This is a genomic window from Mesorhizobium sp. M0037 (genome assembly GCF_040323635.1).
Lineage (GTDB): Bacteria > Pseudomonadota > Alphaproteobacteria > Rhizobiales > Rhizobiaceae > Mesorhizobium.
On the sequence record NZ_JAMYVB010000012.1, the window covers coordinates 109,869 to 166,722 of the forward strand.

A 56,854-nucleotide genomic window follows, 5' to 3' on the forward strand; every position below is an offset into this window, starting at 1 on the left:
ATATCGGCCGAGATGACGAAGGCGTCCCAATGCAGCCAGCGCAGGAAATACTGGCCGGTGTTGCCGCCAAGCCGGCTGCCATGCTTGCCGAGATACGCCATCAGCCCGACCTGGTCGTCGTCAGGCCACTCCGCGAGGAATTTGCCGAAACCGCCATGTTCCTTCGACACACGCTCAACGAAGGCGGCGTTGTCGCGGACGGATTTGATCTTCTGCGGGTTGCGCACGATGCGTTGATCAGCCGTCAGGTCGTGCCAGAAGTCATCAGGTTGAAACAACAGCCGTTTCGGCTCGAAATGGAGAAACGCGTCCTCGAACCCGGGCCATTTCTGTTCGATAACGCGCCAGACGAAGCCGGCGGCAAATACCCGCTCGGCCATCGTCGACAGGATGCGATCGTCCGTAATGTCGGCAACGGCAGCATTGTCAGGCGCCGGCCCGAGCAGCGAGGTCAGCACCGCGTCGCCGCCTTTGCGTTTTGCAGCACGGGCGCGAATCTTCGCGAAATCGGGCATCCTGCATCCTCGCGCCGCGCTTTTGACGAAACGCCATCTTCCTATATGCAAACAAGGCTGCCAAGCCGACGCTTTTCCTATGGAGACATCCATGCACAAGACCGTGCCAGAACTTGCCAACCGCTGGTTGAGGCGAACGCCTGAAACCCTCAGCGAGCTCGAGCGGCGGGTGTTGCAGAGCACTGTCGACCGCAAGCCCATCTCGCAGGATATCAACGACAGCCTCACCGGCCTTCAGGGCGCCGGCGACCGGATCGCCGATGCCATTGCCCGCATCGGCGGCTCGTGGACGTTCATCCTGTCCTTCATTGCTTTCCTGGTGCTGTGGATCGGCGCCAATTGGTGGCTGCTGGGACGAGACTCATTCGATCCCTACCCCTTCATCTTCCTCAATCTCGTGCTGTCGATGATCGCCGCCCTGCAGGCGCCGGTGATCATGATGTCGCAGAACCGCCAGGCCGCGCGCGACCGCATCGACGCCGCGCATGACTATGAGGTCAACCTCAAGGCCGAGATCGAGATCATGGCTCTGCATGAAAAGCTGGACGAACTGCGCCACAGCCAGATCATCGGCGTGCGCGAGGACATTGCGCGCCTGGCCGAACAGGTGAACCGCATAGACGAAAAACTGTCGGGCCGGCAAACCTCTCAATGACCGGGATCGTCCATCACCTCATCGAGCAATACGGGTTGATCGCGGTTTTCCTGGGCTGTGTCGCCGAAGGCGAAAGTGCGGCCATCCTCGGCGGCTTCTTCGCCCATCAGCATGTCTTCATCCTCTGGAAAGCTTTCCTCGCGGCCGCCATTGGCGCCTTCGTCGGCGACACGTTTTTCTTCGTCCTCGGCCGCAGCTTTGCCGACCATCCCAGGGTGCTGAAACTGAAGGCGAGGCCCGGCTTCAACCACGCCTACCGTCTCGTCTCGTCCCATCCCAACATATTCGTCCTGTCCAACCGCTACATCTATGGCCTGCGCCTGGTCGGCGGCATCGCGGCCGGTTTCGCCAGCATTTCGGTAGCGCGCTTCGTTATCCTCAACGCGGTGTCGTCGCTGGTCTGGGCGGCTTTGTTCTGCGGCATCGGCTACGTCTTCGGTCTCGGCGCCGAGCAGATGATAGGCAAGGCACTGCTCCATCACGAACGGCTGCTGATCGCGCTTGCCATAGGTCTGGGTGTCGCCATCCTTGCCTGGCTCATCGCCCGCACCGTCGCCGGCAGGGAGCGCGCCAAGGACGCCCGCGACAGCGAAACCACATCGTAAGGTTCAGTCGTCGTCCTCGACCAGAGCCCGGTCGCCGCGATCGAGGATCAGCGGGATGATGAGATCTTCCTCGTCGGCCAGATGCCGCTTCAGCATGGCGATCAGCCGGCTGTTCTCGTCCGCATAGGCGTCGGCGGCGAAGCGCTGCCTGTCCTCGCTCTCCTCGAGCGTGCGGATGAAGGCGTTCGCCGTCTCGGCGTTGCGCTCCAGCCCCTCATGAATGGTGTGATGGTCGGCATCGAGGATTTCGAAGCCGCGCTTCAGGCGCGGCTCCGCCTTGGCGAAAGCCGGGAAATATTGGTAGTCCTCGACATTGTGGTGACCGTCGAGATTGCCGAGGAAATGGTTGAGGCGTGGCGCGAACCAGCGCGCGAAATCCGGCGCCGCCAGCCTGCCTTCGCGATAGTCGCCAATGCCGTTGGTGAGCATGCCGCCCAGCTCTCGGAACATGTCGTGCCGCTGCAGCCACATGTTTGCCATGCCGTGGATGTTGGCGTGGCCCTGCCACGTCTCGCGCGGATATTTTTCCGCCAGCCAGCGCAGGTCTTCCGGCAGGCCGGCTCTTTCAAGCAGCAGAAAATTGGCTTCCACGACGTCAGTCTCCTTTGGTGACTAACATATGGGAGCGTTCAGATCAGATCGGTAGTCCCGTGATGCGCTCGATGAGGGCGATTCCCCAGACGCCGGCGACGATAACAACCGAAATCAGCACCGCCAGCGAGCCGCAGTCCTTGGCGAGCTGGATGTCGACGTTGAACTCGCGACTGAAGGCATCGCAGGCTGCCTCGATGCCGGTGTTCAGCACTTCGACCATGATGAGCAGCAGCACCGCGCCGATCAACAGCGCGTAGCCGCGCCACGAGACCGAGACGAACCAGCCGAGCGGCAGCGCCAGCACCAGCAGCATCAGTTCCTGCTGAAATGCCCTTTCGCTGGCGGCGAGCTTGCGAAAGGCTCGCACAGAATTGAAGTAAGCACCGATCAGCCGCTGCATGCCGCATCCCCTTCGAATCACCGGCAGGGGATATCGCAATGGCTGGATGAAGGGAATAAGGCAGGCGCCGCAAAATCACTCCTCCGCAACCTTGGTCGTCGGCGTCGACTTCTCGAACTGCGGCAGTCCATCGTCGATCGTATAGTAGTCGCCCTTGTCGCCGACAAAGATGTGGCATTGGCCTTGGAGCCCGGTCGGGTTGTCGAACGATCCGGCCAGAACTGAGACATAGGCATCCTGACCCGGCTTCCAGAACAGCACCGAGCCGCAGATCTTGCAAAAGCCGCGCTTGGCAAAGGAAGACGATTCGTACCAGCTGATGTTGTCGGCGCCGGTTATCGTGATGTCGCCGTCGGCGACGTTGGTCGCGGCGTAAAAATGCCCGCTCTGCTTGCGGCACTGCGAACAGTGGCAATAAATGACGCCGCGCAACGGCCCTCGCGTCTGGAAACGCACTGCTCCACACAGGCAAGATCCGCTGTGGTTGTTGCTCATCCCTGCCTCCACCGTCCATCGTTCACGGCTTCGCCGCTGGCCGAGAGGATTTCAGTTGTGCCGCAGCCGGGCACCGGCAAATGCGACATGGGGTGGGCGTGTTCGGACCTGACCTCAGGATCTTTGCAAACCATTTCTGCAGCCTGCGGTAGAACGGACGCGTTACCTGGCGGCACATTAAGGAAACTTTAGCGCCGGCGCATCTATGGTCGTTGCCAAGCGAATGTCGCGATTGGGGACGTGTCTTTCGCAGGATGATCCGAAATACGGCTGGCACTCTCCGGTCGGCGGCATCTCGCACGGTCTGCGATGGTTCCCAGAGGCAGAGTGAACAGAACATGCAGCCGGCAGCCGTCCAGACCGACCGAAACAGCGACATTGCAACAGCCGTTGTGGCGACCATGCGTCAGCTCGGCGTGCTTGGCCTGCCGCGCAATTACGAAATCTTCTACGAAGCACTGAAAGGCACCAATCGCGAACTCGGCCTGGCCGTCGTCGCGCTGGGCAACCAGCCGACGCAGGACGATCTCGACCGCATCGGCCGCGCTTTCTTTGCCCAGCATCACGGTCCCGGCATTGTCGAGCAGGCGCGCGACGTGCTGGCCAGGGAACTCGAGGACATCGCCTTGCTGCTGCGCAGCGAACGTAGCCATATCGAGAAATACGGCAAGATCCTCGATGAGACATCGAGTGGCCTCGCCAACCGCAGCCTGCTTTCGCAGGATCTGCTGCAGAAGGTCGCCAGCGCCATGGCGGCGGCCACCAACTCGACCCTCGACCACGGCAAGCAGGTTGCAACCACGCTGAGCGACAAGACGGCGGAATTGGAGAGCGTTAAGTCGAAGCTTGAGGAGTACAAGCGGCTCGCCGACACCGACCCCTTGACCCATATCTGGAACCGCCGCGCCTTCGACAAGCAAATCACGGCGATTTACACCTCCAACAAGGGGATCCTGTTCAACGCCCTGATCCTTGCCGACATCGACCATTTCAAGGGTGTCAACGATCGCTACGGCCACCCGGTCGGCGACAAGATCATCCAGATCGTCGCTGAAATCTTCCAGACCAGCATCCGTGAAGACATGTTCGTAGCCCGCACCGGCGGCGAGGAATTCGCGCTGATCGTCGAGGGCGCCAGCGAGGATACCACTTACGAGATCGCCGAACGCATCCGCGTGCTGATCGAACAGACGCCGTTCACCAGCAGCCAGACCGGCGCCAATTACGGCACGGTGACCGTTTCCATGGGCATCTGCATGGCTTCCGAAGCGGAAAGCCCGGAGGATCTCTACACCAAGGCGGACCGGGCGCTCTACCGCTCCAAGGTTGGCGGGCGCAACCGCGTCACCCGGCACTCGACAATGGCCGGCCGCACCGGCAAGAACTGGCTGCTATACAAGAAAGACTGACGCTTCGGCGTGCAGCCAATTCCCGGGCACGGGCAAATTTATCGGATCCCGCCTCTTTCCATATGAATTTTCGTGGACTATATTTTCCATGGAAAGAGAGAGGCCATGTCTGTTACACAACCCAATGCTGCCGCCCCTGATCTGACCGCGAAGGCGGCCGAAAATGCGGTTCTGACCAAGGCCACGCTGCGCGCCGCCGAACTCCTGGATATAACCGCCAGGGTGCTTGCGTCGATCATCGGCGTCTCGGAAGCCACGGTTTCACGCATGCGCAGGCAGGAATTCCTGCTGGAGCGCGGCACCAAGCCGTTCGAACTCGCGGTGCTGTTCGTGCGGCTGTTCCGTTCGCTCGACGCCATTGTCGGCGGTGACGAGACGATAGCCCGGGCATGGCTGAAGAACGCCAATACCGCGTTCGATGGCAGCCCGCTTGAAAAGATCCTCACCATTACCGGGCTTGTCGATGTCATTGCCTATCTGGACTCCCGACGCGCTCTCGTCTGAAGCCGTCCGGCTCGACGGCAAATACTGGCGCATGGTCGAGGCGCAGCACCGCGTCTCGACCCTGAAGATCGTTGACACGCTGGACGAACAGGCGCTGCTCGAGGATCTGATCGAGGAGACCAAGCCGCAGATCCCCATGGAATGCAGGCATCTCCACTATCTGCTGGCGACGCCCTTCCGCTACGGCTCGATCTATCCCTACGGCTCGCGCTTCCGCCGCGCCGGCCGCACTCTGGGGGTCTACTACGCGGCGAAGACGATCATGACGGCGGTCGCCGAAATGGCCTTCTACCGCCTGCTGTTCTTCGCCGATTCGCCCGACACGCCATGGCCGCACGACGCCGCCGAATACACCGCCTTCGCCGCCGCGATCCGTACCGACAAGGCCATCGACCTGACGCGGCCGCCGCTCGACCGCGACCGGGCCCATTGGAGGCATCCGACCGACTATGCCGCCAGCCAGGCGATTGCCGATGTCGCTCGCGAGGTCGGGCTGGCGGCGATCCGCTACCGCTCGGCGCGCGATCCGAAGGGCACCAATGTAGCGCTGCTGACATGCCGCGGTTTTGCCAAGGCCAAGCCGCTGGAGCCGCATACCTGGCGCATCCGGCTCGGCTCGTTCGGCGTCCAGGCCATCTCAGAATTTCCGGAGAAGCGGATCGAGTTTTCCAGAACTGCCTTTGCCAACGATCCCCGGCTCAACGGATTGCGCTGGGAACGCGGGCGTTGATCAAAACGAAAAAGCGCCGGATCTCTCCGGCGCTTTCCACTTCAATCTGAAAACGGGTTCAGCCGTTGGCCGCCTGCTTGTGCTGCACGGGATGGCTCTTCTTCAACAGGTCGGAGACGAGGAAAGCCAATTCGATCGCCTGGTCGGCGTTGAGGCGCGGGTCGCAATGGGTGTGGTAGCGGTCCTGCAATTCCTCGGCGGTGATGGCGCGGGCGCCGCCGGTGCATTCGGTAACATTCTTGCCGGTCATTTCGACATGGATGCCGCCGGGATGCGTGCCTTCGGCGCGATGCACCTCGAAGAAGGTCTGCACTTCCTTGAGGATGCGGTCGAACGGGCGCGTCTTGTAGCCGGCAGCCTCGATCGTATTGCCGTGCATCGGGTCGGACGACCACACGACGCTGCGACCTTCCTTCTGCACCGCGCGCACCAGCTTCGGCAGATGGTCGGCGACCTTGTCGGAGCCGAAGCGGGCGATCAGCGTCAGCCGGCCCGGCTCGTTCTCCGGATTGAGCAGGTCGATGAGCTCCAGCAAGCCGTCCGCTGTCAGCGACGGACCGCATTTGAGGCCGAGCGGGTTCTTGATGCCGCGGCAATATTCGACATGCGCATGGTCGGGCTGGCGGGTACGGTCGCCGATCCAGATAATGTGGCCCGACGTTGCGTACCAGTCGCCCGAGGTCGAATCGACGCGGGTCAGTGCTTCTTCATAGCCAAGCAGCAGCGCTTCGTGGCTGGTGTAGAAGTCGGTCTCGCGCAGCGCGTAATTGGTCTCGGAGGTGATGCCGACGGCCTTCATGAAGTCCATCGTCTCGGTGATGCGGTTGGCGAGCATGCCATACTTCTCGCCTTGCGGGCTGTCGGAGACGAAGCCCAGCATCCAGCGATGCACATTCTCCAGGCTGGCGTAGCCGCCTTGGGCGAAGGCACGCAGCAGGTTAAGCGTCGCCGCCGACTGGCGGTAGGCCATTTCCTGGCGGGCCGGGTCGGGAATGCGCGACTTCGGGTCGAACTCGATGCCGTTGATGATGTCGCCACGGTAGCTTGGCAGCGTCACCTCGCCCTTGGTCTCATTGTCAGACGAGCGCGGCTTGGCGAACTGGCCTGCGACACGGCCGACCTTCACCACCGGCTGCGCGCCGGCAAAGGTCAGCACCACCGACATCTGCAGGAAGACGCGGAAGAAGTCGCGGATGTTGTCGGCGCCATGTTCGGCGAAACTCTCGGCGCAATCACCGCCCTGCAGAAGGAATGCGTCGCCGGCAGCGACAGCCGCAAGCTGCTTCTTCAGCTTGCGCGCCTCACCGGCAAAAACCAGCGGCGGAAAGGTGGCGAGCTGGGCTTCCGTGTTCTTCAGCGCGGCGAGGTCCGGATAGGCAGGAACCTGCTTGATCGGCTTTGCTCTCCAAGAATTCGGCGACCATTTCGTCATCGCTGCACCCAAACGCTCTTTCCAGCAGGCTTTTGCCCGCCATTCCCGCCCCATATGGGGATGGCGGCTCCATACACGAAGCCGATTTCCTATTCTAGACCGGAATTCAAGCGCTGGCGAATGGTAGCCGGCGGGCTATGCGGCCTTCTCCACCAGCCGCGCCAACTGCGTCATGACGACAGCCGAGCCCGCCAGGCGCTTTTCCGCCGTCGGCCAGTCGCGGATGAAGACCACGCTGTGGTCGGCCCTGATCTTGGCCAGCGAGCCCTGTTCGCCGATGTACTTGACCAGCCCGACCGGGTTCGAAAACTCGCGCTTGCGGAAGTGGATGACGACGCCCTTGGGGCCGGCATCGAGCTTTTCGACATTGGCCCTCCGGCAGAGTGCCTTGATGAAGACGATCTTGAGCAGATGCTTCACTTCCTCCGGCAGCGGGCCGAAGCGGTCGATCAGCTCGGCGCCGAAAGCATCGATCTCCTCGGTGCTTTCGAGATCGCCAAGGCGGCGGTAGAGCGCCAGCCTGAGCTGCAGGTCCGGCACATAGCTTTCCGGGATCATGACCGCCGTGCCCACCGCGATCTGCGGCGACCAGCCGCCATCCTGCACCTCACCGGAATCCTTCACCTCGGCCACCGCCTCCTCCAGCATCTGCTGGTAGAGCTCAAAGCCGACCTCCTTGATGTGTCCGGATTGTTCTTCGCCGAGTAGATTGCCGGCGCCCCTGATGTCGAGGTCGTGGCTGGCGAGCTGGAAGCCGGCGCCAAGCGTGTCCAGCGATTGCAGCACCTTCAGCCGGCGCTCGGCGGTGTCGGTGAGCTTGCGATTGGCCGGCAGCGTGAACAACGCATATGCCCGCACCTTGGAACGGCCGACGCGGCCGCGCAGCTGGTAGAGCTGCGACAGGCCGAACATATCGGCGCGATGGATGATCAGCGTGTTGGCGGTCGGAATGTCGAGCCCGGATTCGACGATGGTGGTCGACAACAGCACGTCGTACTGGCCGTCATAGAAGGCGTTCATGATGTCGTCGAGTTCGCCCGGCGGCATCTGGCCATGGGCCACCGCCACCTTCAGCTCGGGGACGGATTCGCGCAGGAAATCATGGATTTCGGCGAGATCGCTGATGCGCGGAACGACATAGAAGGAATGGCCGCCGCGGTAGCGTTCGCGCAGCAGCGTCTCGCGGATGACCAGCGGGTCGAAAGGCGAGATGAAGGTGCGCACCGCCATGCGGTCGACCGGCGGCGTGGCGATCAGCGACAGTTCGCGCACGCCGGTCAAGGCAAGCTGCAGCGTGCGCGGGATCGGCGTCGCCGACAGCGTCAGCACGTGGACGTCGGTCTTGAGGTCCTTCAGCCGTTCCTTGTGCTTGACGCCAAAATGCTGCTCCTCGTCGATGATCAGCAGGCCGAGATTCTTGAACGAGATCGCCGACCCGAGCAGTGCATGGGTGCCGATGACGATGTCGACCTGCCCCTCGGCGATGGCTTTCTTGGTTTCCGCCAGTTCCTTGGCGCCGACCAGCCGCGAGGCCTGGCCGACGCGGATCGGCAGGCCGGAGAAGCGCTGCGAAAAAGTCTTGAAATGCTGGCGCGACAACAGCGTCGTCGGCACCACGACCGCGACCTGGAACCCTTCCATCGCCGCGATGAAGGCGGCGCGCAACGCCACTTCGGTCTTGCCGAAGCCGACATCGCCGCAGATCAGCCGGTCCATCGGCTTGCCGGCGCCGAGATCGTCCACGACGGCATCGATCGCGCCCTGCTGGTCGTCGGTCTCCTCATAGGGAAAGCGCGCCGAGAATTCGCCGTAAAGCCCTTCCGCCGGCACCATGGGCGGCGCGGTACGCATCTGGCGCTCGGCGGCAATGCGGATCAACTGTCCGGCCATGTCGAGCAGGCGCTTCTTCAGCCGCGCCTTGCGCGACTGCCAGGCGCCGCCGCCGAGCTTGTCCAGCGTCGCCTCGGCTGTGTCAGAGCCGTAGCGCGACAGAAGCTCGATGTTTTCCACCGGCAGGAACAGCCGGTCGTCGCCGGCATAGTGGATTTCCAGGCAGTCATGCGGCGCGCCGACCGCCTCGATGGTGCGCAGGCCGATGAAGCGGCCAATGCCGTGATCGGCGTGGACGACGATGTCGCCGGCCGACAGCGACGAGGCCTCGGCGATGAAATCCGACGCGCGCTTCTTGCGCTTCGAGCGGCGGATCAGCCGGTCGCCCAGAATGTCCTGCTCGGCGACGACGACCAGCTGTTCGGTCTCGAAGCCGGATTCCAGCGGCAGCACGGCGAGTACCGCCTGCCCCGGCTCGAGCTTTTCCGCCTCGGCCAGCGTCGCCACCGGCACGAGATTGCCGAGATGGTGCTCGGCCAGGATCTGGCCCAACCGGTCGAGCGAGCCTTCGGTCCAGCCGGCGACGATGACCCGGCGGCGCGCCGCGCGCTCGTCAGCGATGTGTTTTACGACGACATCGAAGACGTTGATGTTTGGGTCAGCCCGTTCCTCGGCAAAGCTGCGGCCATGGCGCGAGCCGCCATGGAAGACCTTCTTGGCCCCGACATCGGGCGCGTCGAAGGCGGTGAAGTCGATGGCTTCGCGCGGTCCGAGCGACGCCACGAGGTTTTCCGGTGAGAGATAGAGCAGGTCCGGCGCCACCGGCTTGTAGGGCACGGCGTCCTTCAACGCGGCGTCGGCCTGTTTGCGGCGCGCTTCGTAGTGGTCGAGGATTAGCGTGTGACGCTCAGCCAGCGCTTCGTGCGCCAGATGGTCGAAGATGACAGGCGCATCCGGCAGATAATCAAACACTGTCTCCAGCCGCTCGTAGAACAGCGGCAGCCAGTGCTCCATGCCGGCAAAGCGCCGCCCTTCGCTCACCGCCGCATAAAGGCCGTCGTCGCGCTGCGGCGCGCCAAAGGCTTCGATATAGGAGCGGCGGAAGCGGCTGATGGTTTCGGGGGTCAGCGCCACTTCACTCATCGCCTGCAGCGCCATCGACTTGCGCTGGCCGGTGGTGCGCTGCGTGGCGGCGTCGAAGACGCGGATCGATTCCAGCGTGTCGCCGAAGAAATCGAGCCGCAGTGCTTCCGTCCAGCCGGGTGCGTAGAGGTCGAGGATGCCGCCGCGCACGGCGAATTCGCCGATACCGCGCACCGTCGGCACTCGCTCGAAGCCGGAAATCTCCAGCCGGGACACCAGCGCGTTCATGTCGATTTGGTTGCCGGGCTTTGCGTGGAAAGTCTGCGCTTCGACCAGATCGGTCGGCGGAATGCGCTGCAGCAGCGCATTGGCAGTGGTCAGGATGACCGCGCGATGCGGCTTTTTTGCCAGCGCGATCATTGCCGTCAGGGCGTCGAGCCGCTTGGCGGCGGCATCGGAGCCTGGCGAAACGCGGTCATAGGGCAGGCAATCCCAGGCCGGCAACTCCAGCACCGGCAGGCCGGGGGCGGCAAAGGTCAGCGCCTCGATGATCGACGGCAGGCGCTGGCCGTCGCGCGCCACGAACAGCACCGGTTTGTCAGGCGCAATCTCATGGATCGCCTGCACCAGCGCAAAGGCTTCGTAGCCATCGGCAACGCCGTCGACGATGAACTGGCCGGCACGGCCTTTCGGCAGACCGATTTTGGGAATGAGGCTCATGGTTGCACGTTTAAAATGTCATGGTCCGGCGCGATGCCAGGATCTTTTGCAGGACGGCACAGTCGATATTCCTGGGAACCGGGCGTTCGCCGGTGACCATGGGCAGGAATTCGGTGTCGGGGATGTCGAGGAGCCTTTCATATTGGTCGATTTCATCGCCGGTCAAGGCGCCGATCTCGTTGTCGGCAAACGTACCGAGGATAAGGTCCATCTCGCGCATCCCGCGATGCCAGGAGCGGAACAACAGCTTGCGGCGCCTGATATCCAGCCCCTCGCTTGATCGTTTCGTCCCGGTCATCGTGCCGCATCCTTGCTTGGTGCGGCGCATATAGCGTGGATAGAGGGCGGTGTCAGCCTTGCAACGCACGGGTGGGCGGCTAAACATCCCTGGTGTGAAGAACACTCCTGACAACGCTGGTGCCGGACACCGCCCGCACTTCACCCTCCCCCTTGTGGGGAGGGTCGGCGAGCACGCTTCGCAAAGCGAAGCGAGTGAGACGGGGTGGGGGTGCGGCGCTGACCTACCGACTTCCTCGAAAGTTAGCCGCGCACCTACCCCCATCCCGCTCCGCTTCGAGGATCGACCCTCCCCACAGGGGGGAGAGTGAAGCCATGCGCCCCTCCCTCCTCGACCCTCTCTTCGTCCCGATCACTTCGCTTGCCGGCGTCGGCCCCAAGGTTGGCGCTCTGATCGAGAAGGTGGTGGCGGCCGATCTCGGCGAACGGCCGGCGCGCGCCGGCGACCTGTTGTTCGTTCTGCCGCACACCGTCATAGACCGCCGCAATCGTCCCGGCATCGCGCTTGCGCCGGCCGGCGCCATCGTCACGCTCGACGTGCGCATCGACCGCCACCAGCCGCCGCCGCGCGGCAACCGGTCGGTGCCTTACCGCGTCTATGCCCATGACGACACCGGCGAGATCGGCCTGATCTTCTTCCACGCCCATGCCGCCTATCTCGAAAAGGCGATGCCGGTGGGCGAGCATGTCGTCGTCTCCGGCCGCATGGAGTGGTTCAACGGCCGCCCGACCATGGTCCATCCCGACCATATCGCCCTGGTGAGCGAGGCGGAAACACTGCCGCTGGTCGAACCGGTCTATCCGCTGACCGCCGGCCTGTCGGGCAAGGTGCTGCGCCGCGCCATCGGCCAGGCGCTCGGCCGGCTGCCGGAATTGTCGGAATGGCAGGACGGCGCCTTCATGCGCAAGCAGACTTTCCCCGCCTTCGCCGACGCGCTCGCCCGCATCCACTATCCCGCGGACCCGATCGATGTCGCCATCGAGGGGGTGGCATGGCGCCGCCTTGCCTATGACGAGCTTCTCGCCGGCCAGGTCTCGCTGGCATTGGTGCGGGCAAAAGTGCGCCGCCTGTCGGGCCGGCCGCTCATCGGCGACGGTCGCATCGTTGAGAAACTGCGCGCAGCCCTGCCCTATTCATTGACCGGCAGCCAGGAATTCGCGCTTGCCGAAATCAATGCCGATCTGGCCGACCCCGAGCGCATGCTGCGCCTGCTGCAAGGCGATGTCGGCTCCGGCAAGACGGTGGTGGCGCTGCTGGCCATGGGGCGCGCAGTCGAGGCCGGTGGCCAGGCGGCATTGATGGCGCCGACCGAGATCCTGGCGCGCCAGCATCTGGCGACGATCACGCCTTTGGCCGAACAGGCCGGCCTGCGCGTCGCTATCCTGACCGGCCGCGAAAAGGGCCGCGAACGCACTGAAACGCTATCAGGTCTCGCCAGCGGCGAGATCGACATCGTCGTCGGCACCCATGCGCTGTTCCAGGAAACGGTGACCTATCACGACCTCGTCTTTGCCGTGGTCGACGAGCAACACCGCTTCGGCGTCCACCAGCGGCTTGCCATCACCGCCAAGGGCGACGCCCCCGACATGCTGGTGATGACGGCGACGCCGATCCCGCGCACTCTGGTGCTGACCGCCTTCGGCGACATGGACGTCTCCAAGCTGACGGAAAAACCGATCGGCCGCCAGCCGATCCGCACCGTCACGCTGCCACTGGAACGGCTGGACGAGTTGGTCGGTCGCATGCTGGACGCGGTTGCCGACGGCCAGAAGATCTACTGGATCTGCCCGCTGGTCGAGGAATCCGAAGAGATCAAGCTGATGTCGGCCGAGGACCGTTTTGCCTCGCTGCAGCCCTTGTTCGGCGATCGCATCGGCCTCGTCCACGGCCGCATGAAGGGTGCCGAAAAGGACGAGGCGATGCGCGCCTTCAAGGCCGGCGAAACCCGCATCCTGATCGCCACCACCGTTATCGAGGTCGGCGTCGACGTGCCGGACGCCACGATCATGGTCATCGAGCATGCCGAGCGTTTTGGCCTGGCGCAACTGCACCAGCTGCGCGGCCGCGTCGGGCGCGGCGACAAGCCTTCTTCCTGCGTGCTGCTTTACAAGGACCCGCTCGGCGAGACGGCAAAGCGCCGGCTGTCGGTGATGCGCGAGACCGAGGACGGTTTCCTGATCGCCGAAGAGGATCTGAAGCTGCGCGGCGAAGGCGAATTGCTCGGCACCCGCCAGTCCGGCACGCCGGGCTTCCAGGTGGCGCGCATCGAGGTGCACGCCGACTTGCTCGAAGCAGCCCGCGACGATGCAAGGCTGATCCTGTCGCGCGACCCGGAACTACAGTCTGAGCGCGGCGAGGCGCTGCGCCTGCTGCTCTATTTGTTCGGCCGCGACGAGGCCGTACGGCTCTTGCGCGCCGGCTGAGCGCCCTCGGCGATCAGCCCGCCAAGCGGCGGGTTGGCGAGATCTCCGTCGATCGGCTGGCCGTTCATCGTCACCATTTTCGGCTTGACTTCGGGCGCCACCAGCCCGGCCGAGACGATCAGCCTGGCGCCGTCCTCGATCGTCATGTCGAGCAGCACGATGTCGGATTTCGGCACGTACATCAGGAAACCGGTGGTAGGGTTCGGCGTGCACGGCATGAACACGGCGATCATCGGGTCGCCTGCATGGTCGAGCTTCTGGTTGATCTCGGTTTCCTTCTCGCTGGCGACGAAGACCAGCGACCAGACGCCTTTTCGCGGATATTCGACCAGCCCGACCTGGCGGAACATATCGCCCTTGTTCGACAGCACCGTCTGGAAAATCTGCTTCAGCGAACCGTAGATGCCGCGCACCAGCGGCATACGGCCAAGCAGCCGTTCGCCGAAATTGACGATGGCGCGACCGACGATGTTGGCGGTCATGAAGCCGATCAGCGTGATCAGCACGAGCGCCACGATCAGGCCGAAGCCGGGCACCGGAAACGGCAAATAGGTGTCGGGGCTGTAGCGCGCCGGAATGTACGGCTTCACCCAGGAATCGACCCAGCCGACGAACGACCAGGCGATATAGGCGGTGATCGCCAGCGGCGCGCAGACGATAAAGCCTGTGAGGAAATAGTTCCTCAGCCGGGTCATGCCGGAAGTTCTGGGAGCATCGGACATGGTTCACCGGGGATGCGGGTTGCAGCGCCACACTAGTGAAGCGGACGGCGCTTTGGAACTGCGAAGTTTTTTAGACCCCCGATGAGCGCCGACTACTCCACGGTCACCGATTTCGCCAGATTGCGCGGCTGGTCGACGTCCGTCCCCATGAACACGGCGGCGTAGTAGGCCAGCATCTGGATCGGCAGCGCATAGATGATCGGCGAGATGATTTCCGGCACGTCAGGCAGGATGATCGTCTCCATCGTCTTCAAGCTCACCTGAGCCGCGCCCTTGGCGTCGGTGATCAGGATGATCTTGCCGCCGCGCGCCGCCACCTCCTGCATGTTCGACACAGTCTTTTCGAAGATGCGGTCATGCGGCGCGATGACGATGACCGGCATGTTTTCGTCGATCAGTGCGATCGGGCCATGCTTCAGTTCGCCCGCGGCATAACCCTCGGCATGGATGTAGGAGATTTCCTTGAGTTTCAGCGCGCCTTCCATGGCGAGCGGGAAATTGGTGTCGCGGCCGAGATAGAGCACGTCCTTGTAGCGCGAGATTTCGCGCGCGATGCGCTCGATCTGCTCCTCGAGCTTGAGCACCTGGTTGGCGTAGCGAGGCGCCTCCGAAAGAGCGCGCACCAGCGTCTTTTCCTCGTCCTTCGAGATCGTGCCGCGGGCCACACCCGCACGCACCGCCAGCGAGGCCAGCACCGAAAGCTGGCAGGTGAAAGCCTTGGTCGAGGCGACGCCGATCTCCGGCCCGGCCAACGTCGGCAGCACGACGTCGGATTCGCGCGCCATGGTCGATTCGCGCACATTGACGATGGCGCCGATCTTCATGCCCGCCTTGCGGCAATAGCGCAGCGAGGCCAGCGTGTCGGCGGTTTCGCCGGACTGCGAGATGAAGAAGGCAGCATCATCAGCCGATAACGGCATTTCGCGATAGCGGAATTCCGAGGCGACATCGATGTCGACCGGCAGCCGCGCATAGCGCTCGAACCAGTATTTGCTGATCAACCCCGCGAGATAGGCGGTGCCGCAGGCCGAGATCGCCAGCCGGCCGATCTTAGCGAAGTCGAACGGCAGTTCCAGCGGCTTCGACACGCCAGAGACGAAATCGACATAGTGCGCCAGCGTATGCGAGATCACTTCGGGCTGTTCATGGATTTCCTTTTCCATGAAATGGCGGCGGTTGCCCTTGTCGACCATGAAGCTGGTCGACAGTGATTGCTGGCGCTTGCGGGCAACCTCTTTGCCGTCGATGTCGAAGATGGTGACGCCATCGCGGCGCACCACCGCCCAGTCGCCGTCTTCGAGATAGGTGATGGAATTGGTGAACGGCGCCAGCGCGATGGCGTCGGAGCCCAGAAACATCTCGCCATCGCCATGGCCGACGGCCAGCGGCGGGCCATTGCGGGCGCCGACGATGAGATCCTCGTCGCCGGTGAACATGATGGCCAGAGCAAAGGCGCCTTCCAGCCGCTTCAGCGCCTGGTGCGCCGCCTCGATCGGCTTCAGCCCTTTGGCAAGCTGCCGCGCCACCAGATGCGCTACGACCTCGGTATCGGTCTGCGACGAGAAGGAATAGCCGTCGCGGATCAGCTCATCGCGCAACTCGGCGAAATTCTCGATGATGCCGTTGTGAACGATGGCGACGCCGTCGGAGAAATGCGGATGGGCGTTGGTCTCGTTGGGCACGCCATGTGTGGCCCAGCGCGTGTGGCCGATGCCGATCGTGCCATCGAGCGGCTCGTCCTTCAGCCGGCGTTCGAGGTTGATCAGCTTGCCTTCGGCGCGGCGGCGGCCAAGCCGGCCATGCTCGATCGTGGCGACACCGGCCGAGTCATAGCCGCGATATTCCAGCCGCTTCAAAGCATCGACGATGAGCGGCGCGACTTGGCTCTGGCCGACAATTCCGACGATACCGCACATGCGCCTGCCCCCGATTCACCTGGAAAACCAGTCCGATGGAAAACCAGCGCTATCTAGGGATTGCCGGCCCGCCGCGAAAGTCACTTTGCGTTTCGTCTGCTGTAACGGAACGCTTCTCAACCCGATGCACCATGACACACCGCTCTTGCAATCCGGTTACCGCAATTCCTCGGTTGTTCAATTGCTTCGGCGGTTAATGGCCGGTGCCGGCCTTTTTCTTCGCCGCTGCGGCAGACGCGAAGCGCTCGCGCAATTCCTTGCCCTTGCCGGGAATGGTCTTCTGGCGGGCGCGGCCGAAGGCCAGCGCATCGTCCGGCACGCTTTCGGTTATGACGCTACCCGAGGCGATGTAGCCGCCCTTGCCGATCGTAACCGGCGCCACCAGCGACGAGTTCGAACCGATGAAGGCGCCCTCGCCGATGTCGGTGAAAAACTTCGAGTAGCCGTCATAGTTGCAGGTAATGGTGCCGGCGCCGATATTGGCCCCCGCGCCCACACGGGCATCGCCGATATAAGTCAGATGATTGACCTTGGCGCCCTCCTCGATGACCGCCTGCTTGACCTCGCAGAAATTGCCGACCTTGGCTTTCTCGCGGAGATCGGCGCCTGGCCTGAGCCGTGCGAACGGACCGACGTCGCAATTGGCAGCGACGGTCGCGCCTTCGATGTGGCTGAAGGCGTGGATCTTGGCGCCGCCGGCGATTTTCACGCCCGGGCCGAACCAGACATTGGGCTCGACGATGGTGTCGGCGCCGATTTCGGTATCGTGCGAGAAATACACGGTGTCCGGCGCAATCAGCGTTACGCCCGACAGCATCGCCTCGTCCCGACGACGCTGTTGCCAGATGCCTTCCGCCTGCGCCAGCTCGGCCCTGTTGTTGATGCCGAGCGCGCTCTCGAAGCTCGTTTCGGTGGCGACGACATCGAGCCCTTTCGCACTGGCGATCTCGACGATGTCGGTGAGATAGTACTCGCCCTTGGCGTTCTTGTTGCCGACCTTGTCGAGCAGTTCGAGCGCATGAGCGCCGGCCAGCGCCATCATGCCGGCATTGCAGAAGCCGATCTTCTTTTCCTCGGCGGAGCAGTCCTTCTCCTCGCGGATGGCGGTGAGCTTGCCACCTTTTTCGATCAGCCGGCCATAGCCGGCCGGGCTGGGCGGACGGAAACCGATCACCACGACGGCCGCGCCATCGGCAAGCTTTTGCCGCGCGGTCACCAGGGCTTCAGCATCGATCAGCGGCGTGTCGCCGAACATCACGAGAATATCGTCATAACCCTTTGATATCGCATCGCGCGCAGCCCGCACGGCATGCGCAGTGCCGAGCCGCTTCTCCTGCACGAAGGTCTCGGCCTTGGGCGCGAATTTCGCCGCCGCCTTGCGCATATCATCGGCGCCATGGCCGATCACCAGCGCCTGGCTGCGGGCGCCGGCGGCCTCGGCCGCTTTCACCACATGGGCGACCATCGGCAGTCCGGCGATCTGGTGCAGCACCTTCGGCGTCGCGCTCTTCATGCGCGTGCCTTCACCGGCGGCGAGGATAACGGACAGGCAGGATCTGGTTTGCATGTTGGGAGTTTCCGAGGACCGAGATTCGTTGCAGTCTTAGCACCGGAGGCATCGCGGTCCAATGCGGCTGAATTTCGGTAGAAACCTAACAAAGACCCTTGGCGGTCGTCAGGTAAGTATGGTCATCCGCAGGAGACAGAAAGTGCTTTGGGGATGAATACCCAGATTTCGTTCCCGCGAGCTGTCAGTTGGGCCTTTCGGTCCGATTTCGACAAACGGCGGCGATTTGAGTTGGAGAATTCGCCTGCTTTTGACGAGATTGTAGAGCGAATATGCAAGGAAGCCGCTTCAAGAAAGATAGATGCGTCTGTAAGGCCCGGGAACCGAGCCGAATTATTCGGGTGTCATCGCGCTGGGTTTTGTTTGCGGGTTAAGCCAACGACCTTTGACATTTTCTTTAATAGCCCCACGGGTTTGCGAGCTCAGTATCTAGTTCATCCTGATCTTGGACAGGCGGCAAACTGCGTGTTGATCGCGGCTCTCAGATTGCTGTTGCTTGATGCCTATAAGAAGGAATCGCTACCGATTGCGCATAAAAATTGGTCAATCGACAACTCCATCGACGCAACATCGGCAAGGATATGGCGATACGAGTTGGTCTCTACCGCACCCAAACACGATCTTAACATCCCAGGGTGGGACGGACATGGATAGTCCGCCCCAATGGGAGAATGCTTAGTTGTAAATGGTGCGTGGATCGACTCGGATGGCCAGGAGGTAGTCATTCCGGAGAAGATCGGACGGCGATTTGAAGTGCACAGAAGCGGATATTCCTAGGGTCAAGCCCAGCACCTACCCCAGCCGGCCCAGCACCGGAAAATTCTCCAGCAGCCAGTAGGACACCGTCTGCACGCCGCCGGTGAGAAAGAACACCCCGGCGACGACCAGCAGCGCGCCGATGACTTTTTCGACGCGGCCGAGATGGACGCGGAACCTGCCGAGGAAGCGCATGAAGGCGCCGGAGAACAGGGCAGCAATCAGGAACGGAATGCCGAGGCCAAGCGAATAGGCGGCAAGCAGAAGAGCGCCCTCGCCCACCGTCTCGCGGCCGCCGGCCAAGGTCAGGATCGGCCCCAGCACCGGGCCGATGCACGGCGTCCAGCCAAAGGCGAAGGCCAGCCCCATGACATAGGCGGCGACCATGCTGGCAGGCTTGCCCTGCGACTGAAAGCGCGCCTCGCGCGACAGAAGTGGTATGCGCAGGATGCCGAGGAAATTCAGCCCCATCAGGATGATCAGCACCCCGGCCGCCATCGCCAGCGGCTCCTGCCAGACGCGCAGCCAGTGGCCGATGGTCGAGGCGCCGGCGCCAAGCGCCACGAACACGGTGGAGAAACCGAGTACGAAGGCGAGCGAGGAATAGATGAGCGCGCCGCGGGCGCCGGCCTTGGCCGTGACGCCGGCACCGCCACCGCGAAAGTCGTCGACCGACACGCCGGCCATGTAGCAGAGATAGGGCGGCACCAGCGGCAGCACGCAAGGCGACAGGAACGAGATCGCCCCCGCTCCGACCGCGCTGACATAGCCGATGTCCAATGGCATTCCAGAACTCCAGATTCCTTGGCGCCGATATAGCGACGCAAAATCGTGTTCGCCAATCACCATCGTGTGGAATTTGGCTACAGATACGATCCGGCCGGACGAATTGTTGTCGGCCAATCCCAAGTTGACCAAGCCGGGGAAGAAATATCCCTCGCCGAACGTTCACAGAGCGAAGCCGCGATTTCTGCGCGCTTCGTCGGATCACCAGGGAGATTTCCATGAAAACGATCACCGTCGGCCTGGCCGCCCTTCTGCTCAGCACCGCCGCATCCTTCGCCGCCGAAGCGTGGAAGGAAGCCGAAGTCGGTGGCACCAAGATCTACACCGATGCCAATGGCATGACGCTCTATACCTATGACAAGGACGAGAAGGGCAAGACCAACTGCTATGACAAATGCGCCACCAACTGGCCGCCGCTGAAGGCCGAGGATGGCGCCAAGGCGGACGACGAATGGACCATCGTCGAACGCACCGACGGCACCAAGATGTGGGCCTATGACGGCAAGCCGGTCTACACCTTCATCAAGGACAAGAAGGCCGGTGACATCACCGGCAACGGCGTCGGCGAAGTCTGGCACATCGTCAAGGCCGACTGATCGTCCGAACCTCTATCCCGCACCCCATCGGCGGGACTCGGCTGGCCGCCGGCTCCAAGCGACCCGGCGACCAGTTCGGCATTTACGGGCAGCACGAACTGGTCGCGGCGCCTTTCCCGGTGGCTCGAAACACGAACCCTCCCAGACAAAAATTTTGTGATCTTCTCCATACACTCTAAGAGTGTATTGCGGCACACGCCTCCGCATTTTGGCCGCTTGCCCTTGACCGATCGCAAAAGCGCGGCCATGTGAGCGACCAATTGAATGCGTCACGCAGCGGAATTCTTCTGCCGCCCCACAGCTGATATGAGACCTCATGGACGTCGTCGTCGTCGAATCGCCGGCCAAGGCAAAGACAATCAACAAGTATCTCGGCAAGAACTTCAAGGTTCTGGCCTCGTTCGGCCATGTCCGCGATCTGCCGGCCAAGGATGGTTCGGTGCGTCCCGACGAGGATTTCGCCATGTCCTGGGCGGTCGACACCGCGTCCGGAAAGCGTCTCACCGACATCGCCAACGCGGTCAAGGATGCCGATGGCCTGATCCTCGCCACCGATCCGGATCGCGAGGGCGAAGCCATTTCCTGGCACGTGCTGGAGGTGCTCAAGCAGAAGCGCGTGTTGAAGGACAAGCCGGTCAGCCGCGTCGTCTTCAATGCCATAACCAAGTCGTCGGTGCTGGAAGCGATGGCCAATCCGCGCCAGATCGATGCACCATTGGTCGATGCCTATCTGGCTCGCCGCGCACTCGATTATCTCGTCGGCTTCACGCTGTCGCCGGTGCTGTGGCGCAAATTGCCGGGCGCCCGTTCGGCCGGCCGCGTCCAGTCGGTGGCGCTGCGCCTGGTCTGCGACCGCGAATCCGAGATCGAGCGCTTCATCCGCGAGGAATACTGGCAGATCGCTGCCCTCCTCGGCACGCCACGTAACGACAGCTTCGAGGCGCGGCTGACCGCGTTCGAGCGCAAGAAGCTGCAGAAGCTCGACATCGCCAGCAAGGCGCAGGCCGACGATATCAAGGGCATGCTCGAAGGCGCGACCTTCAAGGCTCTGTCGGTGGAAGCCAAACCGACAAGGCGCAATCCTGGCCCGCCCTTCACCACTTCGACGCTGCAGCAGGCGGCATCGTCGGGCCTCGGCTTTTCGGCGACGCGCACCATGCAGGTGGCGCAGCGCCTCTATGAAGGCATGGAGATCGGCGGCGAGACCACCGGCCTGATCACCTATATGCGAACCGACGGCGTGCAGATGGCGCCGGAGGCGATCGACGCCGCCCGCGACACCATCGCCAAGGAATTCGGCCCAAGATACCTCCCGGAAAAGCCGCGCCAGTACACAGCCAAGGCCAAGAATGCCCAGGAAGCGCACGAGGCGGTCCGCCCGACCGATTTCATGCGCACGCCGGCTTCGGTCAGGCAGTATCTCGATTCCGACCAGCTGCGGCTTTACGAGCTGATCTGGAAGCGCGCCATCGCCAGCCAGATGCAGTCGGCCGAGATCGAGCGCACCACGGTCGAAATCGAGGCGGTCAATGGCGCCCGCACGGCGGAGCTTCGCGCCGTCGGTTCGGTCGTTCGCTTCGACGGCTTCATCGCCGCCTACACCGACCAGAAGGACGAGGACGCCGAAGACGAGGAAAACCGTCGCCTGCCCGAGATCCGTGCCGGCGAGCAGCTGGCCCGTCAGGCGATCAATGCCACCCAGCACACCACCGAGCCGCCGCCGCGCTATTCCGAGGCGTCGCTGATCAAGAAGCTGGAAGAGCTCGGCATCGGCCGTCCGTCGACCTACACCGCGATCCTGAAGACGTTGGAAGACCGTGACTACGTCAGCATCGACAAGCGCCGGCTGGTGCCGCAGGCCAAGGGCCGGCTGCTGTCGGCTTTCCTCGAAAGCTTCTTCGAGCGTTATGTCGAATATGACTTCACGGCCTCACTCGAGGAAAAGCTTGACGAGATTTCCGACGGCAAGCTCGCCTGGAAGGACGTGCTGCGCGACTTCTGGAAAGACTTTTCCGGCGCGGTCGCCGACATCAAGGAACTGCGCGTCACCGACGTGCTCGATGCGCTGAACGAGGAACTGGCGCCGCTGGTGTTCCCCGCGCGGGAGGATGGCTCGAATCCCCGCATCTGCCCGAAATGCGGCTCCGGCAATCTGTCGCTGAAACTCGGCAAGTTCGGCGCCTTCGTCGGCTGCTCCAACTATCCGGAATGTTCCTTTACCCGCCAGCTCGGCGACGCCGCCAACCCGAATGGCGAGAATGGCGGCGGCGAGGACGGCACCAAGGTCCTCGGCAACGATCCCTACACGGCAGAGGAAATCACGCTGCGCTCAGGCCGCTTCGGTCCTTATATCCAGCGCGGCGACGGCAAGGAAGCCAAGCGCTCCAGCCTGCCCAAGGGCTGGACGCCCGACTCGATCGACCATGAAAAGGCCTTGGCGCTGCTGTCGCTGCCGCGCGATATCGGCAAGCATCCTGAATCCGGCAAGATGATCTCCGCCGGGCTTGGCCGCTATGGTCCATTCGTTTTGCATGATGGCACCTATGCCAATGTCGACAGCATAGAGGATGTGTTCTCGATCGGCCTCAACCGCGCTGTCACCGTGATCGCCGAGAAGCAGCTGAAGGGCAAGGGCGGCCGCAATGGCGGCACCGCGGCGGCGCTGAAGGAACTCGGCGACCATCCCGATGGCGGCGGCAAGATCGTCGTGCGCGATGGCAAATACGGGCCCTATGTCAACTACGGCAAGGTCAACGCGACACTGCCCAAGGGCAAGGATCCGCAGTCGGTGACCGTCGAGGACGCGGTGGCGCTGATTGCCGAGAAGGAAGCCAAGGGCGGCGGCAAGAAGCCGTTCCGCAAGGCGGCAGCCGCCAAGGCCCCCACAGCCAAGAAAACCACTGCCAAAACAACCACTGGCAAGAAAACCACAGCCAAGAAGTCGGCGACCAAGAAGCCGGCGGCGAAGAAAAAGGGATAGCAGAGTGGCGCGCAGGATCACCGGTAGAAGCCACGGCGATCCGCGCACCGCCGACACGAGGGCCAAGGTCAAGGACGACTACAGGCCGTCGCGTGACGAAATCCTGCGCTACATCGCCGAGAACCCCGACCGCGCGGGAAAACGCGACATCGCAAAGGCGTTTGCCTTGCGCGGCGACGACCGCATTTGGCTGAAGGACATCCTGCGCGACCTGCAGGACGAAGGCATCCTGACCAAGGAGCGCAAACGGCTGGCCCGTGTCGGCGCCTTGTCGCATGTCGCCGTACTCGACATTTTTGGCCGCGATGGCGACGGCATCCTGCTGGCGCATCCTGCCGAGCCCGTAGGCACCGGCGAACCGCCCGTCGTCTCGATCCGCGTCTCGCGCGGCGGCAATGGCCCGCAGCCGGGCATTGGCGACCGTGTGCTGGCCAAGACCTTCCCGACCGACGATGCGACCGGGCCTGCCTATACGGGCCGCGTAATGAAGATTTTCGAGAAGCGCACCGATGCCGTGCTGGGCGTCTTCCGTATCCTGAGGGACGGCACCTTCCGAATCGAGCCGGTCGAACGTCGCCAGCCCGAACTGATCGTCGACAAGGAATTCCAGAACGGCGCCAGGAACGGCGACCTTGTCGAGGTCGAGCCGGCGCGGGCCTCCCGGTATGGTTTGCCGCGCGCAAAAGTGCTGGCGGTGCTGGGCTCGCTGACCAGCGAAAAGGCGGTCTCGATGATCGCCATCCACGCGCACGACATTCCGCATATCTTCCCGGCCGACGTCATCGCCGAATCCGAGGCGGTAAAACCGGCGACGCTTGCTCACCGCGAGGACTGGCGCGACCTGCCGCTGGTGACCATCGACCCGGCCGACGCCAAGGACCATGACGACGCCGTCTTCGCCACGCCCGACCTCGACGAGAAGAACCCCGGCGGCGTGATCGCCACAGTGGCGATCGCCGATGTCGGGGCCTATGTCCGCTATGGCACCGCACTCGATCGCGAGGCGCTGAAACGCGGCAATTCTGTCTATTTCCCCGACCGCGTCGTGCCGATGCTGCCAGAGCGCATCTCCAACGACCTGTGCTCGCTGCGCGAAGGCCAGGACCGTCCCGCGCTTGCCGTGCGCATGATTTTTGCCGCCGATGGCCGCAAGCTGCGTCACACCTTCCACCGCGTCATGATGAAATCGGCGGCAAAGCTCGCCTATCCGCAGGCCCAGGCCGCGATAGACGGCCTTCCTGACGACAAGACCGGCCCGATCCTCGATACGGTGCTGAAGCCGCTGTGGGACGCCTACGCCATCCTCAAGCGCGGCCGCGATGGCCGCCAGCCGCTCGAGCTTGATCTGCCGGAGCGCAAGATCCTGCTCAAGCCGGACGGCACCGTCGACCGCGTCATCGTCCCGGAGCGGCTCGACGCCCACAAGCTGATCGAAGAATTCATGATCCAGGCCAATGTCGCCGCCGCCGAAACGCTGGAAGCGAAGAAGCAGGCGCTGGTCTACCGCGTCCACGATGCGCCGTCGCTGGCCAAGCAGGAATCGCTGCGCGAATTCCTGCAAACGCTCGGCCTGTCGCTGGCGCGCGGCGCGCAGATGCGGCCCGCCCAGTTCAACGGCATTCTCGAGCGCGTGCGTGGCGCCGACAATGAGGGGCTGGTCAACGAAGTGGTGCTGCGCTCGCAGAGTCAGGCCGAATATTCGCCCAAGAACATCGGCCATTTCGGCCTCAACCTGAAGCGCTACGCGCATTTCACCTCGCCGATCCGCCGCTATGCCGATCTGATCGTGCATCGCGGGCTGATTGCCGCACTTGGGCTCGGCCCTGGCGGGCTGACGCAGGACGAAGAGACGCGGCTGGAAGACTTCGCGGTGCTGATCTCCGGCACCGAGCGCCGCGCCATGGCGGCCGAGCGCGACACCGTCGACCGGCTGATCGCTGCCTACCTCGCCGAGCGCATCGACGACCGCTTCGACGCCCGCATTTCGGGCGTCACCAAATCGGGACTATTTGTCCAATTGCCGCAGTTTGGCGCAGATGGCTTCATCCCGGTGTCAAGTCTGGATGGCGATTACTATATATATGACGAAACCGCGCGATCGCTGTTCGGAGAACGCACCGGCAAGGGCTATCAGCTTGCCGACCGCGTCGAGGTTCGCCTGATCGAGGTGGCGCCTATGGCCGGCGCGATGCGTTTCGAGATGCTGACCGACCCGAAGCCCCTGCCCGGCTCCAAACGGTCGTTTCACAAGGCAAAAGGCCGCGCCCGCGCGTCGCAATCGCGCCCGGGGTCGCGCGGCAGGAGACGATAATGGCAAGCGAAATGGGAATCCAGAAGCAGGTTTTCGGCGGCGAACATCATTCGGGCCGAGTCGCCCGCCCGCTGTGGACGGCGATGAAGCGCGGCGCCCTTGGCCGCTGCCCGCATTGCGGCGAAGGCAGGTTATTCGCCGGCTTCACCAAAAGCGTCGACAAATGCGCCGCGTGCGGTGAGGAGTTCCACCACCACCGCGCCGACGACCTGCCCGCTTATCTCGTCATCGTCATCGTCGGCCACATCGTTCTCGGCGCCTTCATGGGCGTCGAGGCGACGTCGACGCTCTCCATGTGGCAGCACATCGCCATTTGGGTGCCGTTGACCATCGTGCTGTCGGTCGCTCTGCTGCAACCGGTCAAGGGCGCCGTCATCGGACTGCAATGGGCGCTCTATATGCACGGCTTCGGCGGCGAAAAAGACGGCACCGAGCCGCATCCCGGAACCTAGTTTGCGTCAGGGCAATGTCGCCTGGCGCAACATGCCGACCGTGAAAGGCCACTTTCGTTTGCCAGAAGTTTCCGCTAGGTCCTGCGCATGGAAGGTATGACCAAGGCGGAAGTCAGCAGGATGGACCGTGGTGCAGCCGCCCACAGCGGCCTGCCCATACGCCCGCGCGATGCCGCCACCCTGATCCTGCTCGACCGCGAGGGCGACGAGATTCTGGTGCTGATGGGCCGGCGCCATGCAGGCCACGCCTTCATGCCCGGCAAGTTCGTCTTTCCCGGCGGCCGCACCGATTCGGCCGACAGCCGCATTGCCGTTGCCACCCCATTGCTTCCGGAGGAAGAAGCCAGGCTGACCGCCGGCGTCGGCCGCATCAGCCCGTCGCGGGCCCGTGCCATCGCGCTCTCGGCCATCCGCGAGACTTATGAGGAAGCCGGCCTGCTCATCGGCCGCAAAGGCTCGTTCGCAACCGACAAACGCGACTGGCAGGGCTTTGTCGAGCACGGCGTCCAGCCTTCGCTGGCGCCGCTGCGCTTCATTGCCCGCGCCATCACCCCGCCCAATCGCGTGCGTCGTTTCGACACCCGCTTCTTCAGCGCCTGGCGCAGCGATGTCGCCGTGGAACTGCCGGGTGGCGGCCCGACCAATGAGCTGGAAGAACTGGTCTGGCTGCCGCTCGCCAAGGCCAGAGAGGCCGATATCCCCGACATCACCCGAACGATCTTGCAGGAGCTGGAGACGCGGCTTGCCGGCGATCCGCGCCTGCGACCCGGTGGGTCCGTGCCGTTCTACCGGCTTGTCCGCAACCGCTTCGTTCGCGAAATTCTTTAGAGCAATTCCAGGAAAAGTGTGACGCGGTTTTCCGTCCGGAATTACGCAATATCAAACAGACAGAGTAATCAGGCATCCCATGACGGTCGATACCCAGCAAGAGGGCGACGAGCGCGTACATTGGCTACCGATGATCGCCGCGATCTCGTCGATCAGCGTCGTCGGCATCGCCATAGGCCTCGGCATGCCGCTGCTCAGCGTTATTCTCGAGAGCCGCGGCCACTCGGCATCGATGATCGGCCTCAACACCGCGGTCGCCGGCCTCGCCTCGATCGCCGGCGCCCCGCTGGCCACGCCGCTGGCGATGCGCTTCGGCGTCGCCTGGACGATGATCGCCATGATCGCCGCCGGCGCGCTCGCCTTTGTCGGCTTCCACTTCGCGCCGGACTTCTGGATGTGGTTCCCACTACGCATCGTGCTGCACATCGCGCTGACGGTGCTGTTCATCCTGTCGGAATTCTGGATCAGCACCTCGGCGCCGCCGCGCCGGCGCGGCCTGGTGCTCGGCATCTACGCCACCGTGCTGTCGCTCGGCTTCGCCGCCGGGCCATGGATCTTCGCCCATATCGGCAGCACCGGCTTCTTGCCGTTTGGCGTCATCATCGTCCTGGTCGCGCTGGCCGCAATCCCGGTGCTGGCCGCACGCAATGAAAGTCCCACAATCGTGGTTGACGGCGAAACCAGCAACTTCCTGCGCTATATCTGGCTGGTGCCGACAGCGACCGCCGCCGTGCTGGTGTTCGGCGCTGTCGAGACCGGCGGCTTTGCGCTGTTCCCCGTCTATGGCAACCGCATCGGCTATTCCGAGGCGGATGCAGCCCTCCTGCTCACCATGATCGGCCTCGGCAACGTGCTGTTGCAGATCCCTATCGGCATGATCAGCGACCGCGTCTCAGACCGCCGCTATCTGCTTTTGGCCTGCGCCACGGTCGGACTTGCCGGCACCATCTTCATGCCGTTCTTCGCCGGCAATTGGCACCTGATGGCGGCGCTTCTGTTCGTCTGGGGCGGCGTGGTGGCCGCCATGTACACGATCGGCCTTGCCCATCTGGGCTCGCAGCTGTCCGGCCATGAACTGGCCTCGGCCAACGCCGCCTTCGTGCTCTGCTACGGCGTCGGCATGGTGCTTGGCCCGCAGGCGATCGGCATCGGCATGGATGCCTTCGGGCCCTCCGGCTTCGGCTGGTCGCTCGGCCTGTTCTTTGCCGCCTATATCGCCTTGGTCAGCGCCAGGCTGATCCGCAAGATCTGGTAGCCTGTCCGTCGCCAGCCTGCGCAATCCTGACGGGATGTCGCCGCTGCTGACAGAACCGTGTCAGGAGACCTCAGCTAAAAGGGTGTCCCAAAAAACCCGAGTTTGAGGATACGGCGATGATCGACAGCGGCTTTGAAACCACATCTCTGCGCATGACGCTTCTGCTGCTTGTCAGCTTCCAGGCCCCGGCAGCCGATGTCGACCGCATCATGGACGCCGTGGTCGCGATCGCGCCGCTGGCAATGGGCAAATACGACCGCAACGCCTATCAAACGGCGCACGGCATCGAACGCTACCGACCGCTGGAAGGTGCAGCCGCCGGGGTCGAAACCGAACTGCGCCGCCGCCCCGGCACCGTCGAGGTCTCGTTCGAGTTGCCCGACGACCAGGTGCTCGCCGCCCGCGTCGTCGAGGCGATTTTCCAGGCGCATTCCTACCAGGAGCCGGTGATCCGCATCCAGCCGATCCTCGCCAGCCGCTCCAAGGGCCTGGACGACCGCGCCAATCCGAATCGCTGGTGGAACACGACCGGGGACTGGAAGAAAGCGCTTCCAGTTAAGGAAGAAGCCTAGAAATCCGGCCCCGCTGAGGGGAAGCACCGGCCTTACCTTCTCCCGTTGTGAGGTGAGAAGCGGTCCGTAGCGGACGAAAAGCCAATTGCGTGGTTTTCGAGATTCGAATGCCTTGAGCCTGCGAAGAGTTGGCGCGGGTGACCAATCCACCCTGCCGAACCAGCGCCGCTTCGCAGCGTCGCGGCATTCGCCGGCCTATAGCCATGCTGTCCGTCTCATCCTCAGCCTCCATCGGGCCGATGATAAAACCGGACAACTCATGTGCTACCTAATCCGGACAACTCATGTGCTTACGACACAGGCAAGGCGTCGGGCTTGACTTTCCGGGCACGTTCTTTATGTGTCGCGCCAAGTTTCCCGCGTCCGGGTGTTTTCCCCCGCTCCAGCGGCCAAAACCCCACGAACATAACGGACTGATACAATGGCCAAAGCCGCAAACATCAAGATCAAGCTTCTGTCGACCGCCGACACCGGTTTCTTCTACGTGACCAGCAAGAACAGCCGTACCAAGACCGACAAGCTGTCGTTCCGCAAATACGACCCGGTCGCCAAGAAGCATGTCGAGTTCAAGGAAACCAAGATCAAGTAATCTGGTTTTCATACGCTCTGTCAAAAGCGCCGCCCCTTCGGGCGGCGTTTTTGATTCAAGGCCCCGAAAGCCAGAACCCTCCGCTGTTTGGCGCGAAGTGCTCATCTCATTTTTTGGCAAAAAAGGGGGCCGGTCGGCGTATGGCAGCGGTACGAGGAGGCCACTATGTGCCAGCGCCGGCCGGCCGACCCCACGGACCCAGGAGATGCGGCGGACCTGAGCATCATGGGGTATTCGGCGAAGCGATGCGGCTGTCTACCCTCGTGCCCGCATCGCCCTTGTTCTTGCACCGCACATTTGCGCAAGAATGTTTGAAAATCAATAGTTTCTTAACCAAGCCTGCCGAATCGCTTGGATTAAGGTAAATTCCTAACCCTGTCCGATTGACTGCATAATCGGTGGTCTAGCCTACGCTGCCTTGGCGACGACCCGGTTGCGGCCGCCACTTTTGGCTTCGTAGAGCGCCACGTCGGCACGTTTCATCAACGCCGCGACCGTGTCCGCGCCCTTCAGAACCGATGACACGCCGACGCTGACCGTGACTTCGATCGCCTTGCCTTCAGGGCCGATGGCAAACGGCAGCTGGGCGATTTCGGCGCGAATGCGCTCGGCAACCTTCTCCGCCACCGCGCCGTCCGTGTCCGGCATCACAACGACGAATTCCTCGCCGCCGAAGCGGCAGGCAAGGTCGATGCCCCTGACGTTCTTGCGCAGCCGCCTTGCGAACTCGCGCAGCACATCGTCGCCGCCATCATGGCCATGCGAGTCATTGACGGTCTTGAAGCGGTCGAGATCGGTGATCATCACCGACAGAGGCCGCCGCCGCGCCACGGCGCGGTCGAACAGCGTCTGCAGATGACTGTCGAGGTAGCGGCGGTTGTGCAGCCCGGTCAATGCGTCGGTCACCGCCATCTCGATGGTCTGGGCGACGCTGGCGCGCAGCTGATCGTTATAGCGCTTGCGCCGCACCTGGGTACGCAGCCGCGCCGTCAGCTCCTGCTGGTCGATCGGCCGCATCAGATAGTCGTTGATGCCGAGTTCGAGGCCTCTGATGATGCGGCCCTCCTCGCCTTCGTCGGCAATCAGGATGATCGGCAGGAAGCGGGTGCGGTCGAGCGAACGCAATTGCGAACACAACCGCAGCGGATCGAAATCGGTAAAACCGGTCGAGATCAGCACGCACTCATAGGGCGCCTCGGCGGCCTGGAAGAAGCCGGCATGCGGATCGGTGGCAATGTCGAGCTCGGCGCTGCCGCGCAGCATGTTCTGGATGCGCTCAACCGACGATTTGCGCTCGTCGATCAACAGCACCTTCGGCGTGGCGTCCTCCGACGCGAAGCTGCGGCTCAACAGCGCCTCGATGCCGATGTTGCGGGTGGTCGATGCGCGCAGCCGCAGCTCGTCGGTCAGCGACTTCAGCCTGACCAGGCTCTTCACCCGCGTCATCAGTTGCAGATCGTTGACCGGCTTGGTGAGAAAGTCGTCGGCGCCTGCCTCGAGGCCGCGCACCCGGTCGGCAACATGGCCCAGCGCGGTCACCATGACCACCGGTATATGCGCGGTCGCCGGATCGCTTTTCAGCCGCTTGCAGACCTCGAACCCGTCCATGCCGGGCATCATCACGTCGAGCAGCACGACATCGACCTTGCCGTTTTCGCAGGTCTCGATCGCGTCCGGCCCGTTGGAGGCCGTCAACACCTCGAAATATTCGGCCAGCAGCCGAACCTCGAGAAGTTTGACATTGGCAGGGATGTCGTCGACGACGAGGATCCGCGCGGTCATGTCACAAGGCTCCGGCTGAAGGCATCAGGCATCACCGAGATAGGATTTGATGGTCTCGATGAAACGCGGCACCGAGATCGGCTTGGAGATGTAGGCCTCGCAACCGCCCTGGCGAATGCGTTCCTCGTCGCCCTTCATGGCGAAGGCGGTGACGGCGATGACCGGAATGGAATGGAGGTCGTCGTCCTCCTTCAGCCATTTCGTCACTTCCAGCCCCGACACTTCGGGCAGCTGGATGTCCATCAGGATCAGGTCGGGCCTGTGCTGGCGCGCCAGATCGAGCGCCTCGAGCCCGTTGCGCGTGCGCACCGTTTCATAACCGCTGGCTTCGATGAGGTCGCGAAAGAGCTTCATATTGAGCTCGTTGTCCTCGACGATCATGACCTTCTTAGGCATCGATTTCCCGTCCCGGCCAGGCTTCTGCCCGAAGCCCTGCCGCTATGCGCCCTTGTCGAAGCACACCAAACCCTCGCCCACTCTTAAGGCAATATGATTGACGAAATGGAAACCCGAAGCGGCAAAAGCCATTCGGATTCCACCTCGAAAACCACATTGGATCGGGGCTGTGGCTTGCCGCAGGCGACGCTTGCGATTACTGCGGAAAAGAGACTCATTTCCGCAACGAGAAAGTAGTGATGGCAAACGCAGCGTCAATGCGCGAGGAAGCGGAAACCATTGCCGTGAAGGCACTGGGCTTCGTCGCCGCCGACCCCGAACTCCTGCCGCGCTTCCTGGCCATCACCGGCATCGAGGCGTCCGCCATCCGGCGCGCCGCGGCCGAACCGGGATTCCTGGCCGGAGTGCTGCAGTTCATCCTTGCCCACGAGCCGACCTTGCTGCGCTTTGCCGAGCAAACCGGCACCCCCCCGGCCGCCATCGGCAAGGCGTTGCGCGCGCTGCCTCTTGGCGGCGACGACCATGAGCATTCGATATGAGCGACGATCCCGAGACGGCACGCCAGATCGCCGAACTTGCAGCCGACGACCGGCCTCTGCTGATCCTCGATGTCGACGATGTCGTGCTCGAATTCATCCGGCCGTTTCCGCATTTCCTGAAATCGCGCGGCTTCGGCCTGACCCTGGCCTCCTTCCGTCTCACCGGCAACATTGCCGAAACGGCGAGCGGCCGGCTGATCGAACAGCCGGAGGTGACGGCACTTCTCGGAGATTTCTTCGATACGCAGGCCGACTGGCAGAGCGTTACCGACGGTGCCGAACAAGCGCTTGCCAGCCTCAGCGACCGCGTCGAGATCGTCCTTTTGACCGCCATGCCGCACCGGCATCGCGCTGCGCGCCGCGCCCATCTCGATGCGCTCGGGCTGCCCTATCCGCTGTTGACCACCGAGATGGCCAAGGGACCGGCGGTGGCGAAACTGCGCGGCAAGAACGGCCGGCCGGTGGCCTTTGTCGACGACCAGCCCGCCAATCTTATCTCGGCGCGCAATTCCGTCGCCGACGCCCATCTCTTCCACCTGATGGCCGACAATTCGCTGCGCGCCTTCCTGCCGCCGGTGCCGGACGACATCATCTCCGTCGAGGACTGGCACGAGGCCGCGCCGAAGATCGCGAGCGCGCTCGGGCTTTAAGCCCAAGCGCCTCCAAGCTTGGCGATCAAGGCTGCAGCTTCGCCCCTGCTCCGCCATTGTTGCCCTCGCCAGGGATCGCATCCTGATCGGTGTTGTCTTCCACGACCGGATCCGGCCCCTTCAGCATGGCGCCGTTGACCGTCACCGACCCATCGTGCCTGGCGTTGATCACCCATTCGATACGGCCATCCGGCAGCGTCTTGGCAAATCCCTTGATGGCCAAGGCGCCGGTAAAAGCCTGTGAGGCCTGCGGGTCGGTCTTCGCCGCCTCCTGCAGGCTTGCCACGATCTTGTCGTAGCCGGTCACGTCGATCCTCACGTTGGCATCGGGCTTCTCGCCATCGGGAAACGTCATATCGCCCTCCAGCCCGACTTCGGCACCGCCGCCCTTGACCGTGCTGTGGCCGATGAGGATCTTGGGGCCGTTCGCCAGAAAATCTTTCTTCACGCCGTCGCCGAAATCCGCCGAAAGCGGCGGGTTGTTGTTGAGATCGAAGGCCTCGATAGCCTTCTTGGCCATTGTATCGAGATCGATGTTGGCCCCACCGAAATTGAGGTTGATGTCGGTGGGCAACAGCGCGACGCTCCAGGCTGGAACAAGATTTTGCGGTATCGAGAGCCCAGACGCTTTGATCCCGTAGCTGATCGTTCCGTTGCGCGAGACACCGTCCATGCCGAAGGCGATGCCGAGTGTTGCTGCGCCGAAACTGCCGATCGGGCTGCCGACGCTGAAATCCTTGAGACTGTAAGCCCCATCAATCCGCTCCCATATCGGCAGCGCGGTCAGAAGATGCGACTTGAGCTCCGCCTGATTGGCTTTCAGTTTCGCCTCGTCCTCATTGGCCACGGCGAAAGCCAACAGGTCCAGAATAGGCTTCGTGCGCAGCCCCTTGCCTTTCGCGTCGACCGAAAATTCGGGCGACTTGACCGTCAGCGGGATTTTCTGCCCGCTGTTGGGGTTGTCGATCGTGATGACCTCTGCAAAATCGGCAATCGTCTGAACCATGCTAAAATCGACACCGCCATTTGCGCCCTTGGTAGCGCTCATTGTGGCGGTTCCAGCACCAGAACTCATCTCCGTGCGCTGCCTGGCGTCCTGCGACGTCATATTCATGCCTTCAAGCGACGACGTGGCGCTGCTGAAAGCCGCCAACTCGGGATGGTAGACACCAACGAACTTCCCGCCCTTGATAGACATCTTCATGCTTTGCGGCCCCTGAGGGCCGTTGAACTCCATCGACCCTTCCGGCGCCAGATTGCCTGAGACATCCCACGCGCCATCGCTGCGTGGTTTGGTCAACAGCGTATAAGGGGTGAGATCGAGCTTCAGGCCATCCTGTTTTGCCAAGAGTTCCACGACGGGCTTGAAATCGAATGCGAGCTTGTAGGCGTCGCCTTCGACCGAGACCTTCAGAAATCCGATCTCGAACGGCTTCTTGCTGAAATAGCGCGCCAGATTGTCGGTAAGCTGCTTGGCGCCCTCGCTGTCGACCGTCTGCCCAAGCGCCGGCGCACTGCAGGCTAGAAGCAAAGCGAATGGCAAAACGCGCTTCATATCGATCCTCCACTTTATTGCAGTCGTCAAAACCGCTTCTACCACTGGTAGGAAAATACCATCACAGCCGCAAGACAAGACCTATGGATTGCTGCCGCCTACAACACCAGCCGCATCAGCGGCCGTCCGGCCTTGCGTTCGACAAGCCGCTCGAAGCCGGCCTTTTCAAACACACGCGACGAGCCGACGAACAGCCCGATCGAACGCGAATCGCGCGACACGTCGATCGGACACGCCTCGACCAGCCGCGCCTTGTTCTGGCGGGCAAAAGCGATGCCGCCCTCGACCAGGCGGTGGCTGACGCCCCGGCCGCGCGCGCTGGCGCGGATGAAGAAGCAGGAGATGGCCCAGACGCCGGGATCTACGGCGTCGGTTGGATCGACCGGCGCCGAGCCCCGGCCCCGATTGTTCCATTCGGGCACGTCGGCGCGTGGACCGATCTGCATCCAGCCGACCGCCTGGCCGTCCTCGAAGGCCAAAAGCCCCGGCGGCGGCCCGGCCTCGATACGCGCCTTGATATGATCCTTGTTGCGCTGCTTGTCGCTGGCCCGTCGGACCGCCGGCGCCATCCGGAAATGCGTGCACCAGCAGCCGTAACAGGCGCCCTGCTTGCCGAAAAGATCCTCGAAATCCGCCCACAGGTCAGGCGCCAGCGGCGCTATGGTGGTGCTCATGAGTTCTCTCCCGGCTAACCGCTTGTGGCGGCTTCCGTCCTGACGTACCATTGCATCTGTTCTCTTTATGTTCGCAGCGATGGCGGCCCCTGTCAACAATCCCGAGCACGGTTTTTGCCGCGACTGCCTGACCTTTCAGCGCAGCGATACCAGGCGCTGTGAGCGTTGCGGCAGCCCTCGACTCACCCGCCATCCCGAGCTCTACCAGCTGCATCTGGCGCATATCGATTGCGACGCCTTCTATGCGGCGATCGAAAAGCGCGACAATCCGGCGCTGAAGGACAAGCCGCTGATCATCGGCGGCGGCAAGCGCGGCGTCGTCTCCACCGCCTGCTACATCGCCCGCATCAAGGGGGTGCGCTCGGCAATGCCGATGTTCAAGGCGCTCGAAGCCTGTCCGGAAGCGGTCGTCATCCCGCCCAATATGGAGAAATACGTCCGCGTCGGCCGCGATGTCCGCGCCTTGATGCAGGCGCTCACGCCGCTGGTCGAACCGCTCTCCATCGATGAGGCGTTTCTCGACCTTGCCGGCACCGAGCGCCTGCACGGCATGCCGCCGGCGGTGGTGCTGGCGCGCTTTGCGCAGACCGTCGAAAAGGAAATCGGCATCACCGTTTCGGCCGGCCTTTCCTACTGCAAGTTCCTGGCCAAGGTTGCCTCCGATTTCCGCAAGCCGCGCGGCTTTTCGGTGATCGGCGAAGCCGAGGCGCTGGGTTTCCTGGCCGAACAGCCAGTGACGCTGATCTGGGGCGTAGGCAAGGCTTTTGCCGCAACGCTCGAACGCGACGGCATCCGCAGCATCGCCCAGTTGCAGCGCATGGAGCGCGCCGATCTTATGCGCCGCTATGGCGTGATGGGCACCCGGCTCTACCATCTCTCACGCGGCCAGGACGACCGCCGTGTCGATCCCGACCAGGATGCGAAAAGTGTGTCGGCCGAAACCACTTTCGACACCGACATAGCTGAAATGGGCGAACTGGTTCCAGTGCTGAGGGGATTGTCGGAAAAGGTCTCGGCGCGGCTGAAGAAGTCAGGCATTGCCGGGCGCACCGTGGTGCTGAAGCTGAAGACGCAGGATTTCAAGCTGCGTACCCGCAACCGCCAGCTCGGCGACCCGACCCGGCTGGCCGACCGCATTTTCCAGACCGGGCTCGAGCTGTTGCGCAAGGAGGCGGACGGGACAAAGTACCGGCTGCTTGGCATCGGTGTCAGCGATCTCTCGGATGACGAGAAGGCCGATCCGCCCGATCTCGTCGACGTCGGCTCGCGCAAGCGCGCCATGGCCGAAAGCGCCATCGATACGCTACGCGACAAGTTCGGCAAGAAGGCGGTGGAAACCGGCTACACCTTCGGTAAAGGCCGCAACGCCAACCCGCCGGAGCCGATCGAGGAGTGAGACGGCTTAGATACGCTTGAGATCGATGCGGCTCGTCACCACGTTCTTGCCGGTTTTCGGATCGACGTCGGTAACGGTCAACCGCATTCCGTCGCCGCTGGTTTTCTCCACCGTCAACCGCGCCTTGCGATCGCCATTGACCTCCGCCGCCCAGCGAATGCCGAGACTCATCGCGTTCCCAGAACGGCTGCCGGCGAGCTGTGCCGGCCCGGTGCGCGACCCGACATAGACGCCAGTATACTTCGCCCCGCGGGCCTTCAGATTGGCGCTGATGGCGCGCGTCACCACGACAAGACCACGGCAATTGCCGTCAAGCGACAATGAACTCGAGGTCGCGTCGGAATTGAAGGTGCAGGACACATTCACCGTCGGTGCGTCGGTGGTGACCTTGACTGTCCCCTTGCCGGAGAAATTCCCTTGCAAGGAGCTGAGAAAATTCGCCTCGTCGGCATCGGCCGTGGCGCTTGCAATTAGCAGGCAGCCGGCTAGCAGAAACCGCGCGAATGATCTCATCGGAATCTCTCCCCCGTTGATGTTGAAGAACGATGCGTCCAGCAATTGGCCAATACCGGAACCAACGCCTGCCGTTGCGTCAGGTTCCACTTCCGGCATGGCTGTTTTTGCAACGGTCTGGCCCAGTCGAATGCGTCGCCTAACGGTTGCGATAGAAGTCCCGGCTTGCGACATAGCGCCTATGGCACCTTCCCCATCGATCCCGAAAGCCGCGTTCTGGATGGCGCTGTCGATCGCCTCGTTTCTGGCGATGTCAGTCGCTGGCCGCGCAACCACCGCCGAGCTCAACGTCTTCCAGGTGCTGGAACTGCGCTCGGTGATCGGCTTCTTCATTCTGTTGCCGCTGGTGACGATGAGCGGCGGATTCGCCGCAATGCGCACGCAGCGCCCGTTGGCCCATATCGCTCGCAATGTCATCCACTATACGGGCCAGGCGGCATGGCTCTATGCGCTGACGCTGATCCCGCTTGCGGTGCTCATATCGATCGAATTCACCACGCCGATCTGGACCGCGATCCTGGCGGTGGCGTTTCTTGGCGAAAGGCTCTCCCGCCCGAAAATTGCGGCGGTCGTGCTTGGCCTGATCGGCGTGGTGGTCATCGTTCGCCCCGGCGTCGGCTCCATGGATCCGGGTCACCTCGTCGTTCTCGGCGCGGCCGTGTGCTTTGGCGTATCGGTGGTGTTGGTCAAGTCGCTGACCCGCACGGACAGTGTCGTGCGCATCATCTTCTGGATGCTGATCATCCAGTCGGTGGTCGGCCTGATCCCGGCGCTTTATGAATGGCGCAACCCACCGCTCGAACTCTGGCCCTGGATCCTGCTGATTGCCTTCACCGGCATGTCGTCGCATTTCTGCATGGCGCGTGCCCTCACCTATGCCGACGCTACGGTGATTTCACCGATGGATTTCCTGCGCGTGCCACTGTCGGCGCTGATCGGCTGGCTGCTCTACAGCGAACAGATCGACATCTTTACAGCCGGCGGCGCCCTGCTGATCCTGATGGGCAACCTGCTCAACCTGCAGCGCAAGGCGCCAAAGCCGGCCGAGGTCGCGGCCTCGTAGCGGTCGGTCAATTCCCCTCATCCGGTATGTTGAGAAGATGCCCGCAGGACTTGCAGTGCACGGCGTCCGGCTCATGCCGTTGCAGTCCGCACTGCGGACAGGGAAAGAACACCTTCGCGGGTCGAAAAATCGCCGTCGCCAGTCTGACGAACAGCGAGATGCCGATGATCATGGTGGCGATCGCGGCCAGCTTGCCGGCGATCCCCGGCAGCACGATGTCGCCGAAACCGGTCGTCGTCACCGTGGCAACGGTGAAATACAGCGCATCAATGTAGTTTTCGAGGCCGGCGCCGGTGCGGAAGAAGAAGGTGTAGACGAAGCCGGTGATGACGAACAGGAACGTCAACAGGTTGATGACCGCGTGGCTCGCCTCGCGCCAGGGCCTCAAGCCACGCATTTCGAAATGCCGCCACAGCGACCCGCTGCGCGACAGCGACCATAGCCGCAGGATGCGCAGGAACGCCAGATTTGCCAGCGCCGTCGGCATCAGCAGCGTCAGAAGGATGAAGACATCGACCCAGGATGTCGGCTGTTTCATCAGCCGCAACATGTCGTTGGAGGCTAACAGTCGGGCAATCAGGTCGGCGGCGACCAGCGCCGCGACGGTATAGTCGAGCCACAGGAATGACGGCTTGTCCTGGAGCACCGGCGTGGCAACGAAGAAGGCGATGATGGCGAGGTCGATGATGACCGCCACCAGTTGAAACCGGAACGCCGCCGGCGTGCGTCCGTGATAGAGCTTGCGCAGCCTGTCACGCAGCCGCGCCATCGCTGAGCTTTGCTGCAATCCGTCCTTCTCGGCTGCTTTCATCACCAAGTGCGTAACGGTCCCAGCCGGGGTCGTCTAGAGCATGATCCCAAAAAGTGGGTGCCGGTTTGCGGAAAAGATCATGCTCCAACAAAGGGTTAGATCATGATGAGATTTCAACCAAATCTCATCATGATCTGACCCGGTGATCGTCACCCGTCCACCACCTTGCCGTCCGGCCCGACGAGGCGCCAGGCCGAGGCGGTGTCGTAGACGAACCGCTCCTCCGCAATCCGGTCACCACGCCAGCGCTGCAGGGCCACCTCTTCCAGCCGGCGCACGGTGCCGGCCTTGTCGACACGGTCGAAGGTCCAGCGGATGGCGACATTGTCGCCATCGACCAGGAATGTCTGGACAGGATGGTTGTGCATCTTCTCGATCCGATCGAGTGCTGCCTGCTCATGCGCCATCAGTGTTTCCTTGCCGCGCCGCGGGACGCCGAGATTTTCCTGCATGGTGGCATCGTCATGGTAGAAGTCGGCGATCGCTTTGACGTGGCTGCCTTCGACCACCTCCTTGAGGAAGGCTTCGACGCGTTCGCGGCTGGGCATGATTGTGCGTTCCTTTGAAGTTTCTGCTCAACGCATGTGGTTCAAAGGAAGGTCAGGTCAACCACGCCCCGCACGCTGGCCCTATCGGCTGCAATGTCAGGCCCAGAGCATCTTTATGCCGTCATGCACTGGCCGACGTCGATGCGATTGCCGTGTATATCAGCGCAGCCTAGACGAGCTCGACTTCGACCACACCCGGCACCGCGCGCATGGCCGACGCGATCTGCGGCGAGATGCGGTAGCGGTTGGGCAATTCGATCTCGATCTCGCCCTGCGCCTCTTCTTTGATGACGATAATGCTTACCTGACTTTCCCCACGCTGGGTAAGCTGCGATTGAATCGCCGACGCAGGCCCGTCATTTCGAACGAAGATGCGCAGCGCCTTCTGGATACGGCTGGCCTCATCCTCCAGCGACTGCACCGTCTGGATGCGCAGATTGACCCCTTCGGGCCTATCCTCGGCCGAAACGGTGATCACCACCGAACGTCCGGGCTCGAGCAGATCGCGATACTGCGCCAACCCTTCCGAAAACAGCACGGCTTCATATTGGCCAGATGTGTCGGAAAAGGCGATGACGCCCATCTTGTTGCCGGTTCGGGTCTTGCGCTCCTGCTTGGTGGTGACGGTGCCGGCGAGCCGGCCCGCGGCGGCACCGCGTTTGACCGCAGCCGAGAACTCGCCCCAGTTCTGCACGCGCATCTTCTGCAGGGCCGCCTTGTACTCGTCGAGCGGATGCGCCGAAAGATAGAAGCCGACGACCTGGAATTCACGGTGCAGCCGGTCGGCGGCAAGCCACGGATCGGTCTGCGGCAAATTGAGCGCCTGCTGCTGCGCGCCGAGCGACGCGCCGAAAATGTCGTGCTGGCCCGAAATGGCATTCTGCTGCGCCAGCGAAGCCAGCCCCATCATCCGTTCGACGCCGGCCATCATCTGGGCGCGGTCGTGGCCGAAGCAGTCGAGCGCGCCGGCCATGATCAGGCTTTCGAAGACGCGCTTGCCGACGATCTTGGGATCGACCCTTTCACAGAAATCGGCGAGATTCTTGAACGGCTTTTCGCCGCGCATGGCGACGATGTGCTCGACCGCAGCGTCGCCGACGCCCTTGAGGGCCGCCAGCGAATAGTAAATGCGGTTCTCGCCGACCTCGAAATTGCGGAAGCTGGTCATCACCGACGGCGCCACCACCTCGATGCCGAGACGCAGCGCATCCTGGCGGAAATCGGCGAGTTTGTCGGTATTGCCCATGTCGAGCGTCATCGACGCCGCCAGGAACTCGACGGGGTAATGCGCCTTGAGATAGGCGGTCTGGTAGGACACGACGGCGTAGGCGGCCGCGTGCGATTTGTTGAAGCCGTAGTCGGCGAACTTGGCCAGAAGGTCGAAGATGAAGTCGGCCTGCGGCTTGCCGACGCCGCGTTCGACCGCACCGGTGACGAAACGCTCGCGCTGCTTGTCCATTTCGGCGCGGATCTTCTTGCCCATCGCGCGACGCAGCAGATCGGCTTCGCCGAGCGAATAGCCCGACAGTTCCTGCGCGATCTGCATCACCTGTTCCTGGTAGACGATGACGCCTTGCGTCTCCTTCACCAGATGGTCGATCTTGGGATGGATCGATGCCATCTCCTCTTCGCCATGCTTTCTGGCGTTGTAGGTCGGGATGTTCTCCATCGGGCCGGGACGGTAGAGCGCCACCAGCGCAATGATGTCCTCGATGCAGTCGGGCCGCATGCCGATCAGCGCCTTGCGCATGCCGGCACTTTCCACCTGGAACACACCGACCACTTCGCCGCGCGACAGCATGGCGTAGGTTTCAGGATCGTCGAGCGGGATCGTCGCCAGGTCGATCTCGATGCCGCGCCGGCGGATCAGCTTCACCGCCGTCTCCAGCACCGTCAGCGTCTTCAGGCCGAGGAAGTCGAATTTTACGAGCCCGGCCTGCTCGACATATTTCATGTTGAACTGGGTGACCGGCATGTCGGAGCGCGGATCGCGGTACATCGGCACCAGTTCCGACAAGGGCCGGTCGCCGATGACGATGCCGGCGGCGTGCGTCGAAGCGTGGCGGTAGAGCCCTTCCAGCTTTTGCGCCATATCGAGCAGCGTCTGCACGATCGGCTCCTTCTCGGCCTCCTCGGCAAAGCGCGGCTCGTTGGCGATGGCATCCGCCAGCTTGACCGGATTGGCCGGGTTCTGCGGCACCATTTTGGAGAGCTTGTCGACTTGGCCGTAAGGCATTTGCAGCACGCGGCCGACGTCGCGCAGCACCGCGCGCGCCTGCAGCGTACCGAAGGTGATGATTTGTCCCACCTGGTCGCGGCCATATTTCTGCTGGACGTAGCGGATGACCTCTTCGCGCCGATCCTGGCAGAAGTCGATGTCGAAGTCGGGCATCGACACGCGGTCCGGATTGAGGAAGCGCTCGAACAGCAGCGAGAAGCGCAGCGGATCGATATCGGTGATGGTGGTGGAGTAAGCGACCAGCGATCCGGCGCCCGAACCACGGCCCGGCCCGACCGGAATGCCTTGCGCCTTCGCCCATTTGATGAAGTCGGCCACGATCAGGAAGTAACCGGGAAATTTCATCTTCTCGATGATGGAGAGCTCGAAATCGAGCCGCTCGCGGTATTGTTCGACCGTGTAGCCGGCGGTGGGTCCATGCGCCGCCAGCCGGGCGTCGAGACCTTCATGGGCCTGCCGGCGCAGTTCATCGGCCTCCGCTTTCAGCGCCACCTCATTGTCGGCGACATCGCCGCCGGTAAAGCGTGGCAGGATCGGATTGCGGGTCTTGGGATAATAGGAACAGCGCAGCGCGATCTCGACGGTGTTGTCGATCGCTTCCGGCAGGTCGGCGAACAGCCGCGCCATATCGGCCTGGCTGCGCAGGAAATTGTCCGATGTCAGGCGGCGGCGGTTGTCGGCGGCAACGACGGACCCTTCGGCAATGGCGATCAGCGCGTCATGCGCTTCATAGTCGTCGCGGGCGGCGAAGAACGCCTCATTGGTGGCGACCAGCGGCAGATCATGGATATAGGCAAGGTCGACCGATGATTTCTCGATAGCGCGGTCATAACCGGAAACACGGTCCAGTTCGACATAGAGCCGGTCGCCGAACAGCGCCTTGAGTGCCAAAAGCCGCGTCTCGGCAAGATCTCGGCGATCCTCCTTCAGCGCCCGGCCGATCGGGCCGCGCGGCCCGCCGCTGAGGCAGATCAGGCCATCGCTATGGCCTTCCAGCATTGCTGACGTCAGATGCACGGGCTCGCCCGGCGGCGTCTCCAGATAGACCTGGCTGACCAGCCTGACCAGGTTGCTATAGCCAACCTCGGTGGCGGCGAGCAGCACCACGGCGTTCATCTCCGGCCCGTGGCGGCGGCGGTCGCGCTGTGCGTCACTGGTCTCGCCTGAAAAGGCGAGATCGATCTGGCAGCCGATGATCGGCTGGATGCCCTCTTTCACCGCTTTCTGGGCAAATTCCAGCGCGCCGAACAGATTGTTGGTGTCGGTGACGGCGATTGCCGGGCACTCGTCCTTGACGGCATGGGCGACGACAGCGGCGACCTGCAAGGCGCCCTCGAGCAGCGAATACGCCGAATGCACGCGCAGATGGATGAACGGCCGCGCCGGCGCCTCCGGGCGCGCAGCAGCGAGCGCTGCTTCGCGCCTCAGGGGATCGCGTGGAAGTTTGTCATCCGCCATGATGTTTCAAATTGCTCGAAGGGCTTTGAGTCGATGGAGATGTATTGTCCCGGACCGGGCGATGCCAGTCCAGCACAATTGACAACCGACCACAGGCTTCCGTACCCAGCCGCACGGCTCAGAGATTGTTCGAAATTCGCTCTGGCGAGTCATATGATGGTGGTTTCGAGAACCGGAGCGCAGCGGCCATTGGTCCGTGAGCACGGGAAGCGCAGAAACCACCTTCAGATGGCCGCCGGAGTAGAATTTCCAAACAATCTCTAGGCGAACTCCATGATCACCGCATCGACAGCCAGGCTGTCACCCGGCTTGGCGTTGAGCTTCGACACGACAAGATCGCGGTCGGCGCGCAGCACGTTTTCCATCTTCATCGCCTCGACCACGGCCAGCGTCTCGCCGGCCTTGACCTCCTGCCCCTCGGCAACCGCGATCGACACGACCAGGCCCGGCATCGGGCAAAGCAGCATCTTGGACGTGTCCGGCGCCACCTTCTCCGGCATCAGCCTTTCCAGCTCCGCCGTGCGCGGCAGCATGGCGCGTGCCCTCACCGACATGCCTTTCCAGGCAATGCGCAGGCCGTTCGGCGCCGGCCTGATCTGCGCCGTGACCTTGCGGGCACCGACAGTGCCGCGCCAGATGAGGTCGCCCGGCCGCCAGTCGGACGCCACCGTCAGCGCTTTGCCGCCATCGACCGACAGATCGATTTCCATCGGAATGGAGATCATGCCCTCGATGATCGAAGCCTGGAGATAGTCGTCGCCGAGCTTCACCACCCAATCGCGCTTGAGTGCGCCCGAATGCGGCGCCAGCCGCCCGCCCAGCCGGTCGAGCCGGTCGCGGCGCAGAAGCTCGACCGCGGTGGCGATCGCCGCCAGCACTGCCTTTTCATCGCCATTGGGCACGATCGACGCGAAGCCGTCAGGATATTCCTCGGCGATGAAGCCCGTCGATATCCGCCCCTCGCGCCAGCGCGGATGCTGCATCAGCGCCGCCAGGAAGGGGATGTTGTGCTCGATGCCGTCGACGACGAAACTGTCCAGCGCTTCCGACATGGCGTCGATTGCCGCCAGCCGCGTCGGCGCCCAGGTGCAGAGCTTTGCCACCATCGGGTCATAGAACATCGAAATCTCGGAGCCTTCGGTGACGCCGGTGTCGTTGCGGATGAAGATGTCGCCGAACGTGCCCTCCTCCGGCGGCCGGTAGCGCGTCAAACGGCCGATCGAGGGCAGGAAATTGCGATAGGGGTCCTCGGCATAGATCCGGCTTTCCACCGCCCAGCCGTTCAGCTTGACGTCGCTCTGCTCGATCGCCAGCTTCTCGCCGGCGGCGACACGGATCATCTGCTCGACCAGGTCGATGCCGGTAACAAGCTCCGTCACCGGATGCTCGACCTGCAATCGTGTATTCATTTCAAGGAAATAGAAGTTCTTTTCAGCATCGACGATGAACTCGACGGTGCCGGCGCTCTGGTAGTCGACCGCCTTGGCCAGCGCCACGGCCTGCTCGCCCATGGCCTTGCGCGTCCTGGCATCGAGGAATGGCGACGGCGCCTCTTCCGCAACCTTCTGGTTCCGGCGCTGGATCGAGCATTCGCGCTCGCCGAGATAGAGGGCGGTGCCATGCGCGTCGGCCAGCACCTGGATTTCGATATGACGCGGATCGACGACGAACTTTTCGATGAAGACGCGGTCGTCGCCGAACGAGCTTTTCGCCTCCGAGCGCGCCCGGTCGAAGCCGTCGCGCACTTCCGACTGGCTCCAGGCAATGCGCATGCCTTTTCCGCCACCGCCGGCCGAGGCCTTGATCATCACGGGATAGCCGATCTCGCCGGCGATCTTTTCGGCATGGTCGGCATTTTCGATGACACCAAGCCAGCCCGGTACCGTCGACACTTCTGCGGCATTGGCGAACTTCTTCGATTCGATCTTGTCGCCCATCGCCTTGATCGCCTTGGGTTTCGGACCGATGAAGACAATGCCCTCAGCCTCAAGCGCTTCGCAGAAAGCGGCCCGCTCCGACAGAAAACCGTAGCCGGGATGCACGGCCTGCGCGCCCGTCTCCTTGCAGGCGGCGATGATCTTCTCAGCCAGGAGATAGCTTTGCGCGGCAGGCGATGGGCCGATATGCACGGCTTCGTCGGCCATTTCGACATGCACGGCGTCGCGATCGGCGTCGGAATAGACCGCGACGGTGGCAATCCCCATCCTGCGCGCCGTCTTGATGACGCGGCAAGCAATCTCGCCGCGATTGGCGATCAGGATTTTCGTGAACATCGAAGGCGCTTCCTCGGGTCTTTCGTCCTTCTTATGGGCTTCGGCAGCCGGGCTCAAGCTGCCGGCAGCGCACCCATCAAGACACTCCCGGCCCGCCAGGCCCGTGCCGCGAGGCGAAGATCGGGCTCGCCGACGACTGGGGCCAAGATTTGCGCCATATTTGGTCGCCAAATCGGGTTGAAACAGTATAAAAACCCTGAAAGCCTGAAGACCAATCGCCTTGGGAGGAATTGCCTGATGAAAACCCGCGCCGCTGTCGCTGTCGCCGCCGGAAAGCCGTTGGAAATCATGGAGGTCGACCTCGACGGACCGCGCGAAGGCGAGGTGCTGGTCGAGATCAAGGCGACCGGCATCTGCCACACCGACGAGTTCACTTTGTCGGGCGCCGATCCCGAAGGCCTGTTTCCGGCAATCCTCGGCCATGAAGGCGCTGGCGTTGTCGTCGATGTCGGCAAGGGCGTCACCTCGGTCAAGAAGGGCGACCACGTCATCCCGCTCTACACGCCGGAATGCCGGCAGTGCCCATCCTGCCTGTCGCGCAAGACCAATTTGTGCACCGCCATCCGCGCCACGCAGGGCCAAGGCTTGATGCCCGATGGCTCCTCGCGCTTCTCGATCGGCAAGGACAAGATCTTCCACTATATGGGCTGCTCGACCTTCTCCAATTTCACCGTTTTGCCCGAGATCGCGCTCGCCAAGGTCAATCCCGACGCCCCCTTCGACAAGATCTGTTACATCGGCTGCGGCGTCACCACCGGCATTGGCGCTGTCATCAACACGGCCAAGGTCGAGCAAGGCGCAACCGCCGTTGTGTTCGGCCTCGGTGGCATCGGTCTCAACGTCATCCAGGGCCTGAAGCTTGCCGGCGCCGACATGATCATCGGCGTCGATCTGAACAACGACAAGAAGGAATGGGGTGAGCGCTTCGGCATGACGCATTTCGTCAATCCGAAGGAGATCGACGGCGACATCGTCCCTCACCTCGTCAACATGACCAAGCGTGGCGCCGACCAGATCGGCGGCGCCGACTACACATTCGACTGCACCGGCAACACCAAGGTGATGCGCCAGGCGCTGGAAGCCTCGCATCGCGGCTGGGGCAAGTCGGTCGTCATCGGCGTTGCGGGCGCCGGCCAGGAGATTTCGACGAGGCCATTCCAACTGGTCACCGGCCGCACCTGGATGGGCACCGCCTTTGGCGGCGCACGCGGCCGCACCGACGTGCCAAAAATCGTCGACTGGTACATGGACGGCAAGATCCAGATCGACCCGATGATCACCCATTTGCTGAAGCTGGAAGACATCAACAAGGGCTTCGACCTCATGCATGAGGGCAAGTCGATCAGGAGCGTCGTCGTTTACTAAGTGCGATCAGCAAAAGTGGCGCCCGGTTTTGCGTCCGATCGCACACCAAACGGAGGAAGAACAAGCCGCCGACCGAAGGGCCAGCGACTGAAGTTGCACAGGTTCAACAAGGGAGGAAGACAATGCCTGAGAAACTGCATCCGAAAATCGACAATGGCCTGCCGAAGGAAAGCGCAAGCTTTGCCGGCGGCACGCTGGTCTGTGCCTGCACCAGCAAGCCGGTGAAGGTGACGGTCAAGGGCCAGATCGCCCACAACCATGCCTGCGGCTGCACCAAATGCTGGAAACCGGACGGCGCGGTGTTCTCGGTCGTGGCGGTCGCCGGCACTGGCGACGTCACCGTCACCGAGAATGGCGACAAGCTGAAGGTGGTCGATCCGGCAGCGTTGATCCAGCGTCATGCCTGCACCGGTTGCGGCGTCCACATGCACGGCCCGGTCGAGCGCGATCATCCGTTCAAGGGTCTGTCCTTCATCCATCCCGAGCGCTTCGAGGAAGACGGCTGGTCACCGCCGGGCTTCACCGCTTTCGTCTCGTCGATCATCGAATCCGGTGTCGACCCCAAGCGCATGGACGGCATTCGCGGCCAGTTGAAATCGATCGGCCTCGAACCCTATGACTGTCTCAACCCCGGCCTGATGGATTACATAGCCACCTGGACGGCGAAGAAGTCGGGCGCGCTGCCGGCCTGACAGTACGAGATTTCTGGCATGGGGCCGGGTAACATGCCGGCCCCATGTCCGTTTTGGAGAGATAATGCCCGCACCCGCCATCTACGTCGACGCCGACGCCTGCCCGGTGAAAGCCGAGGTCGAGAAGGTCGCCGAGCGCCATGGCGTGGTCGTCACCTACGTCTCCAATGGCGGGCTGCGTCCGTCGCGCGATCCTATGATCCGCAACGTCGTCGTCTCTAAAAGCGCCGATGCCGCTGACGATTGGATCGTCGGGAACGCAAAACCCAACGACATCGTGATCACCGCCGACATCCCGCTTGCCGCTCGCACCGTGGCGCTCGGCGCGCATGTGCTTGGGCCAACCGGCCGGCCTTTCACGCCGGAGACCATCGGCATGGCGGTTGCAATGCGCGATTTGAAGCAGCATCTGCGCGAAACCGGCGAGAGCAAGGGCTACAATGCCAGCTTTGCGCCACAGGATCGCTCGCGTTTCCTGGGTGAGCTCGACCGTATCTTGCGGCGCGCGCTGAAATCCGTCACACCCGACCAGACGTGAAGCACCATCCGAGGTCGGGTATGGCCGACATATCGCCGAATAACCCCTTGCAGCGGCACAAGCAGTTCTTTGTGTCGCTAGCCGTCGGTCTGGTCGTATTTGCCGCGGTATTGCCTTTGATTGGATCGCTCCCCGTCTCCACGCGGCTTGCCTATTCGATCTCGATTGCCGCCGATTCCTTCTTCGTCGTCTTCATCGCGCTCGTCATCGCCAAGATGCCGCTGCTGTCCGGCCGCTATCTCAGCAAGAACGCGCGCGAACTGGACCTCCCAGTGCTGGGCATCTTTGCCATCACGCTCGGCATCGTCGCCATGGCCATTGTCCTGCTGTTCCTTTTGATCAATCACAAGGATCGCGACCCCATCGAACTCGGCTTCGCCATGCTGTCGATCCCGCTTGGGTGGTTCACCATCCATGCCATGGCCGCCCTCCACTATGCGCATGTCTACTGGATGGACGGCGACGCGATCGATGCCGAAACCAAGAAGAAGATACCGGTCGGCGGCCTCGATTTTCCCGGCGGCAAACGGCCGGACGGTTGGGACTTTCTCTATTTCGCGACGGTGATCGGCATGACCGCGCAGACCGCCGACACCGCGATCACGACCTCGCATATGCGCCGCGTGGTGCTTGTCCATTCGATCCTGTCGTTCTTCTTCAACGCCGTCATCGTCGCCGCCGTCGTCAATCTCGCGGTGAGCCTCGGCAATTGAGTATCCGTGCCCGCGATAAACCCGTGCCCGTAATAAAAACGTGACCGCATGAAACATCGCTTTCGATAGCGACGTATTGGGAGGACAAGGACGAGCGCGGCCATCCCAGGATCGCGCAGCCGGAGGCGAGGAAAAGATGGAAACCATTACCGTGAGTCAGCCCGGCGCAGGCGTCGATGCCGCCTCAACGAAGGATGCGACGCTGATCTACCGGCAATCGCGCTGGACCCGCCTGACGCACTGGCTGTGGGCGATCTCGCTGTTCTTCATGCTTTTGTCCGGCCTGCAGATCTTCAATGCCCGGCCGCAGCTCTACATCGGCAAGCAATCCGGCTTCGAGTACAACAACACCGTCTTTGCCATCGGCGCCGAAAACACCGCCACCGGCTCGCGCGGCTATACCGAAATCTTCGGCCATCGCTTCGACACCACAGGCGTGCTCGGCTGGTCGGGCCCGGCCGGGCAGCAAACGTCGCGTGCCTTCCCGTCCTGGGCGACAATCCCGTCCTATTACGATCTCGGCACCGCCCGCGTCGTGCATTTCTTCTTCGCCTGGATACTGACAACCACCTTGGTCGTCTGGCTGGTCGCCAGCCTGGTCAACGGCCATCTGCGCCGCGATCTGGCGCCGCGCCTTGACGATCTCAAGCGGCTGCCGCAGGACATCATCGAGCACGCCAAGCTCAGGTTCCACCACACACGCGAATACAACACGCTGCAGAAAATGGCCTATGGCGGCGTACTGTTCGTGCTGTTGCCACTCATGATCATCACCGGCCTTGCCATGTCGCCGAGCATGAACTCGGTGCTGCCCTGGCTCAACGAACTGCTCGGCGGAAGGCAGACGGCGCGCACCATCCATTTCACGGTGATGGTGCTGCTGGTCGGCTTTTTCATCGTCCATATAATGATGATCCTCGCCGCCGGCCCGATCAACGAACTGCGCTCGATCATCACCGGCTGGTACCGCACCGATCCGCCAAGGCATGGCGACACCGAGAGGAGTGCGTGAGATGGCCAAATTCCAGATCAGCCGCCGAAAGTTCCTGACGGGCGCCGGCCTCGGCGTTTCCGGCATCATGTTGTCGGGCTGCGATGCCTTCGACAGCCAGCTCGGCATGGGCGATGGCCTGCGCAGTTTCCTCGAAAACGCCAATGGCCTGACCTACCGCGCGCAACGCTGGCTTGCCGGCCGCGATGCTCTGGCGCCGGAATTCACCGAGGCCGACATCCGCCAGCCGCAGCGGCCGAACGGCGTCACCGCGCCCGAGGATGACACCTACAAGGGCCTGCTCGCCAACAATTTCGCCGACTGGCGGCTGGAGGTAACGGGCCTGGTCGAAAAGCCGCTGTCGCTCAGCCGCGAGCAGTTGGAGAACATGCCGAGCCGCACGCAGATCACCCGCCACGACTGTGTCGAAGGCTGGAGCTGCATCGCCAAATGGACCGGCACCCCGCTGTCGCTGGTGCTCGACCAGGCTGTGGTCAAGCCGCAGGCCCGCTATGTCATGTTCCACTGCCTCGACACGATCGATCGTAGCCTCTCCGGGGAAATCAAATATTATGGCACCATCGACCTGATCGATGCCCGCCACCCGCAGACGATCCTCGCCTACGGCCTCAACGGCAAGCCGCTGCCGGTCGAAAACGGCGCGCCGCTGCGCGTGCGCGTCGAACGACAGCTCGGCTACAAGATGCCGAAGTATCTCTACAAGATCGAGCTCGTCGACAGTTTTGGCAATACCGGCGGCGGCCGCGGCGGCTATTGGGAAGACAATGGCTATGACTGGTATGGCGGGATTTGATAGGCCTCGCATTCTGACCGAGCACGATCTGACTCCGACCGAACCGAGCTTGCCTGAGGAAGCCGGTTTCGAGCGCGTGGCCGAACTTGGCGATTGGCCTGAAGACACTCCAATATCGTCCTCTGCAAAACGGTCGCAGAAAACGGCGCGGCTTAAGCAACCTTGTCGAGCAGCGGCTTGAGCGCCGGATGTATCTCGGGCGAGGCGAGTTTGATCAGCGTCAGCAGCGCGCGTTCATTGTCACGCAGCGGGCGGTCGGTGCCGATGCGATCGGCCAGCCATTTCGCCTCGCTGGCGGCGATCGTCTCGGCGCGGCGCGCGAGTGCCTCGGCGGCACGGTTCTTCGACTCCCATTCGGCCTCGATATCGCCGGGCGAACGATAGGCTTCCATGATGCCGGCCAGTCCGCCCGACACCATGCGGCTGAAGAAGCCACCAATTTCGGGCTCGGCCTGGTCCAAGAAACTGTCACGACGCAGCGCCACATCGCGCGTCGGCGCTTCGTAGCCGGCCGAACACATGACGAAATTGGCGAGCGCCTTGACGAACAGGTCGTTCCAGGACGGGTCGTTGTGGGCCGCTGCGGTCTGCTCGTTGATCTGGAACAGCACCTCGGCCTCAACCCGTGTGATGGCAATGTTACCGTCGCCGCCATAGGCATGGAGAATGCGGCGCAACAGATCGACCTCTGCCTTGGCGACCAGCCCGGGAACCAGCGCGCCGCCGAGCATCAGTGGTCCCTTGCCGTCGACCACCGCGTTGGCGACCTGCTCGAGCGCATAGGCGGAGAGCCGGCCGGGCGATGATTTCGCCCTTTCCAGCACATGCACCAGCAGCTCCAGTTCGGTCACACTGTCGACCATTCCGTTGCGCGAGATGGTCTGGATCAGCCAACCGGCATTGTCTTCAGAGATATAGCCTGCCGGCTTTTCCTGGTAGACGATGTAGTCGGTAACGGCCTCGACGAAGAATTCAGGCCATTGCGGGCATTTGTCCGTCGCTGTCGCATCGAGCGCGAACAGTGCTTCAGCCTCGCCGCGCGTCACCACGCCGTCAGCGAACACTTCGCGACGCAGCATGACGACATCTTCCGCCGTGATGCGGTCCTTTCGAGGCCAGCCCCGCCACCGGCGCGCTCCCGATCCGTTCGCCCATCTGTCAATCCCCATCCGCCGTGCCCAACGCAATTGCCGGCCAAACCGTCAGCCCAGAATATCGCCATTGTCTTGAAAAACCGGCAAACGGCGTGGTTAGCGAAGACTGTAAAGACGACGCGCTTTACGTGTCGCTGGCAGGTGACAAGGTGTCGCCGACAAGCTATGGATGGCGCGTCGAGGGCTTAAGTTTTGAGTCCTACCTGTTTGCGGGAGAGAGCAGCGCGAGCTGCCGCCGAAGGGGAAATCGCCCGAAATCTCTCAGGCAAAAGAACCGTAGACGGGAAAGACACTCTGGAAAGTCGGGGCTTGCCCCCGCGCCGAAGGTGTAAGCGTCGCCGACAGAGTTCCGGTTGCGCGAGTCTCTCAGGCTTCAGACAGAGGGGCACGGACTGGTCGCCAGCAGCGGCCGATTGCGTGCGACTCTGGAGATGACATGACGGGCGACGACACCAAACACCTTCCTCTCGAAGATCTGCACACCGCCGCCGGCGCACGCTTTGGCGCCTTTGCGGGCTGGTCGATGCCGCTGACCTATCCGGCCGGCGTGATGAAGGAGCACCTTCACACCCGCGAACATGCCGGCCTGTTCGACATTTCGCATATGAAGCTGTTCGCTGTCAGCGGACCGGGCGCTGCGGCACTGCTCAACCGCGCCAGTCCGCTCGATGCCGGCGCGCTTGAGATTTCACAGTCCAAATATAGTTTCTTCCTCAACGAGGCCGCCGGGATCATCGACGATCTGATCGTCACCCGGCTCGGCGCCGAGCGCTTCATGGTGGTCGCCAACGCCGGGAATGCGGTCGAGGACGAGAAGCATTTGCGTGCGCTGGCCGCGGACTTCGACGTCAAAGTCGATGCGCTCGACCGCGTCTTCCTGGCGATCCAGGGGCCGGAAGCCTGGGCTGCCTTGTCCCGCGCCGGCATCGAGACCGGCTCACTCTTGTTCATGCATGGCATCGAGCCGAAGCAAAACTGGTTCATGAGCCGCTCCGGCTACACCGGCGAGGACGGCTTCGAGATCGGCCTGCCGGAGGCGGATGCGCGCGCTCTGGTCACGAAACTGCTCGAGGACGAGCGTGTGTTGTGGATCGGCCTTGCTGCCCGCGACTCGCTGCGGTTGGAGGCCGGCCTGTGCCTGCACGGCCAGGACATCACGCCGGAGATCGATCCGGCGAGTGCCGGCCTGATGTGGGCGATCCCCAAAGATCTCCGCGCCGGCGGGTCCTTCATCGGCGCCGATGCGCTGCGGTCCATCCTGGAGCGCGGGCCGTCGCAAAAGCGCGTCGGCCTGAAGCCGGACGGCCGCCAGCCGGTGCGCGCCGGCGCTGCTTTGTTCGATGCCGACGGCGATCCGGCCGGCTACGTGACATCAGGCGGCTTCGGCCCGTCGGCCGGCCATCCCGTCGCCATGGGCTATGTGTCAACGGCCTTGGCCAAGCCGGGCACGAAACTGTTCGCCGACGTTCGCGGGACGAAAATCCCGGTCGATATCAGTTCCTTGCCCTTCACTCCTCATCGCTACCGCAAAGGATAATTCCGATGGCAAAAACCTATTTCACACAAGATCACGAATGGCTGAGCGTCGAGGGAGGCATCGCCACCGTCGGGATAACCGACTATGCGCAGGAACAGCTTGGCGATCTCGTCTTCGTCGAACTGCCTCAAATCGGCACCAAACTCAGTAAGGGCGACACCGCCGTGGTCGTCGAATCCGTCAAGGCGGCATCCGATGTTTATGCGCCGGTTGATGGCGAGATCACCGACGCCAACGGCGCGCTGTCCTCGGACCCGTCGCTGGTCAACTCCGCTGCGACCGGCGACGGCTGGCTGTGGAAGATGAAGCTCGCCGACGAAGGCCAACTCGCAGGCCTCATGAATGAGGCCGCCTACAAAGCCCATATCGGTTGACATCAGGACCTATTGCCATGAGCGCAGCACTTACCCCCTTCTCGGCCCGCCACATCGGTCCTGATGTAAACGACGTCAGAGCCATGCTTGCCGTGATCGGCGTTCCCTCCGTCGAGACGCTGATCAGTCAGGCCGTGCCGCAGTCGATCCGCCTCGATCTGCCGCTAGCCCTTCCCGCGCCGGCCAGCGAAGCCGAAGCGCTGGCCGAATTGGCTGCGACCATGGCAAAAAACAGGGTGCTGAAGAGCTTCATCGGCGCCGGCTATCACGGCGTCCATGTGCCGCCGGTCATCCAGCGCAACCTGTTCGAGAACCCGGCCTGGTACACCGCCTATACGCCCTACCAGGCCGAGATCAGCCAGGGCCGCCTGGAAATGCTGTTCAACTTCCAGACCTTGGTCACCGAATTGACCGGCCTGCCGGTGGCTTCGGCCTCCCTGCTCGACGAAGCGACGGCGGTGGCCGAAGCGGTCGGCATCGCGCTGCGCCATCACCGCGACAAGCGCACCAAGGTGGCGCTGGCCGGCACGCCGCATCCGCAGACGCTGGACGTCGTGCGCACCCGCGCCGAGCCGCTCGGCATCGAGATCGATGGCGAGACCATCGACGACAACACCGCCGCCCTGCTGGTCTCCTGGCCGGACACGTTTGGCGTCTATGGCGACCACAAGGCGGCGATCGAGAAGGCTCGCGCCACCGGCGCCGTGGTCGTCTTCATCGCCGATCCGCTTGCGCTCACGCTGACCGAAGCGCCGGCCAGGCTTGGCGCCGACATCGCCGTCGGCCCGATGCAGCGCTTTGGCGTGCCGATGGGCTTTGGCGGCCCGCACGCCGCCTATTGCGCCGTCTCCGACAAGCTGACCCGGCTGATGCCCGGCCGCCTCGTCGGCCAGTCGATCGACAGCAAGGGCCGTCCCGGCTATCGCCTCGCCCTGCAGACGCGCGAACAGCATATCCGCCGCGACAAGGCGACCTCCAACATCTGCACCGCGCAGGCGCTGCTTGCCAACATGGCGACCGCATACGCGATCTGGCACGGGCCTACTGGTTTGCAGGCGATCGCAGCCCGAATTCATGAGCTCGCCAACGGCCTCGCAGCAGGCCTGAAAACCGCTGGTGTTTCCGTGCTCGGCTCAAGCCGTTTCGACACGGTGACGGCCGAAGTGAAGGGCAAGGCAGATTCGATCGCCGCTGCCGCTGAAAAAGGTGGCCGGCTGCTGCGCGTCATCGATGCCGACCGCATCAGCATCGCCTTCGACGAAACCTCGACCGAGGCGGATCTCGAGGCTATCGCCGCCCTGTTCGGCGCCAAGTCCGGCGCTACTGAGGCCGGCGCGATGCCCGGCAAGCCGCGCGGCAAGGAGTTTCTGACCCAGCCGGTTTTCCGCGAAAACCACTCCGAGACCGACATGATGCGCCTGCTGCGCAGGCTAGCCGACAAGGATTTGGCGCTCGACCGCACCATGATCCCGTTGGGCTCCTGCACCATGAAGCTCAACGCGGCGGCCGAAATGACGCCGGTCAGCTGGCCTGAAGTCGCCAACCTGCATCCCTTTGCGCCGGCCAGCCATTCGGCCGGCTATCGCGCCATGGTCGGCGAGCTGGAAGGCTGGCTGGCGCAGATCACCGGCTTCGACGCCGTCAGCCTGCAGCCCAATGCCGGCAGCCAAGGCGAATATGCCGGCCTGCTCGCCATCCGCGCCTATCACCGTTCGCGTGGCGAAGGCCATCGCACCATCTGCCTGATCCCCCAGTCCGCGCATGGCACCAATCCCGCGAGTGCGGCGATGGCCGGCATGAGCGTCGTCGTCGTGCGTTGCCTGGAGGACGGCAATATCGACATGGACGATATGCGGGCCAAGGCCAACGAGCATTCGAAGAATCTCGCAGCCCTGATGTTCACCTATCCCTCGACGCACGGCGTCTACGAAGAAGGCGCGCGCCACCTGTGCGCTCTCATTCACGAGCATGGCGGCCAGGTCTATTTCGACGGCGCCAACCTTAACGCCCTGGTTGCTTTGGCGCGGCCCGCCGATATCGGCGCCGATGTCTGCCACATGAACCTGCACAAGACCTTCTGCATCCCGCATGGCGGCGGCGGTCCGGGCGTCGGTCCGATCGGCGTCAGGGCGCATCTGAAACCCTATCTGCCGGGTCATGTCACCGAAGGTTCGGCGCATGCCGTGTCCGCTGCCCCGTTCGGCAGCGCTTCCATCCTGCCGATCACCTGGATGTACATCCGCATGATGGGCGCCGCCGGCCTGAAGCAGGCGACGGAGACGGCGATCATCTCGGCCAATTATGTGGCGACGCGGCTCGCGCCGCACTTCCCGCTTCTCTACAAGGGCAGGCACGATCGCATCGCGCATGAATGCATCCTCGACACGCGCGTCCTCAAGGAGAGCGCCGGCATCAGCGTCGACGATATCGCCAAGCGGCTGATCGATTACGGTTTTCACGCGCCGACCATGTCGTTCCCTGTCGCCGGCACGCTGATGGTCGAGCCCACCGAGTCCGAGCCCAAGCGCGAACTCGACCGGTTCTGCGAGGCGATGATCGCCATCGCCGGCGAGGCAGCGAAAGTGGCGAAGGGCGAATGGCCGATCGAGGACAACCCGCTGGTCAATGCCCCGCACACGGCGGCCGAAACCCTTGCCGGCCAGTGGACCCACCCCTATTCACGGCTGGAAGCGGCCTACCCCGCCGGCGATGTCGATACAGCGGGCAAATACTGGCCGCCGGTCTCACGCATCGACAATGTCGCCGGCGACCGCAACCTCGTCTGCTCCTGCCCGCCGCTGTCGGAATATCTCGGCGCCGCAGAATAACACTCTGGCCTGTCAGGCTGAGCGCAGGGCCGGTCCGTCGGCTTTGCCGTTGAGAACAAGCACGCGATTTCGCCCGGCGTTCTTGGCCGCGTAGAGCGCCCGGTCGGCCTCGGCCAGCACTTCATCCAGGCTGCTGCCGTCTTCCTTGCCAAAGCCAATGCCGCCGCTGACGCTGCTGCGCAACGGCCCGCGCGGCGTCGGCACCACTTCCGTGCCGAAGGCGACGCCGATCCTGCTGGCGAGATCGTAGGGCTTGTCTTCGGTCATCCGAGACATGACCAACGCGAACTCCTCGCCGCCCAGCCGGAAGGCGTCGACGCCAACCCTGTCATACTTCTTGATGACTGCGGCGAAACGGCAGAGCACCCGATCGCCGACGGGATGGCCATAGACATCGTTGGTTCGAGGTCGAACATGGCGACCGACATGAACGGGCCGAAGACGCGCTCGCGATAGAGCGAGTTCAAAGCCCGCCGGTTCATCAGACCGGTCAACGGGTCGGTCAGGGTCTCGGCCTTGAGTTCGATCTGTGCCTGCAGATGATGCAGCGACAGCGTCAGCGCGCCGAGAGCCGTCATGCAGGCGACCGCCACGACCGAATTCAACCGCTCGGCCCAATTGTCGGGTGCGACGCCGAGCACCCACTGGCCCTTAACCAGAAGCACGGCGCCGCAGAGCCCGAAGGATACGCCGCAGACGCCGCTTAGCGCCGAAACGACCAGCAGAATGCCGCGATCCTGACCGCCCTTGATCCAGAACATCACCCCTATCGAGGCGAGCAGCACTGTTACCGTCGTATAGGTGAGGATGAAGCCGACACCATCGAAACCGAGATAGGTCACGCCGGCGCAGACAGCCATCGCAAGCAGGGCCGGCAGGACAGCGCGACTGTAGTTGCGCACACCGAGATATTGCATGGCCGAAAGTG

49 protein-coding genes, 1 pseudogene and 1 riboswitch (2 of these 51 only partly in view) are annotated in these 56,854 nt (G+C 63.0%); of the genes and pseudogenes, 27 read left to right on the forward strand and 23 right to left on the reverse strand.

What is annotated here, in order from left to right; translation table 11 throughout:
- On the reverse strand, nt 1-515 hold the 5' portion of the coding sequence (locus NKJ78_RS19160) for a DNA-3-methyladenine glycosylase I (protein WP_023738956.1). The gene continues 202 nt to the left of window position 1, outside the view; only the first 515 of its 717 coding nucleotides appear in the window; it begins with the start codon at nt 513-515; its stop codon lies off the left edge, out of view.
- 91 nt (nt 516-606) lie between these two features.
- Here NKJ78_RS19160 and NKJ78_RS19165 point away from each other — a divergent pair, with 91 nt between their 5' ends.
- Nucleotides 607-1,170 carry a DUF1003 domain-containing protein gene (locus NKJ78_RS19165; RefSeq protein WP_023667551.1) on the forward strand — a complete coding sequence of 188 codons (564 nt, stop codon included), beginning with the start codon at nt 607-609 and terminating at the stop codon, nt 1,168-1,170.
- Nucleotides 1,167-1,775, forward strand: a complete 609-nt coding sequence (locus NKJ78_RS19170; protein WP_023738957.1) for a DedA family protein — start codon at nt 1,167-1,169, stop codon at nt 1,773-1,775. Before NKJ78_RS19165 ends, NKJ78_RS19170 begins: the two co-directional genes overlap by 4 nt.
- 3 nt (nt 1,776-1,778) lie before the next feature.
- Here NKJ78_RS19170 and NKJ78_RS19175 read toward each other — a convergent pair whose 3' ends face one another.
- The 3 genes from NKJ78_RS19175 to NKJ78_RS19185 all read right to left on the reverse strand — a co-directional run bounded on the left by NKJ78_RS19175 (nt 1,779) and on the right by NKJ78_RS19185 (nt 3,264).
- Entirely contained in the window at nt 1,779-2,366 is a 588-nt protein-coding gene (locus tag NKJ78_RS19175; RefSeq protein WP_352459083.1) for a hemerythrin domain-containing protein, read from the reverse strand.
- 43 nt (nt 2,367-2,409) lie between these two features.
- Entirely contained in the window at nt 2,410-2,769 is a 360-nt protein-coding gene (locus NKJ78_RS19180; protein WP_023667554.1) for a diacylglycerol kinase, read from the reverse strand.
- Nucleotides 2,770-2,844: 75 nt separating this feature from the next.
- Nucleotides 2,845-3,264, reverse strand: a complete 420-nt coding sequence (locus NKJ78_RS19185) for a GFA family protein (RefSeq protein WP_023738959.1) — start codon at nt 3,262-3,264, stop codon at nt 2,845-2,847.
- A gap of 338 nt (nt 3,265-3,602) precedes the next feature.
- Here NKJ78_RS19185 and NKJ78_RS19190 point away from each other — a divergent pair, with 338 nt between their 5' ends.
- From NKJ78_RS19190 to NKJ78_RS19200, 3 genes are all read left to right on the forward strand, one after another.
- On the forward strand, nt 3,603-4,673 hold the full coding sequence (locus tag NKJ78_RS19190) for a GGDEF domain-containing protein (protein ID WP_023681555.1): 1,071 nt from the start codon (nt 3,603-3,605) through the stop codon (nt 4,671-4,673).
- Between the two features lie 105 nt (nt 4,674-4,778).
- The gene (locus NKJ78_RS19195; RefSeq protein ID WP_023681556.1) at nt 4,779-5,177 is read left to right on the forward strand and encodes an MbcA/ParS/Xre antitoxin family protein; all 399 of its coding nucleotides are present in this window, start codon (nt 4,779-4,781) and stop codon (nt 5,175-5,177) included.
- Nucleotides 5,137-5,907, forward strand: coding sequence for an RES family NAD+ phosphorylase (locus NKJ78_RS19200; protein ID WP_352459084.1), 771 nt, complete (start codon nt 5,137-5,139; stop codon nt 5,905-5,907). The genes NKJ78_RS19195 and NKJ78_RS19200 overlap by 41 nt, the downstream gene beginning before the upstream one ends.
- A gap of 58 nt (nt 5,908-5,965) precedes the next feature.
- Here the strand turns inward: NKJ78_RS19200 and NKJ78_RS19205 are convergent, their stop codons facing one another.
- From NKJ78_RS19205 to NKJ78_RS19215, 3 genes are all read right to left on the reverse strand, one after another.
- Nucleotides 5,966-7,339, reverse strand: a complete 1,374-nt coding sequence (locus NKJ78_RS19205) for a class II 3-deoxy-7-phosphoheptulonate synthase (protein WP_352562608.1) — start codon at nt 7,337-7,339, stop codon at nt 5,966-5,968.
- A 135-nt stretch (nt 7,340-7,474) separates the two neighbouring features.
- A complete protein-coding gene (mfd, locus tag NKJ78_RS19210; RefSeq protein WP_352562609.1) occupies nt 7,475-10,972 on the reverse strand; it encodes a transcription-repair coupling factor in 3,498 nt (1,165 codons plus the stop codon).
- Nucleotides 10,973-10,982: 10 nt separating this feature from the next.
- Nucleotides 10,983-11,270 carry an FAD assembly factor SdhE gene (locus NKJ78_RS19215; protein ID WP_023681561.1) on the reverse strand — a complete coding sequence of 96 codons (288 nt, stop codon included), beginning with the start codon at nt 11,268-11,270 and terminating at the stop codon, nt 10,983-10,985.
- Nucleotides 11,271-11,584: 314 nt separating this feature from the next.
- On the opposite strand from NKJ78_RS19215, the gene recG reads away from it, so the two are divergent.
- Nucleotides 11,585-13,693, forward strand: a complete 2,109-nt coding sequence (recG, locus tag NKJ78_RS19220; protein ID WP_027050382.1) for an ATP-dependent DNA helicase RecG — start codon at nt 11,585-11,587, stop codon at nt 13,691-13,693.
- On the opposite strand, the gene NKJ78_RS19225 is transcribed toward recG, so the two are convergent.
- The 4 genes from NKJ78_RS19225 to NKJ78_RS19240 all read right to left on the reverse strand — a co-directional run bounded on the left by NKJ78_RS19225 (nt 13,645) and on the right by NKJ78_RS19240 (nt 19,440).
- Nucleotides 13,645-14,415: a DUF502 domain-containing protein gene (locus NKJ78_RS19225; RefSeq protein WP_031193123.1), complete on the reverse strand. Its 771-nt coding sequence runs from the start codon at nt 14,413-14,415 to the stop codon at nt 13,645-13,647. The two genes, recG and NKJ78_RS19225, sit on opposite strands and share 49 nt — an antisense overlap.
- Nucleotides 14,416-14,507: 92 nt before the next feature.
- Nucleotides 14,508-16,331, reverse strand: a complete 1,824-nt coding sequence (glmS, locus tag NKJ78_RS19230; protein ID WP_352444069.1) for a glutamine--fructose-6-phosphate transaminase (isomerizing) — start codon at nt 16,329-16,331, stop codon at nt 14,508-14,510.
- A gap of 193 nt (nt 16,332-16,524) precedes the next feature.
- Nucleotides 16,525-17,898 (reverse strand): bifunctional UDP-N-acetylglucosamine diphosphorylase/glucosamine-1-phosphate N-acetyltransferase GlmU, encoded by a 1,374-nt coding sequence (glmU, locus tag NKJ78_RS19235; protein WP_352459086.1) that lies wholly within the window; start codon nt 17,896-17,898, stop codon nt 16,525-16,527.
- Between the two features lie 792 nt (nt 17,899-18,690).
- Nucleotides 18,691-19,440, reverse strand: coding sequence for a cytochrome c biogenesis CcdA family protein (locus tag NKJ78_RS19240; protein ID WP_352444071.1), 750 nt, complete (start codon nt 19,438-19,440; stop codon nt 18,691-18,693).
- A gap of 218 nt (nt 19,441-19,658) precedes the next feature.
- Here NKJ78_RS19240 and NKJ78_RS19245 point away from each other — a divergent pair, with 218 nt between their 5' ends.
- From NKJ78_RS19245 to rpmG, 8 genes are all read left to right on the forward strand, one after another.
- Nucleotides 19,659-20,036, forward strand: coding sequence for a COG4315 family predicted lipoprotein (locus tag NKJ78_RS19245; protein ID WP_352444072.1), 378 nt, complete (start codon nt 19,659-19,661; stop codon nt 20,034-20,036).
- A 316-nt stretch (nt 20,037-20,352) separates the two neighbouring features.
- On the forward strand, nt 20,353-23,016 hold the full coding sequence (gene topA, locus NKJ78_RS19250; RefSeq protein WP_352459087.1) for a type I DNA topoisomerase: 2,664 nt from the start codon (nt 20,353-20,355) through the stop codon (nt 23,014-23,016).
- Nucleotides 23,017-23,020: 4 nt separating this feature from the next.
- On the forward strand, nt 23,021-25,327 hold the full coding sequence (rnr, locus tag NKJ78_RS19255; protein ID WP_352459088.1) for a ribonuclease R: 2,307 nt from the start codon (nt 23,021-23,023) through the stop codon (nt 25,325-25,327).
- A complete protein-coding gene (locus NKJ78_RS19260; protein ID WP_027050375.1) occupies nt 25,327-25,779 on the forward strand; it encodes a DUF983 domain-containing protein in 453 nt (150 codons plus the stop codon). The genes rnr and NKJ78_RS19260 overlap by 1 nt, the downstream gene beginning before the upstream one ends.
- Before the next feature lie 87 nt (nt 25,780-25,866).
- The gene (locus NKJ78_RS19265) at nt 25,867-26,607 is read left to right on the forward strand and encodes an NUDIX hydrolase (RefSeq protein WP_023714243.1); all 741 of its coding nucleotides are present in this window, start codon (nt 25,867-25,869) and stop codon (nt 26,605-26,607) included.
- Between the two features lie 79 nt (nt 26,608-26,686).
- Nucleotides 26,687-27,862: an MFS transporter gene (locus NKJ78_RS19270; RefSeq protein WP_023688313.1), complete on the forward strand. Its 1,176-nt coding sequence runs from the start codon at nt 26,687-26,689 to the stop codon at nt 27,860-27,862.
- Between the two features lie 116 nt (nt 27,863-27,978).
- A complete protein-coding gene (locus NKJ78_RS19275; protein WP_023688312.1) occupies nt 27,979-28,434 on the forward strand; it encodes a YqfO family protein in 456 nt (151 codons plus the stop codon).
- Between the two features lie 421 nt (nt 28,435-28,855).
- A complete protein-coding gene (rpmG, locus tag NKJ78_RS19280) occupies nt 28,856-29,023 on the forward strand; it encodes a 50S ribosomal protein L33 (RefSeq protein WP_006201775.1) in 168 nt (55 codons plus the stop codon).
- A gap of 408 nt (nt 29,024-29,431) precedes the next feature.
- Here rpmG and NKJ78_RS19285 read toward each other — a convergent pair whose 3' ends face one another.
- Both NKJ78_RS19285 and NKJ78_RS19290 read right to left on the reverse strand, forming a co-directional pair.
- Nucleotides 29,432-30,805 (reverse strand): PleD family two-component system response regulator, encoded by a 1,374-nt coding sequence (locus NKJ78_RS19285; protein ID WP_023681572.1) that lies wholly within the window; start codon nt 30,803-30,805, stop codon nt 29,432-29,434.
- A gap of 24 nt (nt 30,806-30,829) precedes the next feature.
- Nucleotides 30,830-31,201: a response regulator gene (locus NKJ78_RS19290; protein ID WP_023667574.1), complete on the reverse strand. Its 372-nt coding sequence runs from the start codon at nt 31,199-31,201 to the stop codon at nt 30,830-30,832.
- A gap of 239 nt (nt 31,202-31,440) precedes the next feature.
- On the opposite strand from NKJ78_RS19290, the gene NKJ78_RS19295 reads away from it, so the two are divergent.
- Both NKJ78_RS19295 and NKJ78_RS19300 read left to right on the forward strand, forming a co-directional pair.
- Entirely contained in the window at nt 31,441-31,740 is a 300-nt protein-coding gene (locus NKJ78_RS19295) for a DUF3572 domain-containing protein (RefSeq protein ID WP_352459089.1), read from the forward strand.
- Nucleotides 31,737-32,390 (forward strand): hypothetical protein, encoded by a 654-nt coding sequence (locus NKJ78_RS19300; RefSeq protein ID WP_027050372.1) that lies wholly within the window; start codon nt 31,737-31,739, stop codon nt 32,388-32,390. The genes NKJ78_RS19295 and NKJ78_RS19300 overlap by 4 nt, the downstream gene beginning before the upstream one ends.
- Before the next feature lie 25 nt (nt 32,391-32,415).
- Here NKJ78_RS19300 and NKJ78_RS19305 read toward each other — a convergent pair whose 3' ends face one another.
- Both NKJ78_RS19305 and NKJ78_RS19310 read right to left on the reverse strand, forming a co-directional pair.
- The gene (locus tag NKJ78_RS19305; protein WP_352459090.1) at nt 32,416-33,945 is read right to left on the reverse strand and encodes a hypothetical protein; all 1,530 of its coding nucleotides are present in this window, start codon (nt 33,943-33,945) and stop codon (nt 32,416-32,418) included.
- Nucleotides 33,946-34,043: 98 nt separating this feature from the next.
- On the reverse strand, nt 34,044-34,619 hold the full coding sequence (locus tag NKJ78_RS19310) for a GNAT family N-acetyltransferase (protein ID WP_023681576.1): 576 nt from the start codon (nt 34,617-34,619) through the stop codon (nt 34,044-34,046).
- A 67-nt stretch (nt 34,620-34,686) separates the two neighbouring features.
- Between NKJ78_RS19310 and NKJ78_RS19315 the strand changes: the two genes are divergently transcribed.
- Nucleotides 34,687-36,015, forward strand: coding sequence for a DNA polymerase IV (locus NKJ78_RS19315; protein WP_023734461.1), 1,329 nt, complete (start codon nt 34,687-34,689; stop codon nt 36,013-36,015).
- A gap of 6 nt (nt 36,016-36,021) precedes the next feature.
- Here NKJ78_RS19315 and NKJ78_RS19320 read toward each other — a convergent pair whose 3' ends face one another.
- Nucleotides 36,022-36,528: a hypothetical protein gene (locus NKJ78_RS19320; RefSeq protein ID WP_352562611.1), complete on the reverse strand. Its 507-nt coding sequence runs from the start codon at nt 36,526-36,528 to the stop codon at nt 36,022-36,024.
- A gap of 181 nt (nt 36,529-36,709) precedes the next feature.
- Between NKJ78_RS19320 and NKJ78_RS19325 the strand changes: the two genes are divergently transcribed.
- On the forward strand, nt 36,710-37,591 hold the full coding sequence (locus NKJ78_RS19325) for a DMT family transporter (RefSeq protein WP_023725721.1): 882 nt from the start codon (nt 36,710-36,712) through the stop codon (nt 37,589-37,591).
- Between the two features lie 7 nt (nt 37,592-37,598).
- Here NKJ78_RS19325 and NKJ78_RS19330 read toward each other — a convergent pair whose 3' ends face one another.
- From NKJ78_RS19330 to NKJ78_RS19345, 4 genes are all read right to left on the reverse strand, one after another.
- Nucleotides 37,599-38,402, reverse strand: a complete 804-nt coding sequence (locus NKJ78_RS19330; protein WP_352459091.1) for a potassium channel family protein — start codon at nt 38,400-38,402, stop codon at nt 37,599-37,601.
- Nucleotides 38,403-38,551: 149 nt separating this feature from the next.
- On the reverse strand, nt 38,552-38,950 hold the full coding sequence (locus NKJ78_RS19335) for a nuclear transport factor 2 family protein (protein WP_352459092.1): 399 nt from the start codon (nt 38,948-38,950) through the stop codon (nt 38,552-38,554).
- Nucleotides 38,951-39,119: 169 nt separating this feature from the next.
- Nucleotides 39,120-42,647, reverse strand: a complete 3,528-nt coding sequence (gene dnaE / locus NKJ78_RS19340) for a DNA polymerase III subunit alpha (RefSeq protein WP_023710635.1) — start codon at nt 42,645-42,647, stop codon at nt 39,120-39,122.
- A 260-nt stretch (nt 42,648-42,907) separates the two neighbouring features.
- Nucleotides 42,908-44,920, reverse strand: coding sequence for an acetyl-CoA carboxylase biotin carboxylase subunit (locus tag NKJ78_RS19345; RefSeq protein ID WP_352459093.1), 2,013 nt, complete (start codon nt 44,918-44,920; stop codon nt 42,908-42,910).
- Nucleotides 44,921-45,157: 237 nt separating this feature from the next.
- Between NKJ78_RS19345 and NKJ78_RS19350 the strand changes: the two genes are divergently transcribed.
- From NKJ78_RS19350 to NKJ78_RS19375, 6 genes are all read left to right on the forward strand, one after another.
- Nucleotides 45,158-46,285, forward strand: a complete 1,128-nt coding sequence (locus NKJ78_RS19350; RefSeq protein ID WP_023738973.1) for an S-(hydroxymethyl)glutathione dehydrogenase/class III alcohol dehydrogenase — start codon at nt 45,158-45,160, stop codon at nt 46,283-46,285.
- A 122-nt stretch (nt 46,286-46,407) separates the two neighbouring features.
- Nucleotides 46,408-46,977: an S-(hydroxymethyl)glutathione synthase gene (gene gfa, locus NKJ78_RS19355; protein ID WP_023691150.1), complete on the forward strand. Its 570-nt coding sequence runs from the start codon at nt 46,408-46,410 to the stop codon at nt 46,975-46,977.
- Between the two features lie 64 nt (nt 46,978-47,041).
- Complete coding sequence (locus NKJ78_RS19360) at nt 47,042-47,515, forward strand: YaiI/YqxD family protein (protein ID WP_023667588.1); 474 nt, start codon at nt 47,042-47,044, stop codon at nt 47,513-47,515.
- A 20-nt stretch (nt 47,516-47,535) separates the two neighbouring features.
- Nucleotides 47,536-48,228 carry a DUF1345 domain-containing protein gene (locus tag NKJ78_RS19365; RefSeq protein ID WP_023738974.1) on the forward strand — a complete coding sequence of 231 codons (693 nt, stop codon included), beginning with the start codon at nt 47,536-47,538 and terminating at the stop codon, nt 48,226-48,228.
- A gap of 136 nt (nt 48,229-48,364) precedes the next feature.
- The gene (locus tag NKJ78_RS19370) at nt 48,365-49,240 is read left to right on the forward strand and encodes a cytochrome b/b6 domain-containing protein (protein ID WP_023738975.1); all 876 of its coding nucleotides are present in this window, start codon (nt 48,365-48,367) and stop codon (nt 49,238-49,240) included.
- Between the two features lies 1 nt (nt 49,241).
- Nucleotides 49,242-50,033, forward strand: coding sequence for a molybdopterin-binding protein (locus NKJ78_RS19375; RefSeq protein WP_023738976.1), 792 nt, complete (start codon nt 49,242-49,244; stop codon nt 50,031-50,033).
- A 152-nt stretch (nt 50,034-50,185) separates the two neighbouring features.
- On the opposite strand, the pseudogene NKJ78_RS19380 reads toward NKJ78_RS19375, so the two are convergent.
- A pseudogene (locus NKJ78_RS19380) lies at nt 50,186-51,188 on the reverse strand (hypothetical protein).
- A gap of 199 nt (nt 51,189-51,387) precedes the next feature.
- Nucleotides 51,388-51,474: riboswitch (glycine riboswitch) on the forward strand.
- 149 nt (nt 51,475-51,623) lie between these two features.
- Between NKJ78_RS19380 and gcvT the strand changes: the two are divergent.
- Genes gcvT through gcvP form a run of 3 tightly spaced genes read left to right on the forward strand, consistent with a single transcriptional unit; the run spans nt 51,624 to nt 55,926 of the window.
- Complete coding sequence (gene gcvT, locus NKJ78_RS19385) at nt 51,624-52,724, forward strand: glycine cleavage system aminomethyltransferase GcvT (protein ID WP_023691145.1); 1,101 nt, start codon at nt 51,624-51,626, stop codon at nt 52,722-52,724.
- Nucleotides 52,725-52,729: 5 nt separating this feature from the next.
- Nucleotides 52,730-53,098 carry a glycine cleavage system protein GcvH gene (gene gcvH / locus NKJ78_RS19390; RefSeq protein ID WP_023681591.1) on the forward strand — a complete coding sequence of 123 codons (369 nt, stop codon included), beginning with the start codon at nt 52,730-52,732 and terminating at the stop codon, nt 53,096-53,098.
- Nucleotides 53,099-53,115: 17 nt separating this feature from the next.
- Nucleotides 53,116-55,926, forward strand: a complete 2,811-nt coding sequence (gene gcvP / locus NKJ78_RS19395) for an aminomethyl-transferring glycine dehydrogenase (protein WP_023738977.1) — start codon at nt 53,116-53,118, stop codon at nt 55,924-55,926.
- 12 nt (nt 55,927-55,938) lie between these two features.
- Here gcvP and NKJ78_RS19400 read toward each other — a convergent pair whose 3' ends face one another.
- Together NKJ78_RS19400 and NKJ78_RS19405 are read right to left on the reverse strand one after the other, a co-directional pair.
- The gene (locus tag NKJ78_RS19400; RefSeq protein ID WP_245260431.1) at nt 55,939-56,292 is read right to left on the reverse strand and encodes a GGDEF domain-containing protein; all 354 of its coding nucleotides are present in this window, start codon (nt 56,290-56,292) and stop codon (nt 55,939-55,941) included.
- Nucleotides 56,190-56,854, reverse strand: partial view of a hypothetical protein gene (locus NKJ78_RS19405; protein ID WP_352459094.1) — the 3' portion only. Its footprint extends 226 nt past the window's final position; only the last 665 of its 891 coding nucleotides appear in the window; its start codon lies beyond the right edge, outside the window; the stop codon is at nt 56,190-56,192. Before NKJ78_RS19405 ends, NKJ78_RS19400 begins: the two co-directional genes overlap by 103 nt.

Excerpts from the sequence above, each read along its gene's own strand:
- topA (WP_352459087.1), top strand. The coding sequence starts at position 20,353 with ATGGACGTCGTCGTCGTCGAATCGCCGGCCAAGGCAAAGACAATCAAC.
- recG (WP_027050382.1), top strand. The coding sequence starts at position 11,585 with ATGCGCCCCTCCCTCCTCGACCCTCTCTTCGTCCCGATCACTTCGCTT.
- NKJ78_RS19215 (WP_023681561.1), bottom strand. The coding sequence starts at position 11,270 with ATGACCGGGACGAAACGATCAAGCGAGGGGCTGGATATCAGGCGCCGC.
- NKJ78_RS19365 (WP_023738974.1), top strand. The coding sequence starts at position 47,536 with ATGGCCGACATATCGCCGAATAACCCCTTGCAGCGGCACAAGCAGTTC.
- NKJ78_RS19335 (WP_352459092.1), bottom strand. The coding sequence starts at position 38,950 with ATGCCCAGCCGCGAACGCGTCGAAGCCTTCCTCAAGGAGGTGGTCGAA.
- NKJ78_RS19360 (WP_023667588.1), top strand. The coding sequence starts at position 47,042 with ATGCCCGCACCCGCCATCTACGTCGACGCCGACGCCTGCCCGGTGAAA.
- NKJ78_RS19170 (WP_023738957.1), top strand. The coding sequence starts at position 1,167 with ATGACCGGGATCGTCCATCACCTCATCGAGCAATACGGGTTGATCGCG.
- NKJ78_RS19190 (WP_023681555.1), top strand. The coding sequence starts at position 3,603 with ATGCAGCCGGCAGCCGTCCAGACCGACCGAAACAGCGACATTGCAACA.
- gcvH (WP_023681591.1), top strand. The coding sequence starts at position 52,730 with ATGGCAAAAACCTATTTCACACAAGATCACGAATGGCTGAGCGTCGAG.
- NKJ78_RS19285 (WP_023681572.1), bottom strand. The coding sequence starts at position 30,805 with ATGACCGCGCGGATCCTCGTCGTCGACGACATCCCTGCCAATGTCAAA.
- NKJ78_RS19195 (WP_023681556.1), top strand. The coding sequence starts at position 4,779 with ATGTCTGTTACACAACCCAATGCTGCCGCCCCTGATCTGACCGCGAAG.
- rpmG (WP_006201775.1), top strand. The coding sequence starts at position 28,856 with ATGGCCAAAGCCGCAAACATCAAGATCAAGCTTCTGTCGACCGCCGAC.
- NKJ78_RS19315 (WP_023734461.1), top strand. The coding sequence starts at position 34,687 with ATGTTCGCAGCGATGGCGGCCCCTGTCAACAATCCCGAGCACGGTTTT.
- NKJ78_RS19275 (WP_023688312.1), top strand. The coding sequence starts at position 27,979 with ATGATCGACAGCGGCTTTGAAACCACATCTCTGCGCATGACGCTTCTG.
- NKJ78_RS19165 (WP_023667551.1), top strand. The coding sequence starts at position 607 with ATGCACAAGACCGTGCCAGAACTTGCCAACCGCTGGTTGAGGCGAACG.
- mfd (WP_352562609.1), bottom strand. The coding sequence starts at position 10,972 with ATGAGCCTCATTCCCAAAATCGGTCTGCCGAAAGGCCGTGCCGGCCAG.
- NKJ78_RS19300 (WP_027050372.1), top strand. The coding sequence starts at position 31,737 with ATGAGCGACGATCCCGAGACGGCACGCCAGATCGCCGAACTTGCAGCC.
- NKJ78_RS19180 (WP_023667554.1), bottom strand. The coding sequence starts at position 2,769 with ATGCAGCGGCTGATCGGTGCTTACTTCAATTCTGTGCGAGCCTTTCGC.
- NKJ78_RS19290 (WP_023667574.1), bottom strand. The coding sequence starts at position 31,201 with ATGCCTAAGAAGGTCATGATCGTCGAGGACAACGAGCTCAATATGAAG.
- NKJ78_RS19240 (WP_352444071.1), bottom strand. The coding sequence starts at position 19,440 with ATGCCATTGGACATCGGCTATGTCAGCGCGGTCGGAGCGGGGGCGATC.
- NKJ78_RS19325 (WP_023725721.1), top strand. The coding sequence starts at position 36,710 with ATGGCACCTTCCCCATCGATCCCGAAAGCCGCGTTCTGGATGGCGCTG.
- NKJ78_RS19200 (WP_352459084.1), top strand. The coding sequence starts at position 5,137 with ATGTCATTGCCTATCTGGACTCCCGACGCGCTCTCGTCTGAAGCCGTC.
- glmS (WP_352444069.1), bottom strand. The coding sequence starts at position 16,331 with ATGTGCGGTATCGTCGGAATTGTCGGCCAGAGCCAAGTCGCGCCGCTC.
- NKJ78_RS19295 (WP_352459089.1), top strand. The coding sequence starts at position 31,441 with ATGGCAAACGCAGCGTCAATGCGCGAGGAAGCGGAAACCATTGCCGTG.
- NKJ78_RS19245 (WP_352444072.1), top strand. The coding sequence starts at position 19,659 with ATGAAAACGATCACCGTCGGCCTGGCCGCCCTTCTGCTCAGCACCGCC.
- NKJ78_RS19330 (WP_352459091.1), bottom strand. The coding sequence starts at position 38,402 with ATGAAAGCAGCCGAGAAGGACGGATTGCAGCAAAGCTCAGCGATGGCG.
- NKJ78_RS19305 (WP_352459090.1), bottom strand. The coding sequence starts at position 33,945 with ATGAAGCGCGTTTTGCCATTCGCTTTGCTTCTAGCCTGCAGTGCGCCG.
- NKJ78_RS19260 (WP_027050375.1), top strand. The coding sequence starts at position 25,327 with ATGGCAAGCGAAATGGGAATCCAGAAGCAGGTTTTCGGCGGCGAACAT.
- NKJ78_RS19265 (WP_023714243.1), top strand. The coding sequence starts at position 25,867 with ATGGAAGGTATGACCAAGGCGGAAGTCAGCAGGATGGACCGTGGTGCA.
- NKJ78_RS19225 (WP_031193123.1), bottom strand. The coding sequence starts at position 14,415 with ATGTCCGATGCTCCCAGAACTTCCGGCATGACCCGGCTGAGGAACTAT.
- NKJ78_RS19310 (WP_023681576.1), bottom strand. The coding sequence starts at position 34,619 with ATGAGCACCACCATAGCGCCGCTGGCGCCTGACCTGTGGGCGGATTTC.
- NKJ78_RS19345 (WP_352459093.1), bottom strand. The coding sequence starts at position 44,920 with ATGTTCACGAAAATCCTGATCGCCAATCGCGGCGAGATTGCTTGCCGC.
- NKJ78_RS19185 (WP_023738959.1), bottom strand. The coding sequence starts at position 3,264 with ATGAGCAACAACCACAGCGGATCTTGCCTGTGTGGAGCAGTGCGTTTC.
- gcvP (WP_023738977.1), top strand. The coding sequence starts at position 53,116 with ATGAGCGCAGCACTTACCCCCTTCTCGGCCCGCCACATCGGTCCTGAT.
- dnaE (WP_023710635.1), bottom strand. The coding sequence starts at position 42,647 with ATGGCGGATGACAAACTTCCACGCGATCCCCTGAGGCGCGAAGCAGCG.
- NKJ78_RS19320 (WP_352562611.1), bottom strand. The coding sequence starts at position 36,528 with ATGAGATCATTCGCGCGGTTTCTGCTAGCCGGCTGCCTGCTAATTGCA.
- NKJ78_RS19375 (WP_023738976.1), top strand. The coding sequence starts at position 49,242 with ATGGCCAAATTCCAGATCAGCCGCCGAAAGTTCCTGACGGGCGCCGGC.
- gcvT (WP_023691145.1), top strand. The coding sequence starts at position 51,624 with ATGACGGGCGACGACACCAAACACCTTCCTCTCGAAGATCTGCACACC.
- glmU (WP_352459086.1), bottom strand. The coding sequence starts at position 17,898 with ATGCAAACCAGATCCTGCCTGTCCGTTATCCTCGCCGCCGGTGAAGGC.
- gfa (WP_023691150.1), top strand. The coding sequence starts at position 46,408 with ATGCCTGAGAAACTGCATCCGAAAATCGACAATGGCCTGCCGAAGGAA.
- NKJ78_RS19270 (WP_023688313.1), top strand. The coding sequence starts at position 26,687 with ATGACGGTCGATACCCAGCAAGAGGGCGACGAGCGCGTACATTGGCTA.
- NKJ78_RS19370 (WP_023738975.1), top strand. The coding sequence starts at position 48,365 with ATGGAAACCATTACCGTGAGTCAGCCCGGCGCAGGCGTCGATGCCGCC.
- NKJ78_RS19350 (WP_023738973.1), top strand. The coding sequence starts at position 45,158 with ATGAAAACCCGCGCCGCTGTCGCTGTCGCCGCCGGAAAGCCGTTGGAA.
- NKJ78_RS19205 (WP_352562608.1), bottom strand. The coding sequence starts at position 7,339 with ATGACGAAATGGTCGCCGAATTCTTGGAGAGCAAAGCCGATCAAGCAG.